The sequence below is a fragment of the Streptomyces sp. NPDC007983 genome, from assembly GCF_042958345.1.
In the GTDB taxonomy this organism is placed as follows: Bacteria; Actinomycetota; Actinomycetes; order Streptomycetales; family Streptomycetaceae; genus Streptomyces.
Genome location: NZ_JBIBJI010000009.1, coordinates 172,718 through 228,331, shown reverse-complemented (window position 1 = coordinate 228,331; position 55,614 = coordinate 172,718). Strand labels below are relative to the sequence as shown.

General features: G+C 71.4%; 53 protein-coding genes and 5 tRNA genes (1 of these 58 running past the window's edge). 39 read left to right on the top strand and 19 right to left on the bottom strand.

The annotated features are described in order from the left end of the window. The first annotated feature begins 34 nt into the window (after window positions 1–34). Window positions 35–1,045 carry a helix-turn-helix domain-containing protein gene (locus ACFZCY_RS27655; RefSeq protein ID WP_391178798.1) on the top strand — a complete coding sequence of 337 codons (1,011 nt, stop codon included), beginning with the start codon at window positions 35–37 and terminating at the stop codon, window positions 1,043–1,045. Window positions 1,046–1,092: 47 nt separating this feature from the next. Here ACFZCY_RS27655 and ACFZCY_RS27650 read toward each other — a convergent pair whose 3' ends face one another. Beyond that, complete coding sequence (locus ACFZCY_RS27650; protein ID WP_391178795.1) at window positions 1,093–2,385, bottom strand: helix-turn-helix domain-containing protein; 1,293 nt, start codon at window positions 2,383–2,385, stop codon at window positions 1,093–1,095. A 167-nt stretch (window positions 2,386–2,552) separates the two neighbouring features. On the opposite strand from ACFZCY_RS27650, the gene ACFZCY_RS27645 reads away from it, so the two are divergent. From ACFZCY_RS27645 to ACFZCY_RS27635, 3 genes are all read left to right on the top strand, one after another. Then, on the top strand, window positions 2,553–3,479 hold the full coding sequence (locus ACFZCY_RS27645; protein WP_391178792.1) for a proline dehydrogenase family protein: 927 nt from the start codon (window positions 2,553–2,555) through the stop codon (window positions 3,477–3,479). 57 nt (window positions 3,480–3,536) lie between these two features. Beyond that, window positions 3,537–5,168: an L-glutamate gamma-semialdehyde dehydrogenase gene (pruA, locus tag ACFZCY_RS27640; RefSeq protein ID WP_391178789.1), complete on the top strand. Its 1,632-nt coding sequence runs from the start codon at window positions 3,537–3,539 to the stop codon at window positions 5,166–5,168. A 447-nt stretch (window positions 5,169–5,615) separates the two neighbouring features. Beyond that, a complete protein-coding gene (locus ACFZCY_RS27635; protein WP_391178786.1) occupies window positions 5,616–5,738 on the top strand; it encodes a hypothetical protein in 123 nt (40 codons plus the stop codon). Between the two features lie 7 nt (window positions 5,739–5,745). On the opposite strand, the gene ACFZCY_RS27630 is transcribed toward ACFZCY_RS27635, so the two are convergent. Further along, entirely contained in the window at window positions 5,746–7,329 is a 1,584-nt protein-coding gene (locus ACFZCY_RS27630; protein WP_391178782.1) for a fibronectin type III domain-containing protein, read from the bottom strand. A gap of 129 nt (window positions 7,330–7,458) precedes the next feature. On the opposite strand from ACFZCY_RS27630, the gene ACFZCY_RS27625 reads away from it, so the two are divergent. The 3 genes from ACFZCY_RS27625 to cimA all read left to right on the top strand — a co-directional run bounded on the left by ACFZCY_RS27625 (window position 7,459) and on the right by cimA (window position 11,702). Continuing rightward, window positions 7,459–8,496 (top strand): 3-isopropylmalate dehydrogenase, encoded by a 1,038-nt coding sequence (locus ACFZCY_RS27625; RefSeq protein WP_391178779.1) that lies wholly within the window; start codon window positions 7,459–7,461, stop codon window positions 8,494–8,496. A gap of 207 nt (window positions 8,497–8,703) precedes the next feature. Continuing rightward, on the top strand, window positions 8,704–9,789 hold the full coding sequence (locus ACFZCY_RS27620; protein WP_055547370.1) for a branched-chain amino acid aminotransferase: 1,086 nt from the start codon (window positions 8,704–8,706) through the stop codon (window positions 9,787–9,789). A 314-nt stretch (window positions 9,790–10,103) separates the two neighbouring features. Continuing rightward, window positions 10,104–11,702 carry a citramalate synthase gene (gene cimA, locus ACFZCY_RS27615; protein ID WP_391178775.1) on the top strand — a complete coding sequence of 533 codons (1,599 nt, stop codon included), beginning with the start codon at window positions 10,104–10,106 and terminating at the stop codon, window positions 11,700–11,702. A 114-nt stretch (window positions 11,703–11,816) separates the two neighbouring features. On the opposite strand, the gene ACFZCY_RS27610 is transcribed toward cimA, so the two are convergent. Next, window positions 11,817–12,365, bottom strand: a complete 549-nt coding sequence (locus ACFZCY_RS27610; RefSeq protein WP_391178772.1) for a YceI family protein — start codon at window positions 12,363–12,365, stop codon at window positions 11,817–11,819. A 151-nt stretch (window positions 12,366–12,516) separates the two neighbouring features. Between ACFZCY_RS27610 and ACFZCY_RS27605 the strand changes: the two genes are divergently transcribed. The 3 genes from ACFZCY_RS27605 (at window position 12,517) to ACFZCY_RS27595 (ending at window position 16,980) form a co-directional block, all read left to right on the top strand. Then, window positions 12,517–14,907, top strand: coding sequence for a polysaccharide lyase family 8 super-sandwich domain-containing protein (locus ACFZCY_RS27605; protein ID WP_391178769.1), 2,391 nt, complete (start codon window positions 12,517–12,519; stop codon window positions 14,905–14,907). A gap of 224 nt (window positions 14,908–15,131) precedes the next feature. Then, on the top strand, window positions 15,132–16,715 hold the full coding sequence (locus ACFZCY_RS27600) for a carboxyl transferase domain-containing protein (protein WP_391178767.1): 1,584 nt from the start codon (window positions 15,132–15,134) through the stop codon (window positions 16,713–16,715). 22 nt (window positions 16,716–16,737) lie between these two features. Then, window positions 16,738–16,980, top strand: coding sequence for an acyl-CoA carboxylase subunit epsilon (locus ACFZCY_RS27595; RefSeq protein ID WP_055547361.1), 243 nt, complete (start codon window positions 16,738–16,740; stop codon window positions 16,978–16,980). A 123-nt stretch (window positions 16,981–17,103) separates the two neighbouring features. On the opposite strand, the gene ACFZCY_RS27590 is transcribed toward ACFZCY_RS27595, so the two are convergent. From ACFZCY_RS27590 to ACFZCY_RS27555, 8 genes are all read right to left on the bottom strand, one after another. Next, window positions 17,104–17,682 (bottom strand): ATP/GTP-binding protein, encoded by a 579-nt coding sequence (locus ACFZCY_RS27590; protein ID WP_078510301.1) that lies wholly within the window; start codon window positions 17,680–17,682, stop codon window positions 17,104–17,106. Then, a complete protein-coding gene (locus ACFZCY_RS27585; RefSeq protein ID WP_391178762.1) occupies window positions 17,663–18,337 on the bottom strand; it encodes a DUF742 domain-containing protein in 675 nt (224 codons plus the stop codon). The genes ACFZCY_RS27590 and ACFZCY_RS27585 overlap by 20 nt, the downstream gene beginning before the upstream one ends. A gap of 87 nt (window positions 18,338–18,424) precedes the next feature. Beyond that, entirely contained in the window at window positions 18,425–18,838 is a 414-nt protein-coding gene (locus ACFZCY_RS27580) for a roadblock/LC7 domain-containing protein (RefSeq protein WP_009714795.1), read from the bottom strand. Between the two features lie 10 nt (window positions 18,839–18,848). Continuing rightward, complete coding sequence (locus ACFZCY_RS27575; protein WP_391178760.1) at window positions 18,849–21,749, bottom strand: nitrate- and nitrite sensing domain-containing protein; 2,901 nt, start codon at window positions 21,747–21,749, stop codon at window positions 18,849–18,851. Between the two features lie 481 nt (window positions 21,750–22,230). Continuing rightward, complete coding sequence (locus ACFZCY_RS27570) at window positions 22,231–22,818, bottom strand: ATP/GTP-binding protein (RefSeq protein ID WP_391178757.1); 588 nt, start codon at window positions 22,816–22,818, stop codon at window positions 22,231–22,233. After that, entirely contained in the window at window positions 22,799–23,209 is a 411-nt protein-coding gene (locus tag ACFZCY_RS27565) for a DUF742 domain-containing protein (RefSeq protein WP_055547352.1), read from the bottom strand. Before ACFZCY_RS27565 ends, ACFZCY_RS27570 begins: the two co-directional genes overlap by 20 nt. A 100-nt stretch (window positions 23,210–23,309) precedes the next feature. Further along, window positions 23,310–23,723 (bottom strand): roadblock/LC7 domain-containing protein, encoded by a 414-nt coding sequence (locus ACFZCY_RS27560; protein WP_009714791.1) that lies wholly within the window; start codon window positions 23,721–23,723, stop codon window positions 23,310–23,312. 9 nt (window positions 23,724–23,732) lie between these two features. After that, the gene (locus tag ACFZCY_RS27555) at window positions 23,733–27,545 is read right to left on the bottom strand and encodes a nitrate- and nitrite sensing domain-containing protein (RefSeq protein ID WP_391178753.1); all 3,813 of its coding nucleotides are present in this window, start codon (window positions 27,543–27,545) and stop codon (window positions 23,733–23,735) included. A gap of 595 nt (window positions 27,546–28,140) precedes the next feature. On the opposite strand from ACFZCY_RS27555, the gene ACFZCY_RS27550 reads away from it, so the two are divergent. The 8 genes from ACFZCY_RS27550 (at window position 28,141) to ACFZCY_RS27515 (ending at window position 31,535) form a co-directional block, all read left to right on the top strand. After that, window positions 28,141–28,332 (top strand): hypothetical protein, encoded by a 192-nt coding sequence (locus tag ACFZCY_RS27550; RefSeq protein ID WP_361478102.1) that lies wholly within the window; start codon window positions 28,141–28,143, stop codon window positions 28,330–28,332. A 274-nt stretch (window positions 28,333–28,606) separates the two neighbouring features. Then, window positions 28,607–29,398 carry a fumarylacetoacetate hydrolase family protein gene (locus ACFZCY_RS27545; RefSeq protein WP_391178750.1) on the top strand — a complete coding sequence of 264 codons (792 nt, stop codon included), beginning with the start codon at window positions 28,607–28,609 and terminating at the stop codon, window positions 29,396–29,398. Further along, window positions 29,391–30,887, top strand: a complete 1,497-nt coding sequence (gltX, locus tag ACFZCY_RS27540; RefSeq protein WP_391178747.1) for a glutamate--tRNA ligase — start codon at window positions 29,391–29,393, stop codon at window positions 30,885–30,887. The genes ACFZCY_RS27545 and gltX overlap by 8 nt, the downstream gene beginning before the upstream one ends. A 166-nt stretch (window positions 30,888–31,053) precedes the next feature. Further along, a tRNA-Gln gene (locus ACFZCY_RS27535) sits at window positions 31,054–31,125 on the top strand. Window positions 31,126–31,175: 50 nt separating this feature from the next. Beyond that, window positions 31,176–31,248 (top strand) — tRNA-Glu (locus ACFZCY_RS27530). 31 nt (window positions 31,249–31,279) lie between these two features. Further along, window positions 31,280–31,352: transfer RNA gene (locus ACFZCY_RS27525), tRNA-Glu, on the top strand. A gap of 13 nt (window positions 31,353–31,365) precedes the next feature. Beyond that, window positions 31,366–31,437 (top strand) — tRNA-Gln (locus ACFZCY_RS27520). A gap of 25 nt (window positions 31,438–31,462) precedes the next feature. Next, window positions 31,463–31,535, top strand: a tRNA-Glu gene (locus tag ACFZCY_RS27515). A gap of 56 nt (window positions 31,536–31,591) precedes the next feature. Here ACFZCY_RS27515 and ACFZCY_RS27510 read toward each other — a convergent pair. Beyond that, window positions 31,592–32,236: a MerR family transcriptional regulator gene (locus ACFZCY_RS27510; protein WP_391178744.1), complete on the bottom strand. Its 645-nt coding sequence runs from the start codon at window positions 32,234–32,236 to the stop codon at window positions 31,592–31,594. A 107-nt stretch (window positions 32,237–32,343) separates the two neighbouring features. On the opposite strand from ACFZCY_RS27510, the gene ACFZCY_RS27505 reads away from it, so the two are divergent. Further along, window positions 32,344–32,826, top strand: a complete 483-nt coding sequence (locus tag ACFZCY_RS27505) for a monooxygenase family protein (RefSeq protein ID WP_391178741.1) — start codon at window positions 32,344–32,346, stop codon at window positions 32,824–32,826. Between the two features lie 37 nt (window positions 32,827–32,863). On the opposite strand, the gene ndgR is transcribed toward ACFZCY_RS27505, so the two are convergent. Further along, entirely contained in the window at window positions 32,864–33,580 is a 717-nt protein-coding gene (ndgR, locus tag ACFZCY_RS27500) for an IclR family transcriptional regulator NdgR (RefSeq protein WP_055547339.1), read from the bottom strand. A 141-nt stretch (window positions 33,581–33,721) separates the two neighbouring features. Between ndgR and leuC the strand changes: the two genes are divergently transcribed. The 4 genes from leuC (at window position 33,722) to ACFZCY_RS27480 (ending at window position 36,835) form a co-directional block, all read left to right on the top strand. Continuing rightward, window positions 33,722–35,152 carry a 3-isopropylmalate dehydratase large subunit gene (gene leuC, locus ACFZCY_RS27495; RefSeq protein WP_391178738.1) on the top strand — a complete coding sequence of 477 codons (1,431 nt, stop codon included), beginning with the start codon at window positions 33,722–33,724 and terminating at the stop codon, window positions 35,150–35,152. A 6-nt stretch (window positions 35,153–35,158) separates the two neighbouring features. Next, on the top strand, window positions 35,159–35,752 hold the full coding sequence (leuD, locus tag ACFZCY_RS27490; RefSeq protein WP_391178735.1) for a 3-isopropylmalate dehydratase small subunit: 594 nt from the start codon (window positions 35,159–35,161) through the stop codon (window positions 35,750–35,752). Window positions 35,753–35,876: 124 nt separating this feature from the next. Beyond that, the gene (locus tag ACFZCY_RS27485) at window positions 35,877–36,122 is read left to right on the top strand and encodes a hypothetical protein (RefSeq protein ID WP_055547333.1); all 246 of its coding nucleotides are present in this window, start codon (window positions 35,877–35,879) and stop codon (window positions 36,120–36,122) included. Window positions 36,123–36,247: 125 nt separating this feature from the next. Further along, window positions 36,248–36,835, top strand: coding sequence for an HU family DNA-binding protein (locus ACFZCY_RS27480; protein ID WP_391178731.1), 588 nt, complete (start codon window positions 36,248–36,250; stop codon window positions 36,833–36,835). 99 nt (window positions 36,836–36,934) lie between these two features. On the opposite strand, the gene ACFZCY_RS27475 is transcribed toward ACFZCY_RS27480, so the two are convergent. Together ACFZCY_RS27475 and cofC are read right to left on the bottom strand one after the other, a co-directional pair. Next, entirely contained in the window at window positions 36,935–37,138 is a 204-nt protein-coding gene (locus tag ACFZCY_RS27475; RefSeq protein ID WP_055547329.1) for a hypothetical protein, read from the bottom strand. A gap of 48 nt (window positions 37,139–37,186) precedes the next feature. Further along, window positions 37,187–37,864, bottom strand: coding sequence for a 2-phospho-L-lactate guanylyltransferase (gene cofC, locus ACFZCY_RS27470; protein ID WP_391178728.1), 678 nt, complete (start codon window positions 37,862–37,864; stop codon window positions 37,187–37,189). 142 nt (window positions 37,865–38,006) lie between these two features. Between cofC and ACFZCY_RS27465 the strand changes: the two genes are divergently transcribed. Genes ACFZCY_RS27465 through ACFZCY_RS27455 form a run of 3 tightly spaced genes read left to right on the top strand, consistent with a single transcriptional unit; the run spans window position 38,007 to window position 40,988 of the window. Next, complete coding sequence (locus ACFZCY_RS27465; protein ID WP_391178725.1) at window positions 38,007–38,783, top strand: 1-acyl-sn-glycerol-3-phosphate acyltransferase; 777 nt, start codon at window positions 38,007–38,009, stop codon at window positions 38,781–38,783. After that, window positions 38,780–39,781 (top strand): NAD(P)H-dependent glycerol-3-phosphate dehydrogenase, encoded by a 1,002-nt coding sequence (locus ACFZCY_RS27460; RefSeq protein WP_391178722.1) that lies wholly within the window; start codon window positions 38,780–38,782, stop codon window positions 39,779–39,781. The genes ACFZCY_RS27465 and ACFZCY_RS27460 overlap by 4 nt, the downstream gene beginning before the upstream one ends. Window positions 39,782–39,815: 34 nt before the next feature. Next, on the top strand, window positions 39,816–40,988 hold the full coding sequence (locus tag ACFZCY_RS27455; RefSeq protein ID WP_391178719.1) for a D-alanine--D-alanine ligase: 1,173 nt from the start codon (window positions 39,816–39,818) through the stop codon (window positions 40,986–40,988). A 170-nt stretch (window positions 40,989–41,158) separates the two neighbouring features. On the opposite strand, the gene ACFZCY_RS27450 is transcribed toward ACFZCY_RS27455, so the two are convergent. Continuing rightward, entirely contained in the window at window positions 41,159–41,392 is a 234-nt protein-coding gene (locus ACFZCY_RS27450) for an Lrp/AsnC family transcriptional regulator (protein ID WP_009714774.1), read from the bottom strand. A 137-nt stretch (window positions 41,393–41,529) separates the two neighbouring features. On the opposite strand from ACFZCY_RS27450, the gene ACFZCY_RS27445 reads away from it, so the two are divergent. Both ACFZCY_RS27445 and thiD read left to right on the top strand, forming a co-directional pair. Further along, window positions 41,530–42,498, top strand: coding sequence for a thiamine-phosphate kinase (locus ACFZCY_RS27445; RefSeq protein ID WP_391178715.1), 969 nt, complete (start codon window positions 41,530–41,532; stop codon window positions 42,496–42,498). Between the two features lie 10 nt (window positions 42,499–42,508). Beyond that, entirely contained in the window at window positions 42,509–43,366 is an 858-nt protein-coding gene (thiD, locus tag ACFZCY_RS27440) for a bifunctional hydroxymethylpyrimidine kinase/phosphomethylpyrimidine kinase (protein ID WP_391178713.1), read from the top strand. Between the two features lie 83 nt (window positions 43,367–43,449). Here thiD and rpmB read toward each other — a convergent pair whose 3' ends face one another. After that, the gene (gene rpmB / locus ACFZCY_RS27435) at window positions 43,450–43,635 is read right to left on the bottom strand and encodes a 50S ribosomal protein L28 (protein ID WP_009714771.1); all 186 of its coding nucleotides are present in this window, start codon (window positions 43,633–43,635) and stop codon (window positions 43,450–43,452) included. Window positions 43,636–43,856: 221 nt separating this feature from the next. On the opposite strand from rpmB, the gene ACFZCY_RS27430 reads away from it, so the two are divergent. The 9 genes from ACFZCY_RS27430 to mutM all read left to right on the top strand — a co-directional run bounded on the left by ACFZCY_RS27430 (window position 43,857) and on the right by mutM (window position 53,213). Continuing rightward, entirely contained in the window at window positions 43,857–45,602 is a 1,746-nt protein-coding gene (locus ACFZCY_RS27430) for a DAK2 domain-containing protein (protein WP_391178709.1), read from the top strand. Window positions 45,603–45,653: 51 nt separating this feature from the next. Then, window positions 45,654–47,897 carry an ATP-dependent DNA helicase RecG gene (recG, locus tag ACFZCY_RS27425; RefSeq protein ID WP_391178707.1) on the top strand — a complete coding sequence of 748 codons (2,244 nt, stop codon included), beginning with the start codon at window positions 45,654–45,656 and terminating at the stop codon, window positions 47,895–47,897. 138 nt (window positions 47,898–48,035) lie between these two features. After that, on the top strand, window positions 48,036–48,623 hold the full coding sequence (rsmD, locus tag ACFZCY_RS27420) for a 16S rRNA (guanine(966)-N(2))-methyltransferase RsmD (protein ID WP_391178704.1): 588 nt from the start codon (window positions 48,036–48,038) through the stop codon (window positions 48,621–48,623). Beyond that, a complete protein-coding gene (coaD, locus tag ACFZCY_RS27415; protein WP_391178702.1) occupies window positions 48,620–49,129 on the top strand; it encodes a pantetheine-phosphate adenylyltransferase in 510 nt (169 codons plus the stop codon). The genes rsmD and coaD overlap by 4 nt, the downstream gene beginning before the upstream one ends. 107 nt (window positions 49,130–49,236) lie before the next feature. Continuing rightward, the gene (locus tag ACFZCY_RS27410) at window positions 49,237–50,352 is read left to right on the top strand and encodes a cell division initiation protein (RefSeq protein WP_391178699.1); all 1,116 of its coding nucleotides are present in this window, start codon (window positions 49,237–49,239) and stop codon (window positions 50,350–50,352) included. Window positions 50,353–50,523: 171 nt separating this feature from the next. After that, window positions 50,524–51,114, top strand: coding sequence for a YceD family protein (locus tag ACFZCY_RS27405; RefSeq protein WP_391178697.1), 591 nt, complete (start codon window positions 50,524–50,526; stop codon window positions 51,112–51,114). A 2-nt stretch (window positions 51,115–51,116) separates the two neighbouring features. After that, the gene (gene rpmF, locus ACFZCY_RS27400) at window positions 51,117–51,290 is read left to right on the top strand and encodes a 50S ribosomal protein L32 (RefSeq protein ID WP_009714764.1); all 174 of its coding nucleotides are present in this window, start codon (window positions 51,117–51,119) and stop codon (window positions 51,288–51,290) included. A 19-nt stretch (window positions 51,291–51,309) separates the two neighbouring features. After that, complete coding sequence (gene rnc, locus ACFZCY_RS27395) at window positions 51,310–52,248, top strand: ribonuclease III (protein ID WP_391178693.1); 939 nt, start codon at window positions 51,310–51,312, stop codon at window positions 52,246–52,248. A gap of 65 nt (window positions 52,249–52,313) precedes the next feature. Further along, window positions 52,314–53,213, top strand: a complete 900-nt coding sequence (gene mutM / locus ACFZCY_RS27390; RefSeq protein ID WP_391178690.1) for a bifunctional DNA-formamidopyrimidine glycosylase/DNA-(apurinic or apyrimidinic site) lyase — start codon at window positions 52,314–52,316, stop codon at window positions 53,211–53,213. On the opposite strand, the gene ACFZCY_RS27385 is transcribed toward mutM, so the two are convergent. Beyond that, window positions 53,156–53,605 (bottom strand): winged helix-turn-helix transcriptional regulator, encoded by a 450-nt coding sequence (locus ACFZCY_RS27385; RefSeq protein ID WP_391178686.1) that lies wholly within the window; start codon window positions 53,603–53,605, stop codon window positions 53,156–53,158. The two genes, mutM and ACFZCY_RS27385, sit on opposite strands and share 58 nt — an antisense overlap. Before the next feature lie 114 nt (window positions 53,606–53,719). Beyond that, window positions 53,720–54,652 carry a CAP domain-containing protein gene (locus ACFZCY_RS27380; protein ID WP_391178683.1) on the bottom strand — a complete coding sequence of 311 codons (933 nt, stop codon included), beginning with the start codon at window positions 54,650–54,652 and terminating at the stop codon, window positions 53,720–53,722. A 156-nt stretch (window positions 54,653–54,808) separates the two neighbouring features. On the opposite strand from ACFZCY_RS27380, the gene ACFZCY_RS27375 reads away from it, so the two are divergent. Together ACFZCY_RS27375 and ACFZCY_RS27370 are read left to right on the top strand one after the other, a co-directional pair. Beyond that, window positions 54,809–55,090, top strand: coding sequence for an acylphosphatase (locus ACFZCY_RS27375; RefSeq protein ID WP_391178680.1), 282 nt, complete (start codon window positions 54,809–54,811; stop codon window positions 55,088–55,090). Window positions 55,091–55,476: 386 nt separating this feature from the next. Then, window positions 55,477–55,614, top strand: partial view of a hypothetical protein gene (locus ACFZCY_RS27370; protein WP_055547295.1) — the 5' portion only. It continues 69 nt past the right edge of the window; 138 of the gene's 207 nt are visible here — the first part of the coding sequence; the start codon lies at window positions 55,477–55,479; its stop codon lies beyond the right edge, outside the window.

The window sequence follows — 55,614 nt, the reverse complement described above, 5'->3', positions numbered from 1 at the left end:
TGGCGCTCACGACACCCTTCGCTAAGATATCGCCATGCCCCGGTCCGCGACATCCGCGCGTCCCCGTCAGACCGTCTCCGTCCTCGCGTACGACGGGATGTCGGCTTTCGAAACCGGCATCGTCACCGAGGTGTTCGGCCTGACGTGGCCGGACGTCGAAGCGGACGGGTACGAGCTGACGATCTGCGCCGAGCACCCCGGGCCGATCCCGATGAAGGGCGGCGCCACCCTGCGGACGCCCCATGGCCTGGAGGCGTTCGCCGCTGCCGACACCGTGATCGTCCCCAGCGTCAGCGAGGTGGCCGCCGACACCTCCCCGGGCGTGATCGCGGCGCTGCGCTCCGCCCACCGCCGCGGCGCGCGTGTCGTCTCCATCTGCTCCGGGGCGTTCGCCCTGGCGGCGGCCGGTCTGCTCGACGGCCGTCGGGCCACCACGCACTGGGTCTACGCCGAGCGGCTGGGGAAGATGTTCCCCCGGGTCCTGGTGGACCCGGGCCCGCTCTACGTGGCGGACGGCACCGTGTTCACCAGCGCGGGCTGCGCGGCCGGACTGGACCTGTGCCTGCACCTGGTCCGCCTGGACTTCGGCGCGGCGACCGCCAACGCCGTGGCCCGCCGGCTGGTCGTTCCGGCGCACCGGGACGGCGGACAGGCGCAGTACATCGAGACCCCGGTCTCCACCGACCCCGGCGACGACCGCATCGCCCGCAGCATGCGGTGGGCGCTGGAACATCTCGCCGAGCGCATCGACGTCGATGCCCTGGCGGCACGCGCCCACATGTCCCCTCGCAGCTATCTGCGGCACTTCTCCCGCACCACCGGGACCAGCCCCATCCGATGGCTCATCGCCCAACGCGTCCAGGCGAGCCTGCCCCTGCTGGAGACCACGGACACGACCGTCGAGGCGATCGCCGCGGCCGTCGGGTTCGAGAGCGCCGTGACCTACCGCCACCACTTCGGCCGGGCCATGCGCACCTCGCCGTCCGCCTACCGCAGGGCGTTCGAGCAGCAACAGGGCGCGGCGAGGGCGCCCGCGGCGCGGTAGCGCGTGTCGAGGGCCGGTGCGGGGCGCAGGGTACGGCGGCGCCTGCGCTACCGCAGGCGGGCGGCCTTGAGGGCCATGTGGAGGAGCAGGCGGTCGTCGCCCGCGTCGAGGTCCAGGCCGGTGAGCTGGCGTACCCGGGAGAGGCGGTAGTAGAGCGTCTGCCGGTGGATCCCGAGGATCTGGGCGGTACGGCTCGCCTGGCCCGCGCAGTCCAGGAACGTTTCGGCGGTGCGGGCCAGTTCCGCGTGCGCGCGCTCCAGGAGGGGGCGTACGGCGGCGTCGGGGGTGGTCACAGGGAGCGTGGCCAGCAGCCGGTACGGGCCGATGGCCGTCCACTCCGCGATCGGATCGAGCCGGGCGTCGGCCCGCGCGGCCCGGGCGGCGGCCAGCGCCTCGCCCCAGGCGGCGGGCAGCTCGTCCAGCCCGCGCCGCGCCTCGCTGAGCCCGGCGCCGCTCTCCCGGCCGCCACCGCACGGGAGGTCGGCGCCGTGCGGCTCGGCGGCCCGGGCCACCGGCGCGGCGCCGGGCGCGTGAAGGGGATGGGCGGGCGGCGTGCTGTCGGGGGACGCGGCGCGGGGGGAGCGGAGGAGCTGTTCGGCGGTGGCCCGGGCGGGGCCCAGGGAGGTGGGGGCGCGCAGCCGGACGAGGGCGGCCAGCGCCGTCTCGTCGGGGATCACACAGGCCGCGGCGATGCCCGGCAGGTGGGGCAGGCCCGGGTGGTCCTCGTCCTCGCCCGTGCCCGGAACCCACGGCAGGACCGCCACCAGCGCCATCGGCCCGTCGGCCGCGCCGCGCAGCGCGGTGTGCAGGCCCGAGCAGGCCGCGTCGCGGGTGGCGGGCGGCCCGGTGAGCAGTTCGCGCAGCAGCTCGCCCAGTTCCTCCCCGGCCCGCGCCTCGGCCGCCAGCAGGGCGCCGATCCGGGCCGTGGTCTCCATCGCCCGGACCAGCCGCGGGTCAGGGGGCGGCCCGGTGGGGCCGCCCAGTTCCAGGTCGGAGAGATGGCCGTCGTCCAGCAGCCAGACATAGCCGTGGACGACGCCGCGGTGCCGCACCGGCAGGCAGATGCGCCCCATGAAGACCCCGGCCCCCGGGTCCGGCGGGATCCGCAGCGGGGCCTGCGCCCGGGCGATCCCGAACGCCTCGAACCAGGCCCGCACCGCCGCCGTCGAGCGGCGCTGCAGGATGGAGCGGGTACGGACCGGGTCCAGCGCCGGTTCCTCGGCGTCGTCGCTGTCCTGCGCCCCGAAGGCGATCAGCGCGAAGTCGCGGTTCTCCAGGGTCGCGGGCGCGCCGAGCGTCGCGGTGATCTCGTCCACCAGCTGCTGATAGTCCTCGCGCATGGCGCTCCGGCCTCCTTCCCCGACTGCGGCCTCAGCCTCTCATACAGGTGTCTGAGATCCCGGACACGGATGCGTGACAGCTGTCGATGGTCCCGATTCCGCGCGATCCTTAGGTTTCACGGTGAGTTGTTGGAGCCGTTCACCGGCCGTCATCGTGGAGGTGCCCTGTGCTGGGACCCGTGCTGCTCGCCGCTTCGCGCAGCGCCGCCATCCGCCGGATCGTGTCCGGCGCGCCGGTCACCCGCCCCATGGTGGACCGGTTCGTCGCCGGTGAGCGGCTGGCCGAATCCATGGCCGCGGTGCGGGGGCTCACCTCCCACGGCCTGGAGGTCACCCTCGACCACCTGGGCGAGGACGTTACCGACCGGTCCGAGGCGCTGCGCAGCCGGGACGCCTATCTGGCGCTGACCGAGGCGCTCGCCGGGGAGGGGCTCGGGGCTCGCGCGGAGATGTCGGTGAAGCTCTCCGCCTTCGGCCAGGCGCTCCCCGGCGGCCACGACGTCGCCCTCGCCAATGTGACCCCGGTCGTCGAGGCCGCCGCGGCGGCCGGGACGACGGTCACCCTCGACATGGAGGACCACACCACCGTGGACTCCACCCTCGCGATCCTCGGCGAGCTGCGCGCCCGGTTCCCGCAGACCGGGGCGGTCGTCCAGTCGTACCTCTTCCGTACCGAGGACGACTGCCGCGCGCTCGCCGGGGAAGGCTCGCGGGTGCGGCTGGTGAAGGGCGCGTACAACGAGCCCGCCTCGGTCGCCTACCAGGACAAGCGCGAGGTGGACCGGGCCTTCGTGCGCTGTCTGAAGATCCTGATGTCCGGCGACGGCTACCCCATGGTCGGCTCGCACGACCCGCGCATGGTCGCCATCGCGCAGGACCTCGGGCACCGCCTCGGCCGCAAAAAGGACGAGTACGAGTTCCAGATGCTGTACGGCATCCGTCCGGCCGAGCAGGAGCGGCTGGTCGCGGAAGGTCACCGTATGCGGGTTTACGTCCCGTATGGAACAGACTGGTATGGGTACTTCATGCGGCGGCTCGCCGAGCGCCCCGCGAACCTCGCGTTCTTCCTGCGCTCGCTCGTCGGCCGCGGCTGACAGCCCTCGGCTCACGACCACCACGACGACCCCACGAAGAAGGAGACAACGGCCACCATGGACGCTGTGACCCAGGTCCCCGTGCCGGTGAACGAGCCGGTGCACACCTATGCCCCCGGCAGCGCCGAGCGCACCCGCCTCGAGGCCAAGCTCAAGGAGCTGGCCGACAACCCGATCGACCTGCCGATGACCATCGGCGGCGAGAAGCGGATGGGCGCCGGCAAGCGCTTCGACGTCGTACAGCCGCACAACCACGCGGCCCGCCTCGGCACCTACGGGAACGCCACCAAGGACGACGCCCAGGACGCCATCGACGCGGCGCTGGCCGCCGCCCCGGCGTGGCGTGCGCTCAGCTTCGACGACCGCGCCGCGATCATCCTCAAGGCGGCCGACCTGCTGTCCGGCCCGTGGCGCGAGACCATGGCCGCGTCCACCATGCTGGGCCAGTCGAAGACCGCGCAGCAGGCCGAGATCGACACGCCCTGCGAGCTGATCGACTTCTGGCGCTTCAACGTCCACTTCGCCCGCCAGATCCTGGCCGAGCAGCCGCCCGCCAACTCCCCGGGCGTGTGGAACCGCAGCGACCACCGGCCGCTGGAGGGCTTCGTCTACGCGATCACGCCCTTCAACTTCACGGCCATCGCGGGCAACCTCCCCACCGCCCCCGCCCTCATGGGCAACGTCGTGGTCTGGAAGCCCTCCCCGACCCAGACCCACGCCGCCGTGCTGCTGATGCGGCTGCTGGAGGAGGCCGGGCTGCCCAAGGGCGTGATCAACCTGGTCACGGGCGACGGCAAGGACGTCTCCGAGGTGGCGCTGCACCACCCGGACCTCGCGGGCATCCACTTCACCGGCTCGACCCCCACCTTCCAGTACCTGTGGAAGACGGTCGGCAACAACATCGAGAACTACAAGACCTACCCGCGGCTGGTCGGCGAGACCGGCGGCAAGGACTTCATCGTCGCCCACCCCTCCGCCGACCCGGCGGTGCTGAAGACGGCGGTGACCCGCGGCGCCTTCGAGTTCCAGGGCCAGAAGTGTTCCGCCGCCTCGCGCGCCTACATCCCGCGCTCGCTGTGGGAGAACGGCTTCAAGGAGGAGCTGGCCGACGAGGTCAACGGCCTGGCCATGGGGCCCGTCACCGACCTCGGCAACTTCATGGGCGCGGTCATCGACGAGCGCTCGTTCGCCAAGAACAAGGCGGCGATCGACCGGGCGAAGTCCGACCCGACGATCGAGGTCGTCGCGGGCGGCACGTACGACGACAGCGAGGGCTGGTTCGTCCGCCCGACCGTTCTCGTCTCCACCGACCCGGAGAACGAGATCTTCAAGGACGAGTACTTCGGCCCGATCATCGGTGTGTTCGTATACGAGGACGCCGAGTACGACGCGATGCTGGAGCAGATGGAGTCGGCGGCGGCGTACGGCCTGACCGGCTGCGTCATCGCCCAGGACCGCGCCGCGGCCGCCGCGACCTGCGAGGCGCTGCGCTTCGCGGCGGGCAACTTCTACATCAACGACAAGCCCACCGGTGCCGTGGTCGGCCAGCAGCCCTTCGGCGGCGGCCGCGCGTCCGGCACCAACGACAAGGCGGGCGCGAAGCAGAACCTGATGCGCTGGACCTCCACCCGCTCCATCAAGGAGACGATGGTCCCGCCGACGGACTACCGCTACCCGCACATGGGCTGACCCGCCCGGCGCCCCGCGCCGCCCTTGAGCCCCGCCCTCGACCTGGCTGCGAGCCGGTCGGGGGCGGCGTGCGTCGAGAGGGGGTGAAACGGCATAAACCTGTGGACGCCCGAGGGGCGCCAATGCTAGCGTCTTGCATTCAAGTCAGCGTTATTTACCGCAGTTTACGTCGATAACCAGCCATGGTCGAGGTCGGACGGGGGTCGGCCTCGGCCATGACTCGTCTCAGATAGTAGGACGTCCGACTAATTGTGCAGACACTGACGCTCCGCTGCCTTATTTTTGTGGAAGCCGAACGTCCCGCTCCATCGAGCGACGGCGGACGTGGCCCGGTGCATCCGCGCAGGTGATCCCTGCCGCACCCAGGCCCCCGCCCCTTTACGGCAGCCACCTTCTCGGGGATTCCTCCCGGCCGCGTGCCGGGGTTCAGCAGAGGAGACGTGAACCATGGCCGAGCAGACTGTTCGCAGGGTCCGCCGCAAGAACGACGACACCGACCGGCGGAACGCCGCCGCCGCGCTCCAGCGCGCGCTCGACCGCCGCGACAACGGCGGCGCCACCGGTCACTGAGGGACGGTCACCGAGAAGCGGGGCGGGTGACCTCGAAGTGGTCCACCCGCTCCCCGGACTCCGCCAGTGCCGAGACCTTCAGGCGCGGGTCCGTGCCCGGCTCCACCTCCACCGCGAGGAACGAGAAGCCGGTGTAGCGGACCCGTGACCACTCCACGGTGTCCTTGTCCTTCTCCCCGTCCTTCGTCCAGTGGTAGCTCTTCACCTCGTCGAGGTCCTTGACGTGCCCCTCGTAGCTGTCGGGCACCGGGAACTCGTACAGGTCCGCCCCGGCGCCGCCCGCCGTGACGTACACGATCCCGTCGCGCACGGCGTCCGCGCTCCCGCCGACCGGCACCTTGCGGGCCACCTTGCCGCCGCGGATGGCGTCGGTGCGCTCGTAGACGTGGTTGTGGCCGTTGATGACCAGATCCACCTGGTGCTTCTCGAACAGCGGCACCCAGTGGTCGCGCACCCCGCCGTCCGAGGCGTGCGAACTGGTCGTCGAGTACGCGCAGTGGTGGAAGAAGACCACCAGGAAGTCGATGTCGTCCCGCTCGCGCAGCTGCCCGAGCCGCCGGTCCAGCCAGCGGGTCTGCTCGCCGCCCGTGTAGCCCTTGTTGGCGGGGATCTCGTAGCTGACGTCATTGGCGTCCAGCGCGACGACGCCCACGCCCGCGTAGGCGAACGAGTAGACGCCGGGCGCCTTGCGGGGGTCGGGCCCGTTGTCCGGGAGCGACCAGCGGGCCAGCTGTCCGCCGTAGCCGTCGGGGGAGTACCAGGCCTCCATGTCGTGGTTCCCGGTCGTCACCATCCACGGCACGCTCGCCGCGACCGAGTCGGTCTGGGCGAGGAAGGAGTCCCAGACCCGGGCGTCGTACAGGTCGGACTTCTTGCCGTGGCCGGTGGTGTCCGCGTAGCAGATATCCCCGGCGTGCAGATGGAACGACGGGTTCTGGCCCAGGATCAACCGGTCGTTGGCGAGCGCGTCGTAGCTCACCCCCTGGTCGCCGAAGGCGGTGAAGACGAACTTCTCCCGCCGGTCGGGGGCGGTGCGGAAGGTGCCCAGCGAGGTGAAGTGGCGCGGGTCGGCGGGGTCGTAGCCCTCGTGGCCGACGCCGTAGTAGTAGGTGACGTCGGGGCTCAGCCCGTCCACCGCGGCGTGCAGGTAGTACTGGTCGACCGCGGGCAGCTTGTCGCCGAGCGACGGGGTGTGCAGATGGCGGACCTCGGCCTCGACCTTCCGGGTCAGCTCCGTCGGACGGGGCCCGATCCGCAGATACGGCCGCTTCACCGCGAACGGCACCTGCCAGGAGACCCGCATCTGCGTCGTCGGGTCGGCACCGAGGGCCAGATGGCGGCCGAAGGGCGCCACCAGCGCGCCGTCCACCTTCGCCGCCGCGGGCCGGGCGTCCGCCGCGGGCGACGGCTTGGACCCGGTGGCCCCGGCGCAGCCCGCGCCGCCCAGCGCCACCGCGGCCGCCCCGGCCGTCGCGGCGCCCCCGCGCAGCACCCGTCGGCGGGGGAAGGCGTCGCGCAGGTACTCATGCTGCTCCGCCATGGTCATCCGGCTCGCTAGCGGCTCCGGAATGCCGAACCGTGGTGTATGCATGTGCCGGAATCTCCCCCGGACGGGCGACATCGGTCCGTACTGCGGGTGAACGCGGCCTGTCCGGTGGACGATCTGTCCGTATGGCGGACGAGCGATGTCATGTGATGGGACGAGGGGTAGGGTCCGGGTATGTCTCGCAGCATTCGCCTCGCAGTGATCCCCGGTGACGGTATCGGCCAGGAAGTCGTGGCCCAGGGCCTCAAGGTGCTCGGCGCCGCCCTTCCCCAGGACGTGAAGCTGGAGACCAAGAGTTACGACCTCGGCGCCAAGCGCTGGCACGCCACCGGCGAGACCCTGACCGACGCCGAGCTGGAGTCGCTGAAGGAGCACGACGCGATCCTGCTCGGCGCGATCGGCGACCCGTCGGTCCCGTCCGGGGTGCTGGAGCGCGGGTTGCTGCTCAAGCTGCGCTTCGCCTTCGACCACTACGTCAACCTGCGTCCGTCGAAGCTCTTCCCGAACACGGCCACCCCGCTGGCCGGGCGCCCGGACATCGACTTCGTCGTCGTCCGGGAGGGCACCGAGGGTCCGTACGTGGGCAACGGCGGCTCGCTGCGGACCGGTACCCCGGCCGAGGTCGCCACCGAGGTCAGCCTCAACACCGCGTACGGCGTCGAGCGCGTCGTCCGGGACGCGTACGAGCGCGCCAACAGCCGCCCGCGCAAGAAGCTGACCCTCGTGCACAAGAACAACGTCCTGGTGCACGCCGGCCACCTGTGGAAGAACATCTTCGACAAGGTCGGCGCCGAATACCCCGACGTCACCACGGACTACCTGCACGTCGACGCCGCGACGATCTTCTTCGTCACCCAGCCCGAGCGGTTCGACGTGATCGTGACGGACAACCTCTTCGGTGACATCCTCACCGACCTCGCCGCCGCCGTCACCGGCGGCATCGGGCTCGCCGCGAGCGGCAACATCAACCCCTCCGGCGCCTTCCCGTCGATGTTCGAGCCGGTCCACGGCTCCGCGCCGGACATCGCGGGCACCGGCAAGGCCGACCCGACCGCGACCATCCTGTCGGTGGCCCTGCTCCTCCAGCACCTCGGCTACGCGGACGAGGCGGCCCGTATCGAGGCCGCCGTCGCCGAGGACCTCGCCGAGCGGGACGCGGCGCGCACCACCGACGAGATCGGCGACGCGCTCGCCGCCCGAGTATCCGGCTGACCCCAGCCTGTGCCGGCGCGCGGCTGGGTGCGACCATCGACCTCGGGCCGCGCACTTCGCACGCATCCTTAAGCTCCGGCCCCACGTCAGCGATAATCGCTCGTGGGGCCGCCGTGTGCAGCGGGAAGCTTGGACGTCCTAGTACCGATCACGGGCAAGGATGGTGTGAGCGCGGTCCGCCACAACGGAAGTGAAGGACTACCACTCATGACGACGCCCTCGATCGAGCTCAAGCCCTCCTCGCACCCGCTCTCCGACGCGGAGCGGGAGGAGATCCTGGCCAACCCCGGATTCGGCCGCCACTTCACCGACCACATGGTGACCATCAAGTGGACGGAGGGCCGCGGCTGGCACGAGGCCCAGCTCGTGCCCTATGCCCCGCTTTCGCTCGACCCGGCGAACATGACGCTGCACTACGCACAGACCATCTTCGAAGGACTCAAGGCGTACCGCCAGCCCGACGGGACCGTGGCCACCTTCCGCCCCGACCAGAACGCCGAGCGCTTCCAGGCCTCCGCCCGCCGCATGGCGATGCCCGAGCTGCCGGTCGACCTGTTCCTCGCGGCCTGCGACGCCCTGGTCACCCAGGACCGGGCGTGGGTGCCGGGCAGCGGTGAGGAATCCCTGTACCTGCGGCCGTTCATGTTCGCGACCGAGGTGGGCCTGGGGGTCCGTCCCGCCAACGAATACATGTTCGTCCTGATCGCCTCCCCGGCCGGCGCCTACTTCTCCCGTGGCGTCCAGCCGGTCTCCGTGTGGCTGTCCGAGGAGTACGTGCGGGCGGCGCCCGGCGGCACCGGCACCGCCAAGGCGGGCGGCAACTACGCCGCCTCGCTGGTGGCCCAGGCGCAGGCCGCCGAGCAGGGCTGCGATCAGGTGGTCTGGCTGGACGCCATCGAGCGCCGCTGGATCGAGGAGATGGGCGGCATGAACCTGTACTTCGTGTACGGGAACCGCATCGTCACCCCGGAGCTGTCCGGGGCGCTGCTGCCCGGCATCACCCGCGCCTCGCTGCTGCGGATCGCCGCCGACCTCGGCTACGAGGTCGCCGAGGGCCGGATCTCGGTCGACGACTGGCGCGAGGCGACCGCGGACGGCAGCCTCACCGAGGTCTTCGCCTGCGGCACCGCGGCCGTGATCACCCCGGTCGGCTCGGTCAAGTCCGCCCGCGCGAGCTGGACGGTGGCCGACGGGCAGCCCGGCGAGGTCACGATGAAGCTGCGCAAGGCCCTGCTGGACATCCAGACCGGCGCCGCCCCCGACCCCCACGGCTGGCTCCACCGCATCGGCTGAGCCCTTAAAAAAAGGGGGCCGCTCGCATCTTGAGACGGACGGGAGCGCGGGGGCGGAATGTGCTTGACTGCCTCTGTGCTCTCGTTCGCCATGATTATTGGCAGCAGGCGCGCCGGTCCGCAGTGATCGCCCCGTACGACCCGGTACGGCGCGGCCACCGTGCCCCAGACCCGCGCGCAGACCTCTCGCACCCGCGAGGGGTCTTTTCGTTTTCCGGACCATCCCACCGGAGGCGGAGCGTGCGGGATCATTGGAGGGCGCGGAACCGGTTATTCCGGTAGCCCGAGATCCACCCTGACAGGAGCCAGACCACCATGAAGGATCGGCCCGACGACAGCTTTCACGTCTTCGACACCACGCTGCGCGACGGCGCGCAGCGCGAGGGCATCAACCTGACGGTCGCCGACAAGCTCACCATCGCCCGTCACCTCGACGACTTCGGCGTGGGCTTCATCGAGGGCGGCTGGCCCGGCGCGAACCCGCGGGACACGGAGTTCTTCGCCCGCGCCCAAGCGGAGATCGACTTCAAGCACGCCCAGCTCGTCGCGTTCGGCGCGACCCGCAAGGCGGGCGTCCGCGCCGAGGACGACGCGCAGGTCAAGGCGCTGCTGGACTCGGGTGCCCCGGTGATCACCCTGGTGGCCAAGTCCCACGACCGCCATGTGGAGCTGGCCCTGCGCACCACGCTGGAGGAGAACCTGGCGATGGTCCGCGACACCGTCGCCTACCTGCGGTCCCAGGGCCGCCGGGTGTTCCTCGACTGCGAGCACTTCTTCGACGGCTACCGCGCCAACGCCGACTACGCCAAGCGGGTCGTCTCCGCCGCCCACGAGGCGGGCGCCGACGTGGTGATCCTCTGCGACACCAACGGCGGCATGCTCCCCGGCCAGGTCGACGCCGTGGTCCGCACCGTCCTCGCCGACACCGGCGCGCGCCTGGGTATCCACGCCCAGGACGACACCGGCTGCGCCGTCGCCAACTCCCTGGCCGCGGTCGACGCGGGCGCCACCCACGTGCAGTGCACCGCCAACGGCTACGGCGAGCGGGTCGGCAACGCCAACCTCTTCCCCGTCGTCGCCGCCCTGGAGCTGAAGTACGACCGCCGGGTGCTGCCGCCCGGCGCGATGGCGGAGATGACCCGGATCTCGCACGCGATCGCCGAGGTCGTCAACCTGACGCCGTCCACTCACCAGCCCTATGTGGGTGTCTCCGCCTTCGCCCACAAGGCCGGACTGCACGCCTCCGCGATCAAGGTCGACCCGGATCTGTATCAGCACATCGACCCCGAGCGGGTCGGCAACACGATGCGCATGCTGGTCTCCGACATGGCGGGCCGCGCCTCGATCGAGCTGAAGGGCAAGGAGCTGGGCATCGACCTCGGCGGCGACCGGGCGCTGGTGGGGCGGGTGGTCGAGCGGGTCAAGGAGCGCGAGCTGGCGGGCTACACGTACGAGGCCGCCGACGCCTCGTTCGAGCTGCTGCTGCGCGCGGAGGCCGAGGGCCGGACCCGCCGCTACTTCCGGGTCGAGTCCTGGCGCGCGATCGTCGAGACCCGCCCGGACGGCACCCACGCCAACGAGGCGACCGTGAAGCTGTGGGCCAAGGGCGAGCGCATCGTCGCCACGGCGGAGGGCAACGGTCCGGTCAACGCGCTGGACAAGGCGCTGCGGGTGGGCCTGGAGCGGATCTACCCGCAGCTCGCCAAGATGGAGCTGGTGGACTACAAGGTCCGCATCCTGGAGGGCAAGCACGGTACGGAGTCCACGACCCGGGTGCTCGTCTCGACCACGGACGGACAGGGGGAGTGGTCCACGGTCGGCGTCGCCGAGAACGTGATCGACGCCTCCTGGCAGGCGCTGGACGACGCGTACGCGTACGGGCTGCTGCGGGCGGGCGTCGAGCCGCAGGAGTAGCCGCCGGTACGGGAGGGCGGCGCGGGACGGTCCGCGGCCCGGCAGAGCCTTCAAGGGGTGTGGCTCCGCCGGGGCCGCGGAGTGTGCGGGGCCGGACCCTGCACGGGGCCGGGGTCAGGTGTTCTTGATCGCGGAGATGTCGAAGGTCAGTTTGACCTTGTCGCTGACCATCACTCCGCCGGTTTCCAGCGCGGCGTTCCAGCTCAGGCCCCAGTCGGAGCGCAGGATCTCGGCGCGGCCCTCGAAGCCGACGCGCTGGTTGCCGTACGGGTCGACGGCCGAGCCGCCCAGTTCCAGGTCGATGGCGACGGGGCGGGTGACGCCCTTGATGGTCAGGTCGCCGGTGATGCGGTAATTGTCGTCGTCGACCTGTTCCGCGGAGGTGCTGCGGAAGGTCATCGTCGGGAAGGTGTCGGCATCGAAGAAGTCGGCGCTGCGCAGATGGGCGTCGCGGTCCGGCTTGCCGGTGTCGACGCTGGCGATCTTGACGTCGATCGAGGCGGTCGAGCGGGACGGGTCGGCACCGTCCAGATGAAGGGTCCCCTCATGTTCGGGGAAGGACCCGCGGACATTGGTGACCATGGCATGCCGCACCGTGAAGCCGATGCTGCTGTGCGCGGGATCGACGGTGTAGTCCCCGGTCAATGCGGTGAGATCCCCCATGGCTCCTCCTTCACGCGTTCGTACATCGGATTTGTTCAATCTTGAACAAGGTCGAGAATAGGTCGCTTCGGTTCAAACCTCAATATCCGTGGCGTATGGAAGACGGAGAACTCGGGCATCATCCCCACCGCCGCCCACCGCAGGAGGTCCCATGCCGTCGCGCCCGATCGGCCCCTGGTCCCGGCGGGGCTTCCTGGCCGTGGCCGCCACCGGAGCGTTATGCCCCGGCCTCGCCCTGCCCGCCCAGGCGGCCGGTGCCGCCGGGCCGGACTTCGCCGCCCTGCGCCGCCGCTGGACCGACCTCGCGCTCGGCACCGGCTACGATCCCGCCGCCGAGCCGTACGCCACCCGCCTGGCCGAGACCGGCCGCCTGGCCACCCGGTTCCGCGCCGCCATGGCGCCCGCCGCCGCCTCGCTCTGGCCCGACCAGCCCTTCGACCCGCCCGCCGGGATCACCCAGAGCTACGCCCGGCTGAACACCATGGCCCAGGCGTACGCCCAGCCCGGCACCGGCCTCACCGGCGACCCCGGTCTCGCCGACGACATCGCCCGCGGCATCGACCACCTCGACGCCACCGTCTACCACCCCGCCACCACCCGCTACGGCAACTGGTGGGAGTGGCAGATCGGCAGCCCCCGGCTGCTCCTGGACACCCTCGCGATCCTGTACGACCGGCTCGGCGACGAGCGGCGGGAGCGCGCTCTGGCCGCCGTCGACCACTTCGTCCCCGACACCATGCTCGGCGACTACACCGGCACCAGCACCGGCGCCAACCGCGTCGACCTGTGCCGCGTCGTGGCCCTGCGCGGCATCCTCGGCGCGGCGCCCGCCAAGGTCGCGCTCGCCCGGGACGCGCTCTCGCCCGTCTTCCCGTATGTGACGAAGGGCGACGGGCTCTACGCCGACGGATCGTTCATCCAGCACACCTGGGTCGCCTACTCCGGCACCTATGGCTACGTCCTGCTCGACGGCCTCGGCCGGCTCTTCGCCCTGCTGGCCGGGTCGGAGTGGGAGGTCACCGACCCGAACCGGCGGATCATCCTCGACAGCGTGGAGCACGCGTACGCCCCGCTGCTGCACGACGGGCTGATGATGGACAGCGTCTCCGGCCGGGCCGTCAGCCGCGGCGTCCAGGTGAACGATCCACGCGGTATCACACAGAGCGACCACCAGCGCGGCCATCTGCTCCTCGCCGCCATCGCCCTGCTCGGCGCGGGCGCGGACGACGCCGCGCGGAAGCGCTGGAACGGCATGGTCAGGGGCTGGATCGAACGCGACACCAGCAACCCCGTGCTGACCGACCCGCAGTTCGGCGTCGCCGACCTGGCGCGGCTCGCGGCCGTGGCGAAGGAGCCCGGCCGGGCGCTGCCCGAACCCGTGGGCCACCGGCTGTTCCCGGCCATGGACCGGGCCGTCCACCGGCGCCCCGGCTGGACCGCCGCCCTGGCCATGGCCTCGGACCGGATCGCGTACTACGAGAACGGCAACGGCGAGCACCCGCGCGGCTGGCACACCGGCGCCGGAATGCTCTCCTGGTGGGCCGGGGGCGACACCGCGAACCAGTACACGGACGGCTTCTGGCCCACCGTCGACCCCTACCGGCTGCCCGGAACCACCGCCTCCGCCCGGCCGCTGGCCGACAACGAGGGCGGCGGCTGGGGCGAGCCCAAACCCGCCGCGCGCTGGGTCGGCGGCACCACCGACGGCGAGTTCGCCGCCATCGGCCAGGACCTGCGCGGCCTCGGCTCCACCCTGCGCGCCAAGAAGTCCTGGTTCTGCGTGGCCGACGCGGTCGTCTGCCTCGGCGCGGACATCACCGCCCGCGACGGCGCACCCGTCGTCACCGTTGTCGACAACCGTGCCCTCGGCGCCGACGGCACCCCCACCCTCACCGTCGACGGGCTCCCCCGGCCCGCCGCACCGGAGCGGACCCGCATCCATCCCCGGGCGCGCTGGGCGCATCTGGCCGGGCACGGCGGCTATGCCTTCCCCGGCGGCGCCGCACTCCGCACTCGCCGCGAGGCCCGCACCGGCTCCTGGCGGGACATCAACACCGGCGGCTCCCCGGAGCCGATCACCCGCCGCTACCTCACCCTCTGGTACGACCACGGCACCGACCCCGACGGCGCGGACTACGCCTACCTCCTGATGCCGGGCGCGGGCCCGGCCGCACTCGCCGCCCGCGCCGCCGACCGCCGCTGGCTGACCGTGCTCGCCAACTCCGGAGCCCGGCAGGCCATCGCCATCCCCTCGCTCGGCGTCACGGCGGCGAACTTCTGGACCCCGGGCACGGCCGGTCCGCTCACCGTGAGCGCCCCGGCGAGCGTGCTGCTGCGCCGTACCGGCCGGCACACCGCGCACCTCGCCGTCGCCGAGCCACCCCGGACCGGCGAGCCGTTCGACGTCCTGTGGGCGCATCCGGTGCGCGCCGTGCGGGCCCATGACGCCGGCGTCGAGGTGCTGGCCACCGGTGGCGCGCTGCGGCTGCGCGTCGCCCCCGGCACGGCCTGCGCCACCCACCGCTGCGAGATCGCCCTCTAGACCCGATGGGCCCGGCGGGTGCCGACCATCCGGGTGGTCGGACCTCATCGGTTACGGTGCGTCGCCCAAAGATTGTGGGGTGCCGACAGCGCTTCTCACCCTTGGGGGTCACGGGTAAGGGGAAATCCGCTGTCCAGTTCTGTTCCGCCTGCCCACGAAAACGGGCCCGACGTTGTATGGAATCGACATGCGTATCCGAGGGCCCGGGAACGTACCGTCGTTCCATGACCAATCTCGAAGGTGCGCCCGAAGAGGCGAGTGACGTCCGCGGGCGCGTCGCCGAGCTGCACGCGATCCGCGAGCAGGCTCGGCGCGGCCCGAGCGAGCGGGCGACCGAGGCCCAGAAGGCCAAGGGCAAGCTGACGGCTCGCGAGCGGATCGATCTCCTGCTGGACGAGGGGTCCTTCAACGAGGTGGAGCCGCTGCGGCGGCACCGCGCGACCGGATTCGGGCTCGAGGCCAAGAAGCCCTACACCGACGGGGTCGTCACCGGCTGGGGGACCGTCCACGGACGGACGGTGTTCGTTTACGCACACGACTTCCGGATCTTCGGCGGGGCGCTGGGCGAGGCCCACGCCACCAAGATCCACAAAATCATGGACATGGCCATCTCGGCCGGGGCGCCGCTGGTGTCCCTCAACGACGGCGCGGGGGCCCGCATCCAGGAGGGCGTCTCGGCGCTCGCGGGCTACGGCGGCATCTTCCAGCGCAACACCAAGGCGTCCGGCGTCATCCCGCAGATCAGCGTGATGCTCGGCCCGTGCGCCGGTGGCGCCGCCTACTCGCCGGCGCTCACGGACTTCGTGTTCATGGTCCGCGAGACGTCCCAGATGTTCATCACCGGGCCCGATGTGGTCCAGGCGGTGACCGGGGAGAAGGTCAGCCAGAACGGTCTGGGCGGCGCGGACGTGCACGCCGAGACCTCGGGCGTGTGCCACTTCGCGTACGACGACGAGGAGACCTGCCTGGAGGAGGTGCGCTACCTCCTCTCGCTGCTGCCGCAGAACAACCGGGAGAACCCGCCGGCCGTCGAGTCCGACGACCCGGCCGCCCGGCGCGGCGAGGCGCTGCTCGACCTCGTCCCGGCCGACGGCAACCGCCCGTACGACATGCGCAAGGTCATCGAGGAGATCGTCGACGACGGCGAGTACCTGGAGGTCCACGAGCGCTGGGCGACCAACATCATCTGCGCGCTGACCCGGCTCGACGGCCAGGTGGTGGGCATCATCGCCAACCAGCCGCAGTCGCTGGCCGGGGTGCTGGACATCGAGGCGTCGGAGAAGTCCGCGCGCTTCATCCAGATGTGCGACGCGTTCAACATCCCGCTGATCACCTTCCTCGACGTGCCCGGCTTCCTGCCCGGCGTCGACCAGGAGCACGGCGGGATCATCCGGCACGGGGCCAAGATGCTGTACGCGTACTGCAACGCGACCGTGCCGCGGATCTCGGTCATCCTGCGCAAGGCGTACGGCGGCGCGTACATCGTCATGGACTCCCAGTCCATCGGCGCCGACCTGACCTACGCCTGGCCGACCAACGAGATCGCGGTGATGGGCGCCGAGGGCGCCGCCAACGTGATCTTCCGCCGTCAGATCGCCGACGCGGACGACCCCGAGGCCATGCGCGCGCGCATGGTCAAGGAGTACAAGTCCGAGCTGATGCACCCCTACTACGCGGCCGAGCGGGGCCTGGTGGACGACGTCATCGACCCGTCCGAAACCCGTGAGGTCCTCATCCGGTCCCTGGCGATGCTGCGCGACAAGCACGCCGACCTGCCGTCCCGCAAGCACGGCAACCCGCCGCAGTAACGCCACGAGGGAGACGAACACCGTGAGCACGCCCACCGACATCGCCGGCCCCGCCTCGGCGGCCGCCACCCTGGTCCGGGTCGAGAAGGGCCACGCCGACGCCGAGGAGCTGGCCGCCGTCACCGCGGTGCTGCTCGCCCGCGCCGCCGCCACCGCCGGTCACTCCCGTGACGGCGCCGAGGCCCGCCCGCGCCGCAGCGCCGCGCGCTGGCGCCGCCTGGAGCGCCGCCCTGCGTTCAGCGCGCCGCACAGCTGGCAGGGCTGACGCGCCTCGCCCGACGCACGCGAAATCCCCCGCACTCCGATGGAGGGCGGGGGATTTCGCGTATCCGGCACCGGCGGTCCGGGCCGGTTCCGGCGGGCCGGGGCCCGCCGGAACCGGACACGGCTAACGCAGCCGGGCCATCAGCGCGTGCTCGACCAGCGTGATCAGCGCGCTCTTGGCCTCGCTGCGGTGGCGCGCGTCCGTGATGATGATCGGCGCGTCGGGGCCGATCTGCAGGGCCTCGCGGACCTCTTCGGGACTGTAGGGCTGGTGTCCGTCGAAGCCGTTGAGGGCGATGACGAAGGGCAGTCCGGAGTTCTCGAAGTAGTCGACGGCGGGGAAGCAGTCGGCGAGGCGGCGGGTGTCGACGAGGACGACGGCGCCGATGGCGCCGCGGACCAGGTCGTCCCACATGAACCAGAACCGGTCCTGCCCGGGGGTGCCGAACAGGTACAGGATCAGGTCCTGGTCGAGCGTGATGCGGCCGAAGTCCATGGCCACCGTGGTGGTGGTCTTGTCCGGCGCGTGGGTGAGATCGTCGATCCCCGCCGAGGCGGAGGTCATCACGGCTTCGGTACGCAGCGGGTTGATCTCCGAGACCGCGCCGACGAACGTGGTCTTGCCCACGCCGAAGCCGCCCGCCACCACGATCTTCGCGGAGGTGGTGGAGCGGGCTGCACCGCTAGAGCTTGCGAAGTCCACTGAGCACCCTTTCGAGCAGTGTCACGTCAGGCTGGCCGCCGGCGGACTCGTCGCCGCCGGGCTGGTGAATGGCGACGAGCCCGGCCTCGGCCAGGTCGGCTACGAGGATCCGGGCGACGCCGAGGGGGATGGTGAGCAGTGCGGAGATCTCGGCGACCGACTTGATCTCGCGGCACAGGTGGCAGATCCGCTGGTGCTCGGGCAACTGGCCCTGGAGCTGGGTGGGATCGGCCGTGGTGTGTACCAGTGCCTCGATGGCGAGCTGGTACCGGGGCCGGGTCCGGCCCCCGGTCATGGCGTACGGGCGCACCAGGGGGTTATGCGCGCCTCCCGTTGGGGAAGGTTCCGGAGCGAGGCGCTGAGGCGGCTGTACGGGCTGGATGCGGGGTGGCTGCGGTGGTTCGTACATAGGACTCTCGGGGGGCGCGTAGGAGGGCGCGTAGAGGTCCTGCTGGCCCTGTGGGGTCCAGGGCTGCGGGGGCATCGGCTCCTGGGGCTGCTCGCCGGGGTACTCCGGGGACGGTTCGCCCGGGTACGGGGAGCGGGCCTGGCGGCTCGGCGCGGAGGGGAAGTTGAAGCGCTTCATCGGGGCTTCTCCACGCGGTTCGGACGGCTGCCCATGGCCGTACGGATATCCGCTAGGGGGCGTTGCCACGTTTCCTCCTCCAACTCCAACGTGCCTGTCGGCCGGTCGCGCCACCGCACCCTATGGCGCGGTGGCGCGAAACGCACTCCATGTTTGCTAGTTGAGAAGACTGCCTTGCAATTCCGCGCGCAGGTCGGGGGTGAGGACGTTGCCCGCGCGATCGACGAGCAGGGCCATCTCGTAGCCGACGAGGCCGATGTCGCACTCCGGGTGGGCGAGTACGGCGAGGGAGGAGCCGTCGGAGATGGACATGATGAAGAGGAAGCCTCGTTCCATTTCGACGACGGTCTGGTTGACCGCGCCGCCTTCGAAGATGCGGGAGGCTCCGGCGGTGAGCGAGGTCAGGCCGGAGGCGACCGCCGCCAGTTGATCGGCTCGGTCACGGGGGAAGCCTTCGGACATCGCCAGAAGGAGTCCGTCGGCGGAGACCACCACGGTGTGGGACACCCCGGGGGTGTTGTCCACGAAGTTGGTGATCAACCAGTTCAGGTTCTGCGCCGCCTGGCTCATCGGGCTCACACTAACGCTCCTGATCGTAGGTGCTGCCGGGGCCGAAGCCCTGTTGGTCATGCTGGTCACGCGGGGTGATCCCGGCTCCCGCGTCGCGTCCCCGCTGGATGCCGCGGCGCAGGTTGCTGAGCCTGCCGCGGACGTCCTCCGGGGCCCGGGAGACCTGGGGGCCGCCCTGTCCGGTGGGCTCCGCGGCGCCCTCGACCAGGTTGGCCTTGGGCACCCTCCGGGGCAGACCGGAGGAGGTGACTCCGCCGGCCTTCGGCTCGCGGAGCTGTTCGGCGCGGTGCCAGCGCTGGTCGTTCTCCGACTGCCACCGGTTACCGTCCTCCTGCGGGGCCTGCCGCGGCCGTTCCGGCACCGCGGCCGCCGCCGGTTCCCCGACTGCCGCCTGTGCCCCTGTCTCCTCGATCGGCTGCCACTGCTTGTCGCGACGCGGAAGCCCTGCGTCGGTCACCGAGTGGACGCCGCTCGGAGAGGGGCCCGGACGGTGGAACTCTACGCGGTCCCGGGAAACTTCGGGACCGCCGGGTCCCGATTCCGTTTGCGTCCCGAACTGCGACGCGAAGGGCATTTCAAAAGATCCGGAATCGCCCCACTCTCCCTGCTGGGGAGGTGAGTTGTAGCCCGCGTACGGCTGTTGTTCCGGCTCTGTCTGGACGCTGAAGTCCGCTTCCGGTTCAGAGAAGGCGGAATCCTGGTACCCGGGAGCGGCCGGTCCCGGACCGGGCTGGGCCAGCAAATCGGGCTCGGCCGGGTCGTGCCGCGGCTCCTGCTCGTGCTGCATGGCCTGCAGCCCGCCGTACTGCCGCTGGAACTGCTCCTGGGCGTACGAGGAGTCGTCGAAGCCCAGCTCGGCGGCCGTACGGGAGGACAGCGCGGCGTCCTCGGGGGTGTAGGCGGGCTGCGGCTCGGGCTCCGGGGCGATCCGGGAGACCGTGAAGTCCTCCTGGGGCAGCTCCTCGCCGCCACCGCCGTGGGTGATCGCCTCGGGCAGCATCACCAGCGAGGTGGTGCCCGCCTGCTCACCGGCCGGGCGCAGCTGCACCCGGATGCCGTGCCGGTCGGCGAGGCGGCCGACCACGAACAGGCCCATGCGCTGGGAGACCGCGGCGTCCACGGTCGGCGGCTTGGCCAGCTTGTGGTTGATGTCGGCGAAGTCCTCGGCGGTCAGGCCGATGCCCTTGTCGTGGATCTCGACCACCACCCGGCCGTCCGGCAGCCGGGTCGCGGTGACCCGCACCTTGGTGTGCGGGGAGGAGAAGGTGGTGGCGTTCTCCAGCAGCTCGGCGAGCAGGTGGACGAGGTCGGTCACCGCCGTGCCGTGGATCTCGCTCTCGGAGATCCCGGCCAGCTCGATCCGCTCGTACGACTCCACCTCGGACGAGGCGGCGCGCAGCACGTCGATCAGCGGCACCGGCTGGTTCCAGCGGCGGCCCGGCTCCTCGCCCGCGAGGATCAGCAGGTTCTCGCCGTTGCGCCGCATACGGGTGGCCAGGTGGTCCAGCCGGAAGAGGTGCTCCAGCTGGTCCGGATCGGCCTCCCGGGCCTCCAGTTCGGAGATCAGGGTGAGCTGCCGCTCGATCAGGCCCTGATTGCGACTGGAAAGGTTCGTGAAGATCGCGTTGACGTTGCCCCGCAGCATCGCCTGCTCGGCCGCGAGACGGATCGCCTCGCGGTGCACCTGGTCGAAGGCGCGGGCGACCTCGCCCAGTTCGTCCCGGGTGTTGATCGGGATCGGGGTGACCCGGGTGTTCACCCGGCCCGGGTCGGTACGGGAGAGCTGGTCGACCACCATGGGCAGCCGCTGCTCGGCGACGTCGAAGGCGGCGTTGCGCAGCTGGAGCATGCTGTGGCTCATCGAACGGGCCATCCGGCCGGCCACGATGAACGCCACGAGCAGCGCGACGAGCACGATCGCCGCGTTCACGATCGTGTCCTGCTTTGCGTTCGCGGAGATTTGCGATGCCTCGTTCACGGCCTTGTCGACGAGGTTCTGCTCGGCTTCGCGGTAGGCGTCGAACTTGACGGTGGACGCGGCGAACCAGGCGTCCGGCGTGATGCCCTGGTCCGCCAGATCCTTGGGATCCGACCCACCGGCGATGGCCTGGATCATCCGGTCCATGGAAGGCGGATCGGTGTACGTCTTCCCCGCCGCCTCGGCCTTCTGCTTGGCCTCGGCGCTCTGCGCCTGCGCCCGCTTCTTGGCCGCGGTGAGGGTGTCCTCGAGCCGGGTCACGTCCTCCGGGGTGCCGGCGGCGTTGAACTCCCCGAGGGCGATGCCCTCCAGGTAGACATAGCTGCCGAAAGCGGTCAGCTGGGTCTTGCGGTCGGCCGCCGACGGACCCGGCTTGACCAGCAGATGTGTGCCGATGGAGCGCTGCAGCGACTCGGCGCCCTTGGCCAGCGAGACCGCGTAGACGGTGCGGCCGTAGGAGGTGATGTTGCCGGTGCCCAGACCCAGTTCATTGGCGAACTCGGTCAGCCCGTGCTCGACGCCGACGTACCCCTCTTCGGTCTTCACCGCGCCCAGCCGGTCGGTGTAGGCGTTCCGCCGCACCGCCGCCAGCTGGGGTTCGACCGACTTGAACGCCTTGAGGCGCCGTTTGAGGGTCGCGGTCTGCGGCATGTCGGCGGCCGCCTGATCGAACTCCTTCGCCGCCGCGTCGGTCGTCGCGCGCACCTTGCGCACCACGTCCTCATTCGTGCCGGTCAGCAGCGGGCCGGCGGTGCGGTCGCGCTCGTCGACCAGGGCGTGGGCGTAGGTCTCGGCGGCCCGGACCAGCTTGGCGGTGCGCTCCGCGTCCTGCGCCTCGTTCCAGGTGGCGACCGACGCCGACACCTGGAAGCCGCCGAAGACCAGGGCCACCAGCACGGGGATGAGCAAAATGGCGTACAGCCGCGTGCGCACCCCCCAGTTCCGCGGGGTGATCCGGCCACCGGTGGGGGCGGGCGGATCCGACGCATCTGCGGGCGGAGCCGCTGTGCGTGTACGCGGCGGCGGGGTGAAGTTCCCTCGCGCTTCTTGCGCGGGGTCCGGCGTGCTTCGCCTCACTCGACCAAAACCTCTCGGCGTCGGCACCGATCTCGTGCCGTTCCCAGTTGAGCCCTCTACTGCCCAGTTCAGCGAATTCCAGCACGCCCCGCAGGTGCTTTCCAAACACTGTGCAAACCGCTCAGTCTGTTGTCTAGACCAGAGATAAAACGGGCGTTAAGGGTGAGCCATGTCAAATGCCGAACTAATTGAACGCACAACGGAGTCGATCGTATGCGCTCCGTATCGACGAGCCGGGTTTTTCTCTGTCGAAACGTTATGAAGGCACGAGCCGGCCATGTCGTTGGACACAGCCCGCTCGTACCTTTGCTGCCGCACAACCTCCGGCGATCGGCTCCTACTTGAGCCGGGCCATCAGCGCGTGCTCGACCAAGGTGATGAGGGCGCTCTTGGTTTCGCTGCGGTGGCGCGCGTCGGTGGTGATGATCGGGGTGTCCGGGCCGATCTGCAGGGCCTCGCGGACTTCCTCCGGGGCGTAGGGCTGGTGTCCGTCGAAGCCGTTGAGGGCGATGACGAAGGGCAGTCCGGAGTTCTCGAAGTAGTCGACGGCGGGGAAGCAGTCGGCGAGGCGGCGGGTGTCGACGAGGACGACGGCGCCGATGGCGCCGCGGACCAGGTCGTCCCACATGAACCAGAACCGGTCCTGCCCGGGGGTGCCGAACAGATACAGGATCAGATCGTCGTCCAGCGTGATGCGGCCGAAGTCCATCGCCACGGTCGTCGTGGTCTTGTCCTGCACATGGCTCAGGTCGTCGATCCCCGCCGAGGCGGAGGTCATCACGGCTTCGGTGCGCAGCGGGTCGATCTCCGAGACCGCGCCGACGAACGTGGTCTTGCCCACGCCGAAACCGCCCGCCACCACGATCTTCGCCGAGGTGGTCGCGCGGGCGGGCGGGGCGCCGCCGCTAGAGCTTGCGAAGTCCACTGAGCACCCTTTCGAGCAATGTCACATCCGGCGTACCGCCCGTCTCCGAGCTGCCCCCCGGCTGGTGAATGGCCACCATGCCGGCTTCCGCCAGGTCGGCCACGAGAATCCGCGCCACGCCGAGGGGTATGTTCAGCAGCGCCGACACCTCCGCGACGGACTTGACCTCCCCGCAGAGATGGCAGATGCGCTGATGCTCGGGGAGCAGCCCCGCCAGATGCGCGGGGTCGGCCGTGGTGCTGACCAGCGCCTCGATGGCGAGCTGGTAGCGCGGCCGGGTCCGGCCTCCGGTCATGGCGTAGGGACGCACCAATGGCTGGTCGCCTTCACCCCCGTACGGCGTGTGGTGATGGCCGCCGTACGGGCCGGTCGAGGCAGGGGGCGGGGTCATGAGTCCTCCGGTCGGACAACAAGGTGACGACGTGTGCCGTCGGTCGGGGCCGGTGGGGGGCGCCCCGGCCGTGCGGCCGGGGCGGGCGGTCGGTGGGTGGTCAGTTCAACAGGCTGCCTTGCAGTTCGGCGCGCAGGTCGGGGGTGAGGACGTTGCCCGCGCGATCGACGAGCAGGGCCATCTCGTAGCCGACGAGGCCGATGTCGCACTCCGGGTGGGCGAGTACGGCGAGGGAGGAGCCGTCGGAGATGGACATGATGAAGAGGAAGCCTCGTTCCATTTCGACGACGGTCTGGTTGACCGTGCCGCCTTCGAAGATGCGCGAGGCCCCGGTGGTGAGCGAGGTCAGGCCGGAGGCGACCGCCGCCAGTTGATCGGCTCGGTCACGGGGGAAGCCTTCGGACATCGCCAGAAGGAGTCCGTCGGCGGAGACCACCACGGTGTGGGACACCCCGGGGGTGTTGTCCACGAAATTGGTGATCAACCAGTTCAGATTCTGCGCCGCCTGGCTCATCGGGCTCAACTAACGCTCCTGCTGGTAAGTCGGGCCTACGCCGCGATCATGATTGCCGTCCAGGCCGGTTCCGGCCCGGCGGCCCTGCTGAATACCCCGGCGGAGGTTGGTCAGCCTCCCGCGTACATCGTCGGGCGCGCGAGACACCTGGGGCCCCACCTGCTCGGGCTGCTGCGACGGCTGCGCGGCGCCCTCCACGAGATTCGCGCGGGGCACCCGCCGTGGCAAGCCGGACGACGTGATACCGCCGGCGGCGGGCTCGCGGATCTGTCCGGCGCGGCGCCAGCGCTCGTCGTTGGCCGACGCCTGCCACGCTGATCCCGCACCGCCCAGCCCCTGGAAACCGGAGCCGTTGGTGCCGCCGGTGCGCTGGGCACCGTTGGTCCCGCCCGGGCCGCCGGTCCCGGCCGCCCCGACACCGCCTGCCCCGACACCGTTGAAGTCACCGGTGTTCCAGGACGACGGCTGCTGCTGCTGTGCGGGCGGCTCGGGAGCCTGGGCGGGCGGCTCCGCGGGGTACCGGCCGCCGTCGCCCTGGTTGCCCGGGGTCTCGGGCTGGTTGTGGAGCCAGGTGGATTCGATGGTGTCGAATATCGGCGTCCGGCCGTCGCCGGGGCCGGCGGCGGGCGGCAGAGCGTCGTCCTGGCGGCCGCCGCGCTGGTTCCGGTCGTCCCGCACCTGCGGGAACTGGCCGGTGTCGCCGGGCCCCTGGCCCAGCTCCGGCCGGGCAAACTCGCCGGTGTCGCCGGGGCCGCGCCCGTAGTCGGGGCGGCCGAACTGCGCGGTGTCGCCGGGACCGCGGCCTTCCTGGCCGGGTACGGCGAACTCACCCGTGTCACCGGGGCCGCGGCCGACGTCGGGGCGCTGGAACTCGCCGGTGTCACCGGGGCCGCGGCCGAAGTCGGGGCGCTGGAACTCGCTGGTGTCACCGGGCCCGCGGCCGAAGTCCGGGCGCGGGAACTCGCCCGTGTCACCCGGTCCGCGGCGCGGCTCGAACAGGTTGGGGCCGTCGCTCAGCTGGGGCAGCTCACCGGTGTCGCCGGGGCCGCGGTTGCCGAACGGGTCGCGGCGCTCGCCCGGGCCGCCGAGATCCGGGCGGGCGAACTGGCCCGTGGTCTCGGGCTCCTCGTGCCCGCGCGGCTGGTCGCCCGCGTCGCGCCCTTCACGCGGCCATTCGTCCTCGAGACGGCCCCAGCTGGGGCCGGGCTGCTGCTGCGGACCGGGAAGCTCACGAGCCGGGTCGCGCGAGGGCAGCTGCGGACGGTTGCCCTGGTCTCCCGCGTCGGCGCGGGAGGGCGCACCGGTCGGCGGGGCGACCGTCGGACCCTGGTCACCGCGCGTGGGCAGCGGGGGACGGCCGGAGGGGTCACCGGCACCGTTGCCGGGCTCGTTCCGCGAGCGTCCGGGCGCCTCGAAGAGGTTCGGGCCGGAGGGGGCGCCGCCGCCGGAAGGACCAGCACCCGCACCGGCTCCCGCACCGGCACCGGCCGGCCGGGTCGGAAGGCCGCCGCCGCCGTTGCCGGGCAGCGCGGCGCGCGAACCCGCGCCGGGGACCTGCCGCCGCGAGGGCGCCGAACCGAGCAGTCCCGCCGAGCCGTTGTCGCCCTGCCCGCCGGAACCCGGACCGCCCTGGCCGCCGGGCCCACCGGCCTTGCCGCCGGCGCCCTGCGGCGCCGGCTTGCGGCCGCCCTGGGCGACGTCCACCGGCAGCATGACCAGCGCGGTCGTACCGCCCGAGTCGGACGGCCGGAGCTGGATGCGGATGCCGTGCCGCAGCGACAGGCGGCCGACCACGAACAGGCCCATGCGCCGGGACACCGACACGTCGACCGTGGGCGGGGAGGCCAGCCGCTCGTTGATCGCGGCCAGGTCCTCGGGCGACAGACCGATACCGGTGTCGTGGATCTCGACCAGCACCCGCCCGTCGGGCAGCGCGTGACCGGTGACCTTGACCTTGGTCTGCGGGGAGGAGAACGAGGTGGCGTTCTCCAGCAGCTCGGCGAGCAGGTGCACGAGGTCGTTGACGACCCGGCCCGCGACCTCGGTCGCCGGGACCGAGCTGAGTTCGATGCGCTCGTACTGCTCCACCTCGGAGGCGGCCGCGCGGAGCACGTCCACCAGCGGGACCGGCCGGGTCCAGCGGCGGCCGGGCTCCTCGCCCGCGAGAACCAGCAGGTTCTCACCGTTACGGCGCATACGGGTCGCGAGGTGGTCGAGCTTGAACAGCGAGGACAGCTGGTCCGGGTCGGCCTCGCGGCTCTCCAGCTCGGAGATGAGCGAGAGCTGTCGCTGGATGAGGCCCTGGCTACGGCGCGAGAGGTTGGTGAACATCGCGTTGACGTTGCCCCGCAGCAGCGCCTGCTCGGCGGCCAGCCGGACCGCCTCGCGGTGCACGTCGTCGAAGGCCGCGGCCACCTTGCCGATCTCGTCCCGGCTGTGCACGCCGACGGACTCGACGGAGGTGTCCACGTCCTGCGGGTCGGACTCGGACAGCTGCTTGACCAGCTCGGGCAGCCGCTTCTCGGCGACGTCCTGCGCGGTGTCCTGCAGCCGCCGCAGCGAGCGGACCATGGACCGGGCCACCACGAACGCGCCGACCAGCGAGACACCGAGCACCAGCAGGATCAGCGCACCGTTGAGGATGGCGTCCTGCTGGGCGGAATCGCGCAGCTCACGAGACTTCTGCGTCATCTCGCTGAGCAGCGTCTGCTCGATCTTGCCCATCTCGTCGATCTTGATACTGTCCTGGTCGTACCAGTCCAGATAGGTGCGCTTCTCGGCCTTGAGGCCGTCCGGGTCACGCACAGCCCGGTCGGCGTACATGGTCGCCGCCTTGATGTCCGGGCGGCTGTCCAGCGGCTCCAGCAGGTCCTCGGAGTTGCCCTGGCGGATCTGCTTGAAGCTGCCCAGCGCCTCGTTCTCCTTGTCGACCGCGGTCCTGGCGAACCGGCTGTCGTTGGCGGAGAACTGGGCGCCCTTGGGGTCGGCGAGGGCGGCGCTGATGAGCGCGCGCTGGATGGAGGCGTACTCCTTGGCGGAGGAGAAGGTGGCGAGCGCGCGGGTGTTGTTGATCATCGCGCGGTTGCTGGTCGCCTGCGCCATGTCCTGCGACAGCGACAGCAGCGAGTTGATCAGCTCGTTGTAGTCCTGGACCGTCAGCGAGTAGTACTGGCTGTTGTCGTACGCCGTGTCACGGATATCGTTGATCTTGCCGAGCTGGCGGTCGATGTTGACGAGCGTCGACTGCACACCGGCCATCGACTGATCGCCCGGCTCGACGTTGTCGGTCGCCTTGCGGAAGGCCGCGATCGCGCGGTTGGTGTCCTCGCGCGTGGAGACGACACCGTCGTCCTTCTCGTTGCCCTTGCTGGCCAGCGGCCCCGCCGACTTGTCCCGCTCCGCCTGGAGCGCGTTCGACAGCTGAGTGGCCTGCTGCGTCATGTCGGTGAGCAGCTTCATCTGGTCGAGCTGCTGGATGTTGTCCAGCGAGGTGTCGATACGGAGCGCTCCCAGCGTGGTCGCGGCGACCACGGGGAGCGCCAGCAGGGAGACCAGCCGGGTACTGATGCGCCAGTTCTTGAGGGCCATCCGGGCGCCGGGCCCGCTGGACGTCACCGGCGCGGTGGACTCGGCGGCGCCACCGCCACCGCTGGGCGCGCTGGTCTTCGTAGCGCTCTGGGCGCCGCCCTCGGGGCCCTGGTCGGCCGGGGGCCGCCCGCCGCCCTGGGCGCGCTGGGGCGAGGAGCCGCGGTCGGTCCCACCGCGCGGCTCCGGGTCCGCCGAAGCTTCCCCGCGGCCCTGGCGGGCCTGGGGAGACCCCATACCATCCCTCTTGAAACGTCCCTGCACTAGCGTCGCAACCTCTGGACCAGGCGCTCCACCGGGTCAGCGGTGGAGCGGTGTCGAGTCGAGGGGACCGCGGCCCCCCATTTCGGTCGTGAGTGACCGGCGCGCTTCCTTTCGTATATCGACAGGAGGAGCCCCCGCCGCTCGGCGCCTCTCTGTCTTGCGCCCCCATGCGCGCCGGCTGATCCCGCGGCGGTCCCGGGAATTCCAGCACAGTGCCGGATGCTGCAACAAGGGCAAGGGGTAAGGCTGTGACGCGCGTGACGCTCAGTACGGGCGTTATTACCGGACGTAGAAAGTCATGTCTGCGATAACGGACTTTTGTGAACGAGTCGATCGCGCATACGGCGTGTCCGGCTAGCGATGATCAAGAGCGGAACGTCTGCTTCGGGGGTGCAATGTCCGTTTCGGGGCGCGAATCGCGTGCCGTGAATGTGGCATTTGCCCGATCAGTCGTGAGCAAAATCACATGCTGGTCGAGACTTTTTCCGCGAATGCATGGGCAGGGCCGGACCTAGCCTGACGCTTTACACCACCAGTGGATACGACAACAACGCGAGGCATAAACCCAGTGAAGACGACGATGATGTTCCGCACGATAGCCAACCCCCGGCGCACCACCCTGGCCCATCTCGCGGACGCCGAGGAACTGCGGACCGAGACCGGCGAACAGCCGGAGCACCCCGTCGAACTGCCCACCCGGACCGCCAACCCCCGGCGCACCGTGCTGATGGAGGCCCCCGTAGAGGCCCCCGGCCACTGAGCCGCTTATTTCGGGGCTCGGTTCTCCCCCAGCTACCGCTGGGAGGTGCCCCCGCCGGGGCGCCTCAGTCAGTGTCGACGGTCGACCGTGCTCGGTCCCTCGTTCCTCGGGACCTGCGCGCGCTCTCCCTTTCGACACCGGCGCGCCCCTTTGGCTCACTCGCCGGCGCCCCCGCACGGGGGACGGGCGAGCCGACCCGGCGGCGCGCGGGAGGCGGGGCGATAGCCTGGAGCGTCAGTCTCCAGCGAGTTCAGATAAGAGGCACCAGCTTCCCGTGCGCATCGCCAGATTCTCCATCGACGGCAACGTCGCCTTCGGAGTGGTCGAGGGCGAGCCGTCCGACCAGGGCGGCCCCGTCGTCGACATCATCAAGGGACACCCCTTCGCCGAATTCGAGCGCTCGGGGCAGAAGATCCCCCTCAGCAAGGTCCGGCTGCTGCCGCCCGTCCTGCCCAACAAGGTCATCGGGATCGGCCGCAACTACGCCGAGCACGCCGCCGAACTCGGCAACGAGGTCCCCGACGTCCCGGTCGTCTTCTTCAAGCCGTCCACCTCGGTGATCGGCCCCGGCGACCCCGTCGCCTACCCCTCCTTCTCCTCCGAGGTGCACCACGAGGCCGAGCTGGCCGTGGTCATCGGACGGATGTGCCGCGAGGTTCCGCGCGAGCGGGTGGCCGACGTCATCCTCGGCTACACCTGCGGCAACGACATCACCGCGCGCGACGCGCAGCGGCGCGAGAAGCAGTGGGCCCGGGCGAAGGGCTTCGACGCCTCCTGCCCGCTCGGCCCCTGGGTGGAGACCGGCATCGACCTGGAGCGGGCCGGCGACCTCGCGATCATGTGCACCGTCAACGGCGAGCAGCGGCAGCTGGGCCGTACCAGCGAGATGGTCCGCTCGATCGAGGACCTGATCGTGCACATCACCGAGGCGATGACGCTGCTCCCCGGCGACGTCGTGCTCACCGGCACCCCGGCGGGCGTCGGCCCGCTCACCGTCGGCGACGAGGTCGCCGTCACCATCGAAGGCATCGGCACTCTCACCAACAAGGTGATCAAGCGTGGCTAGCGCAAGCTCCCCCGCCCCCGTGCGGGTTCGTTTCTGTCCTTCGCCGACCGGCAACCCCCATGTGGGCCTGGTCCGCACCGCCCTCTTCAACTGGGCGTTCGCCCGCCACCACGGCGGCAGCCTGGTCTTCCGCATCGAGGACACCGACGCCGCGCGCGACTCCGAGGAGTCGTACGCGCAGCTGCTGGACGCCATGCGCTGGCTCGGCTTCGACTGGGACGAGGGCCCCGAGATCGGCGGCCCGCACGCGCCCTACCGCCAGTCGCAGCGCATGGAGGTCTACGCCGACGTCGCGGCCAAGCTGCTGGACGCCGGCCACGCCTACCGCTGCTACTGCACGGCCGAGGAGCTGGAGGAGCGCCGCGAGGCCGCCCGCAAGGCCGGCCGCCCCTCCGGCTACGACGGCACCTGCCGCACGCTCAGCCCCGAGCAGATCGCGGCGCACGAGGCCGAGGGTCGCGCCTCGATCGTCCGCTTCCGGATGCCGGATGAGCCGATCACCTTCACCGACCTGGTGCGCGGCGAGCTGACCTTCACCCCGGACAACGTTCCGGACTACGGCATCGTGCGCGCCAACGGCGCCCCCCTCTACACGCTCGTCAACCCCGTCGACGACGCGCTGATGGAGATCACCCACGTGCTGCGCGGCGAGGACCTGCTGTCCTCCACCCCGCGCCAGATCGCGCTCTACCGGGCGCTCGCCGAGATCGGCGTGGGCGGCGGCCAGGTGCCCGCCTTCGGGCATCTGCCGTACGTCATGGGCGAGGGCAACAAGAAGCTGTCCAAGCGCGACCCCCAGTCGTCGCTCAACCTCTACCGGGAGCGCGGCTTCCTCCCCGAGGGGCTGCTCAACTACCTGTCCCTGCTGGGCTGGTCGCTCTCGGCCGACCGGGACGTCTTCTCCCTGGAGGAGATGGTCGCCGCGTTCGACATCTCCGGTGTCAACGCCAACCCGGCGCGCTTCGACCTCAAGAAGGCCGAGGCGATCAACGCGGACCACATCCGGCAGCTGGACGTCAAGACCTTCATCGAGGCGTGCGGCCCCTGGCTGCAGGCCCCGCACGCGCCCTGGTCCCCGGACCGCTTCGACGCGGCGGCCTTCGAGGCGCTGGCCCCGCTGGCCCAGACCCGGCTGACGGTGCTGTCGGACATCACCGCCAACGTCGACTTCCTCTTCCTGGCGGAGCCGGTGGAGGACGAGGCGTCGTGGACGAAGGCCATGAAGCCCGGCGCGGACGCCCTGCTCACCACCGCCCGGACGAAGATCGCCGAGCTCGCCGAGGCGGACTGGAAGGCCGAGCCCCTCAAGGAGGCCGTCCTCGCCGCAGGTGAGGAGCACGGTCTCAAGCTGGGCAAGGCGCAGGCCCCGGTCCGCGTCGCCGTCACCGGCCGCACGGTCGGTCTGCCGCTGTTCGAGTCCCTGGAGGTGCTGGGGCGCGAGCGCACCCTGGCCCGCATCGACGCGGCGCTGGCCAAGCTGTCGGCCTGACGCCGGAGGGGGCGCCGCGTGCCCGGCACGCGGCGCCACCGCACCGGCAATCCGTTTTGGTGGCCCGTCCACCATCGGGTAATGTTCTTCCTGCGCCGCCCGAGCGAGCCGAAAGGCCGGACGGAGGCGTAACCCAGACAAAACCCCTACGGGGGTGGCGTTTTGGTGGGGTATGGTGTAATTGGCAGCACGAGTGATTCTGGTTCACTTAGTCTAGGTTCGAGTCCTGGTACCCCAGCAAGAGATCTTCCCGATTTCGTCGAGAATCTCTTGATCAAGCAAGACCAGGCCCCCGTTGTGTAGCGGCCTAGCACGCCGCCCTCTCAAGGCGGTAGCGCCGGTTCGAATCCGGTCGGGGGTACGGATCTCCAGCGGTTATGGAGATCGCTAGGGCCCCCGTTGTGTAGCGGCCTAGCACGCCGCCCTCTCAAGGCGGTAGCGCCGGTTCGAATCCGGTCGGGGGTACTGGTCTATACCATGGGCTATGGTGTAATTGGCAGCACGAGTGATTCTGGTTCATTTAGTCTAGGTTCGAGTCCTGGTAGCCCAGCGCAGTACAGGATGTGCTGATTCAGGCCCCCGTTGTGTAGCGGCCTAGCACGCCGCCCTCTCAAGGCGGTAGCGCCGGTTCGAATCCGGTCGGGGGTACATACAGGAAAGGCCCTCCGTGGTGACACGGAGGGCCTTTTCATCGTGTCCCGGTCTTACGCCTCGTCGAAGCGGCGGCCGGACTCCTCGGCTTGGGCGAGCCGTCGCAGGCTCAGCAGCACCGGCTCGTACAGCACGGTCAGGGCGACGGACGCCTCGATCTGCTCGCCGGGCGTGTCGTACGTCTCCACCACATCCAGTTCGTGGACGGCCAGTTCGGACGCCAGCCGGGCGTACGGCAGCAAGTGGTCGGTGTCGTGCGGGTATCCGAGGCGGGCCAGCGAGGTGATGGCCTCCACCAGCATCCGGTAGGCGGGGGAGGGGCCGCCGGTCTCGTGGTCGTGGCTCCAGCCGAGCCGGTCCAGGAGGGTTTTCGCCTCCTCCCGGGCGTGGGCCGTCTCCGGGGCACTTTCGTCGGGGCCGGGGCCGTGTGGCAGCGCCCAGACCGCGGCCCCCAATCGCAGATGCTGGCTCAGCGACTCGTCCTCGGCGGCCTTCAGTACTTCGCGTGCGGTGGCCACCGGCATCCGGCCGACCTGGATCAGCGCCCGCACCAGCCGCAGCCTGCGCAGATGCTCCTCCCCGTACTCGGCCTTCGTGGCGGTGAGGCGTTCGCCGGGCGGCAGCAGCCCTTCGCGCAGGTAGTACTTGATCGTCGCGGTGGACACCCCGCTGCGCTCGCTCAGCTCCGCCAGTCGCATGCCGTATGCAGCCTTCCCTTGTGCTCGTGCTTGGAGAGTGTCACTATCCAAGCATGGGATAGCTTCACTATCCAAAGCTATCGCGACGTCGGAACGAGGGGATCACCATGGGTGCCGATGTGATCGAAGGCCGTATGACCGCCGAGGCCGAGGGGGAGGTGACCGTCTTCCTCATCGGGATGCGCGTCAACCGCTTCCGCGCGCTGCGCAGCTGGTGGCCGGTGTTCACGGCCATGCCGCGGATGCTGCGCGAGCTGTCCCGGGACAAGGAGAGCGGGCTGCTGGGCTACCAGCTGCTGGCCGGCCCGCCCCGGGTGCTGTACGTCGTCCAGTACTGGGGCTCGCACGAGAAGCTGCTGGCCTACGCCTCCGCGCAGGACAAGGAGCACCGCCCGGCCTGGGCCGCGTTCAACCGGCGGGCGCGGGAGGGCCGGGGGAGGGTCGGCATCTGGCACGAGACGTACGCCGTACCGGCCGGTGCGCACGAGGCGATCTACTACGACATGCCGGCGTTCGGGCTGGCCAAGGCCACCGGAGTCGTCCCGGTCGGCCGCCGCGGCGAGCGCGCGGCCGACCGGCTGTCGCTATAGGACGCGTAAGGGCGCGATGGGCGCCGTAACGCCGTGATCAGTTGCCCCTGCGGAGGGCGTCGGAGAGGCGGGCGGCCGCGTCGATGACGGCTTGGGCGTGCATGCGGCCCGGGTGGCGGGTCAGCCGCTCGATCGGTCCGGAGACCGAGACGGCGGCGACCACGCGGTTGGACGGGCCGCGCACCGGCGCGGACACGGACGCGACGCCCGGCTCCCGCTCGCCGATCGACTGGGCCCAGCCCCGCCGCCGTACGCCGGACAGCGCCGTCGCGGTGAAGCGGGCGCCCTGCAGGCCCCGGTGCAGCCGCTCCGGCTCCTCCCAGGCCATGAGGATCTGGGCCGCCGAGCCCGCCTTCATGGGGAGGGTGGAGCCGACCGGCACGGTGTCCCGCAATCCGGACAGCCGCTCGGCCGCCGCGACGCAGATGCGCATGTCGCCCTGGCGCCGGTAGAGCTGCGCGCTCTCCCCGGTCACGTCCCTGAGGTGGGTGAGGACCGGCCCGGCCGTGGCGAGCAGCCGGTCCTCGCCCGCCGCCGCGGCGAGCTCGGCCAGGCGCGGGCCCAGAATGAAGCGGCCTTGCATGTCACGCGCCACCATCCGGTGGTGCTCGAGTGCTACCGCGAGTCGGTGCGCCGTGGGGCGCGCGAGACCGGTGGCCCCGACCAGCCCCGCGAGGGTGGCCGGACCGGACTCCAGAGCGCTCAGTACCAGAGCCGCCTTGTCGAGAACGCCGACGCCGCTAGAGTTGTCCATGAGACGATACTCGCGTCTCACACTGTGAAACGCAAGTTCAATTTTTCGGGATACCCGCCACTCTGGAATGGCGGGCCCGCAGGCCAGGGCACGCACTCGACACGAGTTGGGCCGGCGAAGAGGCCGGCCGGAGGGAAAGCGATGGGACGGACACTCGCGGAGAAGGTCTGGGACGACCATGTCGTCCGGCACGCCGATGGCGAGCCGGACCTCCTCTTCATCGATCTGCACCTGCTGCACGAGGTGACCAGCCCCCAGGCGTTCGACGGCCTCCGCAAGGCCGGACGCCAGGTGCGCCGTACCGACCTCACCATCGCGACCGAGGATCACAACACCCCGACCCTCGACATCGACAAGCCGATCGCGGACCCCGTCTCCCGCACCCAGTTGGAGACGCTGCGCAAGAACTGCGCGGAGTTCGGGGTGCGTCTGCATCCGCTGGGCGACGTCGAGCAGGGCGTCGTCCACGTCGTGGGACCGCAGCTGGGACTGACCCAGCCCGGCACCACCGTGGTCTGCGGTGACAGCCACACCTCCACCCACGGCGCCTTCGGCGCGCTCGCGTTCGGCATCGGCACCAGCCAGGTCGAGCACGTGCTGGCCACCCAGACGCTGCCGCTGGCGCCGTTCAAGACCATGGCCGTCACCGTCGAGGGCGAGCTGCCCGAGACCGTCACCGCCAAGGACCTGATCCTGGCGATCATCGCCCGCATCGGCACCGGCGGCGGCCAGGGCTTCGTGATCGAGTACCGCGGCTCCGCCATCGAGAAGCTCTCGATGGAGTCCCGGATGACCGTGTGCAACATGTCCATCGAGGCGGGCGCCCGGGCGGGCATGATCGCCCCGGACGAGACCACCTTCGCCTACCTCGAGGGCCGCCCGCACGCCCCGCAGGGCGAGGACTGGGACGCGGCCGTCGAGTACTGGCGCACGCTGCGCAGCGACGACGACGCGGTGTTCGACCGCGAGGTGGTCATCGACGCCTCCGAGCTGGCCCCGTTCGTCACCTGGGGCACCAACCCCGGCCAGGGCGCGCCGCTGTCGGAGTCGGTGCCGGACCCGGCCGGCTTCGAGGACGCCAGTGAGCGGTTCGCCGCCGAGAAGGCCCTGGAGTACATGGGTCTGACGGCGGGTCAGCCGCTGCGCGACATCAAGGTGGACACCGTCTTCGTCGGTTCCTGCACCAACGGCCGCATCGAGGACCTGCGCTCCGCCGCCTCGATCCTGCAGGGCCGTTCGGTGGCCGACGGGGTGCGGATGCTGGTGGTCCCGGGCTCGGTGCGGGTGGCGCTGCAGGCCGTGGAGGAGGGGCTGGACAAGGTGTTCACCCAGGCCGGCGCCGAGTGGCGGCACGCGGGCTGCTCGATGTGTCTGGGCATGAACCCCGACCAGCTCGCCCCCGGTGAGCGCTCGGCGTCCACCTCCAACCGCAACTTCGAGGGCAGGCAGGGCAAGGGCGGCCGTACCCATCTGGTCTCCCCGCAGGTCGCCGCCGCCACCGCGGTGCTCGGCCACCTGGCCTCGCCCGCCGACCTGTCCGACGCCGACGTCACCGTTCCCGTGGGGGTCTGAGCAGCCATGGAAGCATTCACCACGCACACCGGCCGGGCCGTTCCGCTGCGCCGCAGCAACGTCGACACGGACCAGATCATCCCCGCGCACTGGCTCAAGAAGGTCACCCGCGACGGTTTCGAGGACGGGCTGTTCGAGGCCTGGCGCAAGGACCCGGAGTTCGTGCTCAACCGGCCCGAGCGCAAGGGCGGGACGGTTCTGGTGGCCGGTCCCGACTTCGGCACCGGCTCCTCGCGCGAGCACGCGGTGTGGGCGCTGCAGAACTACGGCTTCAAGGCCGTGATCTCCTCGCGCTTCGCCGACATCTTCCGCGGCAACTCCCTCAAGAACGGGCTGCTGACCGTCGTCCTGCCGCAGGAGACCGTGGACCGGCTGTGGAAGCTGGTCGAGGCGGACCCCACCGCGGAGGTCACCGTGGACCTCGTCGACCGTCAGGTTCGAGCCGAGGGAATCACGGCTGATTTTGAGCTTGACGAGAACGCCCGGTGGCGACTCCTGGAGGGGCTGGACGACATCAGCCTCACCCTCAGGGAGGAGGCCGACATCGTCGCGTACGAGGCTCGCCGCCCCTCCTTCAAGCCCAGCACGACGGTGCTCTGACCCCCCGGTTTCCCCTGCACAGAGCGGGTTTGGCATGATGCGCCGCCAGTCCTCGGACTGGCGGCGCATCGTCATGTTGAGGCCCCGTGAAGCGACAACTCGCCTCAGATGGCACAATCAGTGCATGGAACGCGACGGCCAACTCGAGCTCTACGGTCTTGTCGCCGACCGGCTCAAGGAAGCGCACACAAGGGTGCGCACACTGCAAGTCCCGGAGGGCGTACGGATGGCGCTGTCCCGGAAGCTGCTGGTGATCACGGCAGCGGCAAAACACGATCTCGCAGACGCGGCAAGGCGTCTGGAGCGGTTGATGAACGACCTCGACGAGGGTCGTTTCCCCGAAGATCCCGACTCCGACCGAAGTCCATGACGACCGAGTGCGTTGCGGCACAAGGGTGATTAGCCCGTTTCGTGTTTGATTTGCGGTATATATCTGCCTAACGTGCGAAAAAGCTTGAACACATTCGTTCCGGCAATGTCTCCGAAGGGGAAGACGTGAACAAGGCGCAGCTCGTAGAAGCGATTGCAGACAAGGTCGGCGGACGACAGCAGGCCGCCGACGCGGTCGACGCGGTACTGGACGCCATCGTCCGCGCGGTGGTCGGCGGGGATCGAGTTTCGGTCACCGGTTTCGGTTCGTTCGAGAAGGTGGAACGGCCCGCCCGGTACGCCCGTAACCCGCAGACCGGGGAGCGCGTCCGGGTCAAGAAGACCTCGGTGCCGCGTTTCCGCGCGGGCCAGGGTTTCAAGGACCTGGTGAGCGGTTCGAAGAAGCTGCCGCGGGGCGGCGAGGTGGCCGTGAAGAAGGCCCCCAAGGGCAGCCTCCAGGCCGCCGCGAAGAAGGCCGCGGCCAAGAAGGCCACCGCCAAGAAGGCGGCTCCGGCGAAGAAGGCGACCGCCAAGAAGGCCGCCGCCAAGAAGGCGCCCGCGAAGAAGGCCCCGGCGACGAAGGCCGCCGCCAAGAAGGCGGCTCCGGCGAAGAAGACGACCGCCAAGAAGGCCGCCGCGAAGAAGGCCCCGGCGCGCAAGACGACCGCGCGCAAGGCCCCCGCCAAGAAGTCCACCACCGCCAGGAAGCGCTAGTCGTCGCCGCGCAGCGGCACCGTTCACGCGCCGGGCCGGGCTCCGAAGAGGGAGCCCGGCCCGCGGTGCGTCACGGGCCCGGAACCACCGCCGGGCGCTTCAGAACGTCTGCAGGGTGACGAAGACGACGCGCCGCTCGGCGCCCTCGCCCGCCACCTCGATCCGCACCCGCTGCCCGGGCCGCAGCATCCGCAGCCCCCCGGCGTCGAATGCCGCCGCGTCGAAGGGCAGGGGAGTGCCGTCGTCGAGCAGCACACTGCCCGTACGGGCGTCGGGGTCGTAGGTGTAGGCCGTTCCCTGCATACCCGCCAGCCTAGTCCGCACCACCCGCCGCCTCCCTCCGGGGCACCCCTATGTGCCGGGCAGGGGCGCGGCCCGCGGGGTGCCGCACAGCCGGGCCGTGTGGGTGCCCACGCCCAGCGCCAGCGCCGCGCGCAGATCCTCGCCGGTGTCCACGTCGCGGCGCACCGAATCGACCCCGGGCAGCTCGATCTCGTACGCCCCGGATGCCCGGTGCCGGGCCCGGGAGGCGCCCCCGAAGGCGGGGGCGAGGTCGGTGCCCGGCGCCGCCGCGAGGAGAGTCGTGCCGACCCCCGCCGCGTCTGCCAGAAAGGCGCGTGGGAAGCCCGCGGCGGCTTCGAGCACCTGGTCGAGGTCGGCCGTCCGCAGCGCCGGGAGATCGGCGTTCAGCGCCGCCACGGAGGCCCTGGGACGGTCCTCCCGGACCGCCCGGGCGCCGTGCGCGAGCGCCGCGTTCAGCCCGCGCCCCGGCGTATCGGGCAGGATCCGGGCGCCGAGGGCCGCCAGCTCGCGCCCGGCGAGCGGATCGTCGGTGACCACGGTCACCCCGCCGACGCTCCGGCCCGCCAGCGCCGCCCCCACCGTGTCCTTGGCGAACGCCAGCGCGAGACCCGGCCGGAGGGTGTCCCCGGCGGCGTCGGAGAGCCTGCTCTTCGCACGTGACAGGGGCTTGAGCGGCACCACCAGCGTCCACAGCACAGGGCTTGCGTTTCTTCCCACGGACCCCATTCTCGCCTGCTGCCCGGCTTGCCCCGGACGTCGCGGGGTTACGGTGTCCTCGACAGACCGAGTACCTGGAGCGACACTTGTGCGGCTGCCCGGACGGCAGCAAGCCAGCAGGTCAGCAGGGTCCAAGAGGAGGATGTTCCGAGTGTCCGGCCGCAGAATCGGCTTCTGGTACCGCATGGCGGCGGTCATGGTGAAACCGCCACTGGTGGTTCTGTTCAAGCGGGACTGGCACGGAATGGAGCACATTCCCGCCGACGGTGGTTTTATCACCGCGATCAACCACAACTCGTATCTCGACCCGCTCTCCTACGCGCACTTCCAGTACAACAGCGGACGCGTGCCCCGCTTCCTCGCCAAGGCCGCCCTCTTCAGGGGCGGCTTCGTCGGCACCATGCTGCGCGGCACCGGCCAGATCCCCGTCTACCGCGAGTCGACCGACGCGGCCAACGCCTTCCGGGCCGCCGTCGACGCCATCAACAAGGGCGAGTGCGTGGCCTTCTACCCCGAGGGCACCCTGACCCGCGACCCCGACATGTGGCCGATGCGCGGCAAGACCGGCGCCGCCCGGGTCGCCCTGCTCACCAAGGCGCCGGTCATCCCGGTCGCCCAGTGGGGCGCCAACGAGGCCGTACCGCCGTACGCCAAGGAGAAGAAGGTCCGGCTCTTCCCGCGCAAGACGCTCAAGGTGCACGCGGGCCCGCCGGTGGACCTGTCCGAGTACTACGGCCAGGAGCCCACCGCCGACGTGCTGCGGGCGGCCACCGACACCATCATGGCCGCCGTCACCGAACTCCTCGCCGAGGTCCGCGGCGAGCCGGTGCCCGCCCGGGCACGCGAGGTCTCCGCCGACCGGCCGCACATCGCCGACCAGCCGCGCCCCCTGGCCGAAAGCCCCGCGGCCGAAGAGGAGAGCAAGTGACGCGCTGCGCCGTCTACGGCACCGGCTCCTGGGGCACCGCCTTCGCGATGGTGCTCGCCGACGCCGGCTGCGAGGTGACGCTGTGGGGCCGCCGGCCCGATGTCGTCGAGGCCATCAACACCGGCCGCACCAATCCCGACTACTTCCCCGGCATCCGCCTCCCCGACGGGGTGCGGGCCACCACCGACCCGGCCGAGGCCGCGCGCGACGCGGAGTTCACCGTCTTCTCCGTGCCCTCCCAGACGCTGCGCGGCAACCTCGCCGCATGGGCCCCGCTGCTGCCCGCCGACACCGTGCTGGTCTCCCTGATGAAGGGCGTCGAACTCGGCACCGCCAAGCGCATGAGCGAGGTCATCGCGGAGGTCGCCGACGCGCCCGCGGAGCGCGTCGCGGTGCTCACCGGCCCCAACCTCGCCAAGGAGATCGCCGCCCGGCAGCCCGCGGCCTCCGTGGTGGCCTGCCGGGACGAGGACGTGGCACGCCGCCTCCAGACCGCCTGCCACACCCCCTACTTCCGCCCGTACACCAACACCGACGTGGTGGGCTGCGAACTCGGCGGCGCGGTGAAGAACGTCATCGCGCTGGCCGTCGGCATCGCAGACGGCATGGGCCTCGGCGACAACGCCAAGGCGTCCCTCATCACCCGCGGGCTCGCCGAAACGACCCGGCTGGGCCTGGCGATGGGCGCCGACGCGCACACCTTCGCGGGCCTGGCGGGCATGGGAGACCTGGTCGCCACCTGCTCCTCGCCGCTGTCCCGCAACCACACCTTCGGCACCAACCTGGGCCGCGGCATGACCCTGGAGGAGACCATCGCGGTCACCCGGCAGACGGCGGAGGGCGTCAAGTCGTGCGAGTCCGTACTGGATCTCGCCCGGCGCCACGACATCGACATGCCGATCACCGAGACCGTGGTGGGCATCGTCCACGACGGCAAACAGCCGCTCGTCGCGCTCAAAGAGCTGATGTCGCGCAGCGCGAAGGCCGAGCGGCACTGACGTCGTCCGAACCGCAAGGTAACCTCAACGCGATATGAGCAGCCAGACTCCTTCCTCAAGCCCTGCCCCGGCTTCCTCCGCCGGTGAGCCGCGGAAGCCGCGCGTCGCCGTCGTCTTCGGCGGCCGCAGCTCCGAGCACGCCATTTCCGTGGTCACCGCGGGGGCCGTGCTGCGCGCCATCGACCGCGAGAAGTACGACGTGCTGCCGATCGGCATCACGGCGGACGGCCGTTGGGCACTGACCGCCGACGCGCCCGAGCGGATGGCCATCGCGGACCGGCAGCTCCCGAGCGTCGAACGGCTCGCCGAGTCCGCGGAGGGGTCGGTCGTGCTGCCGGTCGACCCGGGCAGCCGCGAGGTCGTCTACAGCGAGCCGGGCGCGGTGCCCAAGGCGCTCGGCGACGTCGACGTCGTCTTCCCCATGCTCCACGGCCCGTACGGCGAGGACGGCACCCTCCAGGGGCTGCTGGAGCTGTCCGGCGTGCCCTATGTGGGCGCCGGGGTGCTGGCCTCCGCCGTCGGCATGGACAAGGAGTACATGAAGCGGGTGTTCGTCTCGTTCGGGCTGCCCGTCGGCCCGTACGAGGTGATCCGCCCCCGCGACTGGGAGCGGGACCCCGCCGCCGCCCGCGCCAGGATCACCGAGTTCGCCGGTGAGCACGGCTGGCCGGTCTTCGTGAAGCCCTCGCGGGCCGGTTCCTCCATCGGCATCACCAAGGTCGACCGCCCCGAGCAGCTGGACGAGGCCATCGAGACCGCCCGGCACCACGACCCGAAGGTCATCGTGGAGGCGCTGCTGCGCGGCCGCGAGATCGAGTGCGGGGTGCTGGAGTTCGAGGACGGGCCGCGGGCCAGCGTGCCCGCCGAGATCCCCCCGGTCTCCACCCACGACTTCTACGACTTCGAGGCCAAGTACATCGACGCGGCCCCCGGTGTCGTGCCCGCGCCGCTCACCGCGGAGCAGACCGAGCGGGTCCGGGAGCTGGCGGTGCGCGCGTTCGACGCGGTGTCCTGCGAGGGCCTGGTGCGCGCGGACTTCTTCCTGCTGGACAGCGGCGAGTTCGTGATCAACGAGATCAACACGATGCCCGGCTTCACCCCGATCTCCATGTACCCGCGCATGTGGCAGGAGAGCGGCGTGAGCTACCCGGAGCTGGTGGACCGGCTCATCCAGGCCGCGCTGCGCCGCTCCACGGGGCTGCGCTAGGGGATGTCCGGCCGGACGCGGGCCGGTCGGCCCGCGCCCGTCGCACCACACCCGCCGCAACGGTCTTCTCGACGGGGCCCGCGAGGTCGGTCAGCGCATCGGCCTCGCGGGCGTACGTCCCCGGCATCGGTGTGCGGAACTCACCGGCCTAGCATGCGGGGGAGCTGGACTCAGATATGCACCACCGGGCAGGTGAGCGTGCGCGTGATCCCTTCCACTTGCTGGACTTTCGCGACCACCATGCGGCCGAGTTCGTCGACCGTCTCGGCCTGGGCGCGCACGATCACGTCGTACGGACCCGTGACGTCCTCGGCCTGTATCACCCCCGGGAGCTTGGCGATGACGTCGGCGACGGTCGACGCCTTGCCGACCTCGGTCTGGATCAGGATGTAAGCCTGTACCACGGAACCTCCAGGGCGGCTACGAGGATCATGTGGGGAGAAGGGACGCCACGGTACCGCGTCGCCACGCGGCGAGGGGAGACCCGCGCGGGGTGCGCGGCGCGGCGGGCACAGGGCCACGAGCACGAAGGGGCAATGCGATGAAGGGCACCGTGGGCGAGTTGGGGGAGTTCGGGCTCATCAGAGAGCTCACGTCCCGGCTCACCACCACCTCGGCGGTGAAGCTGGGGCCCGGTGACGACGCCGCGGTCGTGGCCGCACCGGACCGCAGGGTGGTGGCCAGTACGGACGTCCTGCTGGAGGGCAGGCACTTCCGCCGGGACTGGTCCACCGCCTATGACGTCGGCCGCAAGGCCGCCGCGCAGAACCTCGCGGACATCGCGGCCATGGGCGCGGTGCCGACCGCGCTGCTGCTGGGCCTGGTGGTGCCCGCGGATCTGCCGGTGACCTGGCCGGCCGAGATGATGGACGGGATCCGCGACGAATGCCAGGTGGCGGGCGCCGCGGTGGTCGGCGGCGACGTGGTGCGCGGGGACGCCATCACCATCGCCATCACCGCCCTGGGCGATCTGCGCAACCACGAGCCGGTCACCCGATCCGGTGCCCGGCCGGGCGACGTTGTCGCCGTCACCGGCTGGCTGGGCTGGTCGGCCGCCGGGCACGCGGTGCTCTCGCGCGGCTTCCGCTCGCCGCGCGCCTTCGTCGAGGCGCACCGCCGCCCGGAGCCGCCGTACCACGCGGGACCGGCCGCCGCCGGACTGGGCGCGACCGCGATGACCGACGTCAGCGACGGGCTGGTGGCCGACCTCGGGCACATCGCCGAGGCCAGCCAGGTCCGTATCGATCTGCGCTCGGGGGACATCGACATCCCCTCGCAGATGTCGGACATCGGGCAGGCGGTGGGCGTCGACCCGATCCAGTGGGTGCTCAGCGGGGGAGAGGACCACGCGATCGTGGCCACCTTCCCGTCGGACGTGAAGCTGCCCGCCCGCTGGAAGGTGATCGGCGAGGTGCTCAACCCGTCGGCGCTGCCGCAGGTGACGGTCGACGGGGCGCCCTGGGTGCACGCGGGCTGGGACCATTTCGGGGATGACCAGGGCGCCGAGTAGATTCGGCCATATGGCCACGTCTACCGATGACCCCCGCGTGCCCGGCGCACCCCGCGTCCCCCGCGACCACCGGGTGCCCGTCCGCGTCCTCACCGTCGCCGGGTCGGACTCCGGCGGCGGTGCGGGCATCCAGGCCGACCTGAAGACGATGCTGGCCCTGGGCGCGCACGGGATGAGCGTGCTCACCGCGGTGACGGCGCAGAACTCCCAGGGCGTCCAGGGCGCCTGGGAGCTGCCCGCCGAGGCGGTCCGCGCCCAGTTCCGCAGCGTCGTGGACGACATCGGTGTCCAGGCGGTCAAGACGGGCATGCTGGCCACCACCGAGCTGGTCGAGACCGTCGCCGGGCTGCTGGCGGGGCTGCCCGCCCCGGTGGTCGTCGACCCGGTCGGGGTCTCCAAGCACGGCGATCCGCTGCTGGCCGCCGAGGCGCTGGACGCGGTCCGCACCAAGCTGCTGCCCACCGCCACCGTCGCCACCCCCAACCTGGACGAGGTCGCCCAGCTGACCGGCATCCGGGCCGGTTCGGAGGGCGATCTGCGCCGGGCGGCGCGCGCGGTGCTGGACTTCGGCCCGCGCTGGGCGCTGATCAAGGGCGGCCATCTGCCGGGCGACGCGGTGGACCTGCTCACCGACGGCACCGAGGAGCACTGGCTGCGGGCGCCCCGCCATGACAACCGCCACACCCATGGCACCGGCTGCACCCTCGCCTCGGCGATCGCCACCTACCTCGCGGGCGGCATGGCGGTCCCGGAGGCCGTCACGGCGGCCAAGGAGTACGTCACGGGCGCGATCGCCGCGGGCTTCCCCCTGGGCACGGGCATCGGCCCGGTCGACCACGGCTGGCTGACCGCCCCGCCCCGTACGTAGCGGAGCATGCGTAAAGGCCGGTCCACGTCATGGTGGACCGGCCTCGGCAACCGGAATCCCGCTCGCGCGGGGAAGGCGTGCGCCTAGCGCGAGACCTTGCCGGCCTTGATGCACGAGGTGCAGACGTTGAGCCGCTTCGGGGTCCGACCGACCACAGCGCGCACCGTCTGGATGTTGGGGTTCCAACGACGGCGGGTGCGGCGGTGCGAGTGCGAGATGTTGTTGCCGAAGCCCGGCCCCTTGCCGCAGACGTCGCAGTTGGCAGCCACGGGTTACTCCAAAGACGGGTCAGCCTCGCTTCCCGCGAGGAGACAGAAACTTATCGGGAACCCCGGCGTAGCCAGGATCGTGGAAGACCGGCGGCGCCAGGGGGAATAGCCCGACTCTCATCGGGCAACCGGAGCAGCATACAACGGCCACTCCCGTACAACGAAACTATCATGGCTGCCCCAGCACCCGCGGTGGGCGCCGACTAGCCTGCGATGACGCGATGCCCGACCCGTCCCCGTCCCCTGAGACATCCCTCACCGTCCCGAGGAGAACGTACGTGCCGCACACGCTCGACGCCGATGCGGTACGGATCTGGTGCGGGCTCGCCCTGGACGCGCTGGGCCGGGCCCGCGAGGACATCGACGCGATCAACGTCTATCCGGTCGCGGACGGCGACACCGGCACCAATCTGTATCTGACCGTCGAGTCCGCCGCCCAGGCCGTCGACGCCGCCTTCGAGCGCCACCCCGCCTCGGCCGGTGCCGCCCGTCCCAGCCTCGCCGACGTGGTGCGCGCCATGGCCCACGGCGCCCTGATCGGCGCGCGCGGCAACTCCGGCACCATCCTGGCCCAGCTGCTGCGCGGCATGGCGGACGTGCTGGCCGAGGGTGACAGTGCGGAGGACGGCGACGAGGCGGGCGGGCTGCGGCGGGCCCTGCGGCGCGCCGTCGACCTGGCGTACCTCGCCGTCGCGCACCCCGTCGAGGGGACCGTGCTGACCGTGGCCGTGGCCGCGGCCGAGGGCGCGGAGCGGGCCACCGGGGACGTCGGCGCGGTGGCGCGCGCGGCGTACGAAGGGGCGCGCGCCGCACTCCAGGCCACCCCGGGACAGCTCGACGTCCTGGCCCGCGCGGGCGTCGTCGACGCGGGCGGCTACGGCCTGGTCACGGTGTTGGGCGGGCTCGCCGAGGCGCTGTCCGGCGAGCCCCCGGCGGCGCCGCCCGCGGCCCCCGCCATCCCCGCTCCCGCCGGGGAGATCGCCGGGGCCGGGCCGGTGGACTGTTCCGCCGACGGGCCCGCGTTCGAGGTGATCTACCTCCTGGAAGCCGGTGACGGCGCCGTCGCGGCCTTGCGCGAGCGGCTGGACGCACTCGGTGACTCGCTCGTGATCGTCGGCGGCGACGGACTGTGGAACGTCCACGTCCATGTGGACGACGCGGGCGCCGCGGTGGAGGCGGGCATCCAGGCCGGACGCCCGTACCGCATCCGCATCACCCACTTCGGCGCCCCCGCCGAGCGCCGCCCCGCAGCCCCGGAGCTGGACCGCACCGAGCGGCGGCCGGACGGGCCGGCCGGCGAGCGCGCGACCCGCGCCGTGGTCGCCGTCGTCCCCGGCGACGGCCTCGCCGCGCTGTGCGCCGAGGCCGGGGCCACCGTGGTCGCCACCGACCCCGGGAAGCCGCCCGGCGGCAGCGAGCTGGCCGAGGCGATCCGGCGGGCCCACGCCCGCGAGGTGGTGCTGCTGCCCAACGACGCCGGGCTGCGCCACCCGGCGGCGGCCGCCGCCGCGCAGGCCCGCGCCGAGGGCGTGCGGGTCGCCGTCATCCCCACCCGCTCCCCGGTCCAGGGCATCGCCGCGCTCGCCGTGCACGAGCCCGCCCGCAGCTTCGACGAGGACGTCGTCGCGATGACCTCCGCCGCGGGCGCCACCCGCTGCGCCGAACTGGCCGTCGCCGAGCACCGGTCCTGGACCATGGCCGGGGTCTGCCAGGCCGGGGACGTCCTGGGCCTGATCGACGGCGATGTGGCGGTGATCGGCGCCGAGCTGGCCCCGACCGCCGAGACGGTCCTGGACCGGATGCTGGCCGCGGGCGGGGAGATGGTCACGCTGGTGCTCGGCGCGGGCCTCCCGGACGAGATCGCCGAGCGGCTGGAGCGGCACGTACGGGAGGGCCACTTCGCCGTCGACACGGTCGTCTACCGGGGCGGCCAGCCCTCCGCGCCGCTGATCATAGGCGTCGAATGATCCCGGGCATGACCCGGTGAATGCCCCCGCTTGTCGGTGGTGTGGTGTGCAATGGACTGCGTGCCCGTGCTGGATGAACCCCTGAAGAAAGTCCTCGGCGGCAACACCGCGAAGGTGATGGCCGAGCACCTCGGCCTGCACACGGTCGGCGACCTGCTGCACCACTACCCGCGGCGGTACGCGGAGCGCGGTGAGCTGACGCGCCTGTCCGATCTGCCCCTGGACGAGCATGTGACCGTCGTCGCGCAGGTCGCGGACGCCCGCGTGCACAAGTTCAACAGCGGCCGGGGCCAGCGTCTTGAGGTCACCATCACCGACGGCAGCGGCCGCCTCCAGCTCGTCTTCTTCGGCAAGGGCGTCCACAAGCCGCGCGCGGAGCTGCTGCCCGGCAGCCGCGCCATGTTCGCCGGGAAGGTCTCGGTCTTCAACCACAAGCGGCAGCTGGCGCACCCCGAGTTCAAGCTGCTGCGCCCGGACAGCGGCTCGGAGGCCGTGGAGGCGTTCGCCAACCAGCTGCTGCCGCTGTATCCGGCCTGCAAGCAGATGGAGTCCTGGCAGATCCAGCAGGCCGTCGACACCGTCCTGGGCCCGGCGGGCCGGGAGGACGCCGCGCTGGCCGGGCTGATCGACCCGCTGCCCGAAAGCCTCCGCGAGGGCCGCGGCCTGGCCACACTGCCCGAGGCGCTGCGCAGCATCCACCGGCCGCGCACCAAGGCCGACATCGCCGCGGCGCGCGACCGGCTCAAGTGGGACGAGGCGTTCGTCCTGCAGGTCGCCCTCGCCCGCCGCCGCCAGGCCGACGCGACGGCGCCCGCCGCGCCCCGCAGGCCGGTGGAGGGCGGCCTGCTGGACGCCTTCGACGCGCGGCTGCCGTTCACCCTCACCGACGGCCAGCGGAAGGTCAGCGCCGAGATCTTCGCCGACCTGGCCACCGACCACCCCATGCACCGGCTGCTCCAGGGCGAGGTCGGATCCGGCAAGACGATGGTCGCGCTGCGCGCGATGCTCGGCGTCGTGGACGCCGGGGGACAGGCGGCGATGCTCGCGCCGACCGAGGTCCTCGCCCAGCAGCACCACCGGTCGATCACCGAGATGATGGGCGAGCTGGCCGAAGGAGGGATGCTCGGCGGCGCCGAGCAGGGCACCAAGGTCGTGCTGCTCACCGGCTCCATGGGGGCCGCCGCCCGCCGCCAGGCGCTGCTGGACCTGGTCACCGGCGAGGCCGGGATCGTGATCGGCACCCACGCGCTCATCGAGGACAAGGTCCAGTTCCACGACCTGGGCCTGGTGGTGGTCGACGAGCAGCACCGCTTCGGGGTCGAGCAGCGCGACGCCCTGCGCTCCAAGGGCAAGCAGCCCCCGCATCTGCTGGTGATGACGGCCACCCCGATTCCGCGGACCGTCGCCATGACCGTCTTCGGCGACCTGGAGACCTCCGTCCTGGACCAGCTGCCGTCCGGCCGTTCCCCGATCGCCTCCCATGTGGTGCCCGCCAAGGACAAGCCGCACTTCCTGGCCCGGGCCTGGGAGCGGGTGCGGGAGGAGGTGGCGGGCGGACACCAGGCGTATGTGGTGTGCCCGCGCATCGGAGACGAGGAAGACGAGGAGAAGGCGACCAAGGCGGCGAAGCAGAAATCCGCCGAGGACAAGGAGAAGAGCGCCGAGGACGAGGCGGAGAAGCGCCCGCCGCTCGCGGTCCTCGACGTCGCCGACAAGCTCGCCGCGGGCCCGCTGAGCGATCTGCGGGTGGAGGTGCTGCACGGCCGGATGGCGCCGGAGGCCAAGGACGAGGTGATGCGCCGCTTCGCCGCGGGCGGGGTGGATGTGCTGGTCGCCACGACCGTCATCGAGGTGGGCGTCAACGTGCCCAACGCCACCGCCATGGTGATCATGGACGCCGACCGGTTCGGCGTCTCCCAGCTGCACCAGTTGCGCGGCCGGGTCGGGCGGGGCTCGGCCCCGGGGCTGTGCCTGCTGGTGACCGAGATGCCCGAGGCGAGCCCCGCCCGGGTGCGGCTCGGCGCGGTCGCCGCCACACTCGACGGCTTCGAGCTGTCCCGGATCGACCTGGAGCAGCGCCGCGAGGGTGATGTGCTCGGCCAGGCCCAGTCCGGCGTCCGCTCCTCGCTGCGGGTGCTCGCCGTCATCGACGACGAGGAGGTCATCGCCGCCGCCCGGGAGGAGGCCACCGCGATCGTCACGGCCGACCCCGAGCTGACCGGCTACCCGGAGCTGCGCATCGCGCTGGACGCCCTGCTGGACAAGGAGCGGGAGGAATTCCTCGACAAGGGATGAGCCGGCGCCGCCACGCGGGGGTCCCGAGCGGCGCCGGACGCCATATCGTGGAGGGGCAGCGGCCCGACGTACTGCCCGCCGCTGCCCCGACCACCGCGACCACCACCGTGACGACCACCGCGAAGGACTGCCACACCCATGACCCGCGTGATCGCCGGAGCGGCCGGCGGACGCCGCCTGGCCGTGCCGCCGGGAAACGGCACCCGACCCACCTCGGACCGGGCGCGCGAGGGCCTGTTCTCCACCTGGGAATCGCTGCTCGGCTCGCTGAGCGGGGCCCGGGTCCTCGATCTGTACGGCGGCTCCGGCGCGGTCGGCCTGGAGGCGCTGTCCCGGGGCGCGGCCCATGTGCTGCTGGTCGAGTCGGACGCGCGCGCCGCCCGCACCATCCGGGAGAACATCCGGGCGCTGGGGCTGCCCGGCGCGGAGCTGCGTACCGCGAAGGCCGCGGTGACCGCCGGCGGCCCGCCCCCGGCCACCGGCCCGTACGACGTCGTCTTCCTGGACCCGCCCTACGCCGTCACCGATGACGATCTCCGCGAGATCCTGCTCACACTCCGTGGCAAAGGCTGGCTCGCACCCGACGCGCTGGCCACCGTGGAGCGCAGCACCAGAGGCGGGGAGTTCGGGTGGCCGGCCGGTTTCGAGGGACTGCGGTCCCGTCGCTACGGCGAGGGCACGCTTTGGTACGGTCGCGCCGCCTCGACGTGCGACAACGCGTCATGACCGGACCCGAGAGCGAGGAACTTCCGTTGCGCCGCGCCGTCTGTCCGGGGTCCTTCGACCCCGTCACCAATGGGCACCTGGACATCATCGCCCGAGCGTCCAAGCTGTACGACGTCGTCCACGTCGCCGTGATGATCAACAAGTCCAAGCAGGGACTGTTCACGGTGGAGGAGCGGATGGATCTGCTCCGCCAGACCACCGCCGAGTACGGCAATGTGGAGGTGGAGTCCTTCCACGGGCTGCTCGTGGACTTCTGCAAGCAGCGCGACATCCCCGCCATCGTCAAGGGGCTGCGGGCCGTCAGCGACTTCGACTACGAGCTGCAGATGGCCCAGATGAACAACGGCCTGTCGGGCGTGGAGACCCTCTTCGTGCCCACCAACCCCACCTACAGCTTCCTCTCCTCCAGCCTGGTCAAGGAGGTCGCGGCCTGGGGCGGCGACATCTCCCACCTGGTGCCGCCGCTCGTCCTGGAGGCCCTGGCCGAACGGCTCCGGCGGAAGTGACCGCGGACTGACGACTGACGGCGCGTCAGCGGGTGTCGGGCAGGCGCCCGCTGGCCGTACAGTCGGTCCCGTCTCATCCCTTCCGACTCAGACTGCGAGCACCCAAGGTGGACGTGCAGAAGAAGCTCGACGAGATCGTGAGCGCCGTCGGCAGCGCCCGGGGAATGCCCATGTCGGCCTCGTGCGTGGTCAACCGCGCCGAGCTGCTCGCCATGCTCGAAGAGGTGCGCGCCGCGCTCCCCGACTCCCTCGCCCATGCCGAGGAGCTGATCGGCGGGCGGGACCGGATGGTGGACGACGCCCGCCAGGAGGCGACGCGGATCGTCGAGGCCGCGCACGCCGAGCGCGCCCGGCTGATCTCGGAGACCGAGGTGGCCCGCACCTCCCAGGAGGAGGCCGACCGGATCCTCGGTGAGGCCCGCCGGGAGGCCGAGGAGATCCGCGCCGAGGCCGACGACTACGTCGACAGCAAGCTCGCCAACTTCGAGGTCGTGCTGACCAAGACCATCGGTTCGGTGGACCGCGGCCGCGACAAGCTGCTCGGCCGCACGCCCGGCGGCGACGGCATGGACGACGAGCCGGAGCGCAGCGCCGATCCGCAGACCCTGCGGCAGCGCGCCGACGAGTACGTGGACACCAAGCTGGGGGCCGTCTCCGCGGTCCTCGGCAAGACCCTGGAGGCGGTCGGCCGGGGCCGGCAGAAGCTGCTCGGCTCCCGCCCGGCCGATGAGCTGGGCGCCCACATGGCCGCCCAGGACGCGACCGCCCAGGCCCTGCGGACCAGCGACGACGACTACTACGCGGAGCTGGCCCAGTCCCAGGACGCGATCGTGCAGCCGCCCGTCGTCCAGCCGACGGCCGTACAGCCCGCGGCGATGGACCCCGCCGCGATGGACCCCGCGGCGGCCGACGGAGGGTACTACGCCGCCGCGGGCTACCAGCAGCAGGACGCGTACGGCTATCAGCAGCAGGGCTACGTACAACAGCCCGACCCCTACGGCCGGCAGGCCGGGTATCCGCAGCAGAACGGCTATCAGCAGCAGGACGCCTACGGCTGGCAGCAGCCCCAGGGCTACGACCCGAACGGCTACGCCCAGCAGCAGCAGCCTCAGCAGCCCCCGTACCCCCCGCAGCAGCCGGGCGCCGCGCTCGACGAGACCAGCCTGTTCGACACGAGCATGATCGACCTCGATCAGCTGCGCCAGTACGAGCAGGGGCGCTAGAGCGGCGCCGGAACCCGATTGGGCCTGGGGCGGCCCGTCCAGTATCCTGGCTCTTCGGTCGCGCGTACGTCCGCGATCTCGGCTGCCCGCTTCAAGTCCGTGCCGGGCGGCCCGCCGCAGCGTAGAAAGCAGGAAGCCCTGAACGCCCGCCTCGACCACCGTGCCCCCCTCGTGTTCGACACGCGCGAGCTGGGGCGGCGTCCTGGTGCGCTGAAGCGGGTCTCCCGCTCCGTGGCGGCCCCCAAGGACCTCGGTATCGAGGTCATCGGGGTGCGGGAGGGCGCGACCGTGGAGCTTGATCTCCGCCTGGAGTCGGTCATGGAAGGGGTGCTTGTCACAGGCACCGCCCGTGCACCGCTCACGGGGGAGTGCGTAAGGTGTCTGGAGCCGCTGGAGCGAGAGCTCGAAGCGGACTTCCAGGAGATGTACTCCTACCCCGACGCCGACGACCGGAGCCGCGACGCGGACACCGGCGACGACGCCGAGGAGGAGGACACGCTCTTCCTCGAGGCCGACCTGTTCGACCTCGAGCCCGTGCTGCGTGACGCGGTGGTGCTGTCACTGCCGCTGCAGCCGGTGTGCCGGGAGGACTGCCCCGGGCTGTGTGCCGATTGCGGTGCGCGGCTCGCGGACGACCCGGACCACCACCACGAAGCCGTCGACATCCGTTGGGCGGCATTGCAGGGACTCGCCGAGTCCATTCAGGACGGCGAGAAGGACAACGCCCCCCGCCAGCGCGGGGATGACCCACAGGAGAAGTAGCCGTGGCTGTTCCGAAGCGGAAGATGTCGCGCAGCAACACGCGCCACCGCCGGTCGCAGTGGAAGGCTGCGGTCCCCACCCTGGTGGCGTGCGAGCGCTGCCACGAGCCGAAGCAGCAGCACATCGCGTGCCCGAGCTGCGGCACCTACAACCGCCGCCAGGTCCTCGAGGTCTGATCGGCGGGTGACAGGCTCTATGTCGGACGCCAGCACGCCGTCCCGCAAGCGCGCGGGTGAACCTCGCGGAGGTCATCAGCGCGGCGGCGATACGGTCCAGGCGGACAAGGCCTCGTCCCACACGATCCTGGAAGGGCGGCTCGGGTACCAGCTCGAGTCCGCCCTTCTGGTGCGTGCGCTGACCCATCGCTCCTTCGCGTACGAGAACGGCGGGCTGCCCACCAACGAGCGGCTGGAATTCCTCGGGGATTCGGTGCTCGGCCTGGTGGTCACCGACACGCTGTACCGCATCCACCCGGACCTGCCCGAGGGCCAGCTGGCCAAGCTGCGGGCCGCGGTGGTCAACTCGCGCGCGCTCGCCGAGGTGGGCCGGGGGCTGGACCTCGGCGCCTTCATCCGGCTCGGCCGGGGCGAAGAGGGCACCGGGGGCAGGGACAAGGCATCCATTCTCGCCGACACCCTGGAAGCGGTGATCGGCGCGGTCTATCTCGACCGGGGACTCGACGCCGCCGCCGAACTGGTGCACCGGCTCTTCGACCCACTGATCGAGAAGTCCTCGAACCTCGGCGCCGGCCTGGACTGGAAGACCAGCCTCCAGGAGCTGACCGCCACCGAGGGTCTTGGGGTTCCGGAGTACCTGGTCTCCGAGACCGGGCCCGACCACGAGAAGACCTTCACGGCTGCCGCCCGCGTCGGTGGTGTCGCGTACGGCACCGGCACCGGCCGCAGCAAGAAGGAAGCCGAGCAGCAGGCGGCCGAGGCCGCCTGGCGCGCGATCCGCGCGGCCGCCGACGAGGCGCAGACGAAGGCGGAGGCCGAAGCGAAGGCCGAAGCCGAAGCGGAGGCAGCGGCGGAAGCCGCGGCCAAGGCGGAGGCAGCGGCGGAAGCCGAGGCAGTCGCCGAAGGCACCGAGGCCACGAGCGCCCCGGCCGCGGACTCGGCGACCACCACCCGATAGGCACCGTCCGGCCCCGGTCACCGACCGGGGCCGGAGCGCCGGTGATCCCTCCTTCAGGAGACACGTTGCCCGAGCTGCCCGAGGTCGAGGTGGTCCGACGCGGTCTGGAGCGCTGGATCAGCGACCGCACGGTCGCCGAGGTCCAGGTGCTGCACCCCCGCGCGGTACGCCGCCACATCGGCGGCGCGGAGGACTTCGCGGCCCGCCTCAAGGGCCGCCGCACCGGGGCGGTCCGCCGCCGCGGCAAGTATCTGTGGCTGCCGTTCGAGGACACCCCCGAAGCGGTGCTCGCCCACCTCGGCATGAGCGGCCAGCTGCTGGTCCAGCCCGGCGACGCCCCGGACGAGAAGCACTTGCGCATCCGGGTCCGGTTCGCCGACGACCTGGGCACCGAGCTGCGCTTCGTCGACCAGCGGACCTTCGGCGGGCTCTCGCTGCACGGCTCCGTCCCCGGCGACCTGGAGGGGCTGCCGGACGCCATCGCGCACATCGCCCGCGACCCGCTGGACCCCGCCTTCGACGAGGCGGCCTTCCACCTCGCACTGCGCCGCCGCCGTACGACCGTCAAGCGCGCCCTGCTCGACCAGTCGCTGATCAGCGGCGTCGGCAACATCTACGCCGACGAGGCGCTGTGGCGCGCCCGGCTGCACTACGACCGGCCGACCGCCACCCTCACCCGGCCGCGCTCCACCGAACTCCTCGGCCATGTGCGGGACGTCATGAGCGCGGCGCTGGCGGTGGGCGGCACCAGCTTCGACAGCCTCTACGTCAATGTGAACGGCGAGTCGGGTTACTTCGAGCGCTCCCTCGACGCGTACGGCCGGGAGGACGAGCCGTGCCGCCGCTGCGGCACCGCCATGCGCCGCCGCCCCTGGATGAACCGCTCCAGCTACTTCTGTCCGCGCTGTCAGCGCCCGCCGCGCCCGGCCGGGGCCTCGGTGTTCCCGGCGCGCCGCCCGTCGTAAGCCTCCCGGGCGCTCAGCACCTCCGGCATCCGCTCCTCGACCAGACCGATCAGCGACAGCAGCCGCTCGGCGACCGCGTGCCCCAGCGGGGTGAGCCGGTAGTCCACGCGCGGCGGATTGACCGGCTGGGCCTCGCGGTGCACCAGACCGTCCCGCTCCAGCGCGTGCAGCGTCTGGGACAGCATCTTCTCGCTGACCCCGTCGACCCGGCGCCGCAGCTCGTTGAAGCGGCAGCCGCTCTCGTGCAGCGCGGTCAGGGTGAGGCTGCCCCACTTGCCGGTGACGTGCTCCAGCGTGGCGCGGGACGGACAGGCGCGCGCGAACACGTCGAAGGCCCCGTCCCCGGCGGCGTCCGCCTGCGGACAGCTCCCGGCGGTGCGTTCACATTCCATGCACATACCATACGCGCAGCGCTCTCCCATGGGTCGCGCTGTCGTCCGGTAAGCGGGCATGACTGGGCGGCCCGGTGTGCGTACGCGTGACGCCCGGGCCGCCCGTTCGCCGTTCTAGTAGCCGAAGTCCTGGGTCCACCAGGGGCCGTCGTCGCCGAAGTGCGCGCCGACGCCGAGTGTCTTGTACTGGCAGTTGAGGATGTTCGCCCGGTGGTCGGGGCTGTCCATCCACGAGTCCATCACGGCCTGCGCGGTGGTCTGGCCGCGGCCGATGTTCTCCCCGCCCAGGTCCAGGATGCCCGCGAGCTTGGCGCGCTCCCAGGGGTCCTGGCCGTCCGGGTCGAGGTGGTCGAAGAAGTCGCGTATCGCCATGTCGTCGGCGAAGTCCTGCGCCAGCTGGGCGAGTTTCGGGTCCTCGGTCACCGGCTGGCAGCCGGCCGTCGCCCGCTCCTGGTTCACCAGGGCGATGACCGCCTTCTCGGCCGCCGCCGCCCGGTCGGGCTTCTCCGGCGGGAGGCTGGGCACCGGGTCGGTCGTGGGCGTACGGGACGGAGGGGTCGAGTCCGAGCCCCCGCCGTCCGAGGAGCCGCCGTCCGAGGAGCCGCCGTCCGAGGAGCCGCCGGGCGTGCTGCCGGACGGGGAGCTCGGGCGCTCGTCCGAGGGTGTCGTGGACGGCGTTCCGGCGGGCTTCGACGGCGTTGCGGAGGGGGTGCCGGACGGGGCCTGCGGGGGGTCGCCGCCGGGGCTCGTCGACGTCCCCGTGCCGCCCGAGGGGATGGCCGTCCCCGGGTCCTGGGCGTCTGGGCCGGTGCCGGGCGACCCGCCGGCCTGCACCTGCTGCCCGGCGGGCTCACTGCCGCCGAGACCCGCTGGGCCCGGGACCAGTCCGGAGGCCATGGCCACGGCGCTCACCGCGACCGCGGCGGACACACTTAACAGCCCGGTCCTCACCGGTGCGAGAGGGCTACGGCGCGGTCCCCGGTGGCGGCCGGCGCCCACCTGGGGCGGCGTCGCGGATCCGGGGGCAGATCGTCGATGGCGGCCCATCTCCTGCCTTCCTTGTGCACGAGAGCGTCAAATGTGTGGCTCGTGTGGTCAACTCATGTGTCACTCGTGTGAGTGAGTCTTGTTGAGCCGGGACTGTACGCCATGCGGCAGGAGGTGGATGTGCCGAGGCGCCAATTAGCCGGTTAGCGTGCAGACATGAACGACAACGTGCGCCTCACCGCGTGGGTCCGCGGCCGTGTCCAGGGCGTCGGCTTCCGGTGGTTCACCCGGGCCAACGCACTGCGCATCGGAGGCCTCGCCGGATTCGCCTCCAACCTCTCCGACGGCCGTGTCCAGGTCGTCGCGGAGGGCCCGCGCGCGGGGTGCGAACGGCTGCTCGACTGGTTGCGGGAGGGCGACACGCCCGGGCGGGTCGACGGTGTCACCGAGATCTGGGACACACCGCGCGGCGGCTACGACAGCTTCGAGATCCGCTGAGCGAGCCCCCTCGGGACCCCCGTTCGGCCCTCTTCCGGCACCGCGCTGACCACGCCTTCCGTGCGCGCTGTGAGCAGAAACCGGCTGATGGTTGCGAATGTCGCCGCTCCGTGGAAGGCTGCGGAGCGTAGGAAGATCCCCAACCGCTACGGGCCCTCTGGAGAGCGGGCGGCGCAGCTGCCGCCCCTTGTGCTCTCGGCCCTCGCGGTGCCGGCGGCATGTGATCGTGTTGACCCTCAAACCAATTGGTGAGACTCTGGAAGTCCCCGCGCACCTTAACTTGTCCGCCACCTCAGCACGGCAATATCGGCGGACATCGCGGGTGCGAAATCCCTCACGACCCACCACCGCTTCGGTCGGTCACTCAGTGTGGAGGACCATCCATCATGGCAAAGGCGCTTCTCGGTTACGTCGGCGGCTCCGACCCCCGAGTCCTCGCCGAGATGCGACGGCTTCAGCAGCGCGTTCAGGATCTTGAATCCGAGCTGGTTCGGATTCAGGCCGAAAACGACGCGCTGTCCGCC

Excerpts from the sequence above, each read along its gene's own strand:
- ACFZCY_RS27485 (WP_055547333.1), top strand. The coding sequence starts at position 35,877 with ATGGAACGCGACGGCCAACTCGAGCTCTACGGTCTTGTCGCCGACCGG.
- ACFZCY_RS27385 (WP_391178686.1), bottom strand. The coding sequence starts at position 53,605 with ATGGAATGTGAACGCACCGCCGGGAGCTGTCCGCAGGCGGACGCCGCC.
- ndgR (WP_055547339.1), bottom strand. The coding sequence starts at position 33,580 with ATGGACAACTCTAGCGGCGTCGGCGTTCTCGACAAGGCGGCTCTGGTA.
- ACFZCY_RS27560 (WP_009714791.1), bottom strand. The coding sequence starts at position 23,723 with ATGAGCCAGGCGGCGCAGAATCTGAACTGGTTGATCACCAATTTCGTG.
- recG (WP_391178707.1), top strand. The coding sequence starts at position 45,654 with ATGGACTGCGTGCCCGTGCTGGATGAACCCCTGAAGAAAGTCCTCGGC.
- ACFZCY_RS27380 (WP_391178683.1), bottom strand. The coding sequence starts at position 54,652 with ATGGGCCGCCATCGACGATCTGCCCCCGGATCCGCGACGCCGCCCCAG.
- ACFZCY_RS27630 (WP_391178782.1), bottom strand. The coding sequence starts at position 7,329 with ATGCATACACCACGGTTCGGCATTCCGGAGCCGCTAGCGAGCCGGATG.
- ACFZCY_RS27445 (WP_391178715.1), top strand. The coding sequence starts at position 41,530 with ATGAAGGGCACCGTGGGCGAGTTGGGGGAGTTCGGGCTCATCAGAGAG.
- cofC (WP_391178728.1), bottom strand. The coding sequence starts at position 37,864 with ATGGGGTCCGTGGGAAGAAACGCAAGCCCTGTGCTGTGGACGCTGGTG.
- coaD (WP_391178702.1), top strand. The coding sequence starts at position 48,620 with ATGACCGGACCCGAGAGCGAGGAACTTCCGTTGCGCCGCGCCGTCTGT.
- ACFZCY_RS27375 (WP_391178680.1), top strand. The coding sequence starts at position 54,809 with ATGAACGACAACGTGCGCCTCACCGCGTGGGTCCGCGGCCGTGTCCAG.
- ACFZCY_RS27635 (WP_391178786.1), top strand. The coding sequence starts at position 5,616 with ATGGCCGAGCAGACTGTTCGCAGGGTCCGCCGCAAGAACGACGACACC.
- ACFZCY_RS27610 (WP_391178772.1), bottom strand. The coding sequence starts at position 12,365 with ATGGGGGATCTCACCGCATTGACCGGGGACTACACCGTCGATCCCGCG.
- ACFZCY_RS27625 (WP_391178779.1), top strand. The coding sequence starts at position 7,459 with ATGTCTCGCAGCATTCGCCTCGCAGTGATCCCCGGTGACGGTATCGGC.
- ACFZCY_RS27565 (WP_055547352.1), bottom strand. The coding sequence starts at position 23,209 with ATGACCCCGCCCCCTGCCTCGACCGGCCCGTACGGCGGCCATCACCAC.
- ACFZCY_RS27505 (WP_391178741.1), top strand. The coding sequence starts at position 32,344 with ATGGGTGCCGATGTGATCGAAGGCCGTATGACCGCCGAGGCCGAGGGG.
- ACFZCY_RS27510 (WP_391178744.1), bottom strand. The coding sequence starts at position 32,236 with ATGCGACTGGCGGAGCTGAGCGAGCGCAGCGGGGTGTCCACCGCGACG.
- ACFZCY_RS27605 (WP_391178769.1), top strand. The coding sequence starts at position 12,517 with ATGCCGTCGCGCCCGATCGGCCCCTGGTCCCGGCGGGGCTTCCTGGCC.
- ACFZCY_RS27650 (WP_391178795.1), bottom strand. The coding sequence starts at position 2,385 with ATGCGCGAGGACTATCAGCAGCTGGTGGACGAGATCACCGCGACGCTC.
- ACFZCY_RS27455 (WP_391178719.1), top strand. The coding sequence starts at position 39,816 with ATGAGCAGCCAGACTCCTTCCTCAAGCCCTGCCCCGGCTTCCTCCGCC.
- leuC (WP_391178738.1), top strand. The coding sequence starts at position 33,722 with ATGGGACGGACACTCGCGGAGAAGGTCTGGGACGACCATGTCGTCCGG.
- ACFZCY_RS27655 (WP_391178798.1), top strand. The coding sequence starts at position 35 with ATGCCCCGGTCCGCGACATCCGCGCGTCCCCGTCAGACCGTCTCCGTC.
- pruA (WP_391178789.1), top strand. The coding sequence starts at position 3,537 with ATGGACGCTGTGACCCAGGTCCCCGTGCCGGTGAACGAGCCGGTGCAC.
- leuD (WP_391178735.1), top strand. The coding sequence starts at position 35,159 with ATGGAAGCATTCACCACGCACACCGGCCGGGCCGTTCCGCTGCGCCGC.
- ACFZCY_RS27580 (WP_009714795.1), bottom strand. The coding sequence starts at position 18,838 with ATGAGCCAGGCGGCGCAGAACCTGAACTGGTTGATCACCAACTTCGTG.
- ACFZCY_RS27475 (WP_055547329.1), bottom strand. The coding sequence starts at position 37,138 with ATGCAGGGAACGGCCTACACCTACGACCCCGACGCCCGTACGGGCAGT.
- ACFZCY_RS27620 (WP_055547370.1), top strand. The coding sequence starts at position 8,704 with ATGACGACGCCCTCGATCGAGCTCAAGCCCTCCTCGCACCCGCTCTCC.
- rsmD (WP_391178704.1), top strand. The coding sequence starts at position 48,036 with ATGACCCGCGTGATCGCCGGAGCGGCCGGCGGACGCCGCCTGGCCGTG.
- ACFZCY_RS27555 (WP_391178753.1), bottom strand. The coding sequence starts at position 27,545 with ATGGGGTCTCCCCAGGCCCGCCAGGGCCGCGGGGAAGCTTCGGCGGAC.
- ACFZCY_RS27430 (WP_391178709.1), top strand. The coding sequence starts at position 43,857 with ATGCCCGACCCGTCCCCGTCCCCTGAGACATCCCTCACCGTCCCGAGG.
- rnc (WP_391178693.1), top strand. The coding sequence starts at position 51,310 with ATGTCGGACGCCAGCACGCCGTCCCGCAAGCGCGCGGGTGAACCTCGC.
- ACFZCY_RS27600 (WP_391178767.1), top strand. The coding sequence starts at position 15,132 with ATGACCAATCTCGAAGGTGCGCCCGAAGAGGCGAGTGACGTCCGCGGG.
- cimA (WP_391178775.1), top strand. The coding sequence starts at position 10,104 with ATGAAGGATCGGCCCGACGACAGCTTTCACGTCTTCGACACCACGCTG.
- thiD (WP_391178713.1), top strand. The coding sequence starts at position 42,509 with ATGGCCACGTCTACCGATGACCCCCGCGTGCCCGGCGCACCCCGCGTC.